Source organism: Enterococcus sp. H57 (assembly GCF_003112495.1).
GTDB classification, from domain to species: Bacteria; Bacillota; Bacilli; order Lactobacillales; family Enterococcaceae; genus Enterococcus_B; species Enterococcus_B faecium.
In genome coordinates this window covers 1-57,671 of record NZ_BEHC01000014.1, presented here as the reverse complement: position 1 = coordinate 57,671, position 57,671 = coordinate 1, and the positions used below count along the sequence as shown (strand labels likewise).

Genomic DNA, 57,671 nt, shown 5'->3' with positions numbered 1-57,671 from the left:
GATGAGCTATGAAATCGAACGAAAACCAGAACAAGTTTTAGCAAAACGAAAAGGAAACGGAACAAAAAAACAGGCAGCCAAAGTAACGTTGACCATTTTTGATGGGAAAGGAAAAGAAATAAAACAAATCACAAAACGTACAGAAGCAGATCAGTTGATCAGAGAACTGATGAATCTCGATGCGAAACAGTTTTCTCAAATCGTTTTACTACCCCAAGGAGAATTCCGTAATTTTTTGGTTTCATCAAGCAGTGATAAAGAGACTGTTTTACGTCATTTATTCGGTACTCAATTTTTCCAACAGTTCAATGAGCGATTAAAAGAAAAAGCAAAACAACAGCAACAAAAATTGGATCATTTAGAGCAAGAGCTGCATCTTCTGCAAAAAAGGTTTGTTTTAGTCAAAGAAGAGGAACCAGCAGCAGGGTTTGAAGCCGTTTTAGCCCAATGGACAAACCATCAGGCAATACTCGAAAAACAAATCACGGAAGAAAAAGAAGCTCTAACGGAACTTCAGGAAAAACAAAAGCAACTAGAAAATTCCTACTATCGTTTTGAAAGCTTGAAAAAAAGTTATGAAGAAAAAACGATATTAATAAACAAGCAAAAGGAATTAGCTGCTCAAAAAGACGAAATAGAGGAAAAGAAACGATGGATTGGGTATTATGAATTTACGCAACGATTAGTCGAACCAATCCAGCGCCTACAAGAAATAAAAGCTGAAAAAATAGAACTGTCACAAAAAAGTAGTGAGCAAACAAAGAAACTAGCGATGACTACGCAGAATTATGAAGAGTGGCAAAAAAATGAAGCAAACCGCGTACGCCGACAAACAAAAATCAAAGAAGCTGCTCAAAAACTGCAAAACAAACAGATGATGGTGCCAATTGTCGAATCCTTACGTAGTAAAAAACAAGACGCAGAACAATTAACAATTTCATTGGATAAAGAAGAATTGAATGCCGAGAAGCTGTATCAAAATCTCGCTATCTATCAGGAAAGAACTCGAATTCTTCAAGAAAATTTACTGGATCAGGAAAAACTGCAAGAAGATCGTCTTGCTTTTGGACAGTTAAAATATCTAGATGAAAAGCAGCAAGAAATAGAAAAACAAAAAGCAAAAGACACTGGGTCGCTCGCACAGATAAGAGAAGAACTCAAAAAAGCAACTGAAGAAATAATAAAAAATAGTCAGCTATTGAAAGAACAGACAGAACAAGCAGAACAGCTGAAAAGCCAATGGGCAAAGCAGCAAATTGCTCGTCTTCAGCTTTTTTTGCGTCCAGGGGAGCCATGTCTTGTTTGTGGATCAACGGAACACCCCATACAACAATCAAAACACGAACAGCCAAATAAGGAAGATATCTTAAAAGTAGAACAACAACTGGCAGAAGCTGAGTCTGCTGTAGAAAGAACTCAGCAAATCATTGCCAAAAGTGAAGCACATGAAAATAATCTTCAACAACAATTATCAGATTTAGAACAAAAAATCATGGCAACGAATATACAATTGGCTGAACAAGAAGAACACTTGCAACAGGCTTTGAAAAAGGCATTTCCTGAGATAACAGAACAAAAAACAAAAACAGCTCTTGTAGTAATCGAACAATCTTTAGATAGACGAAAAAGCAAGATGGCCAATGCAAGAATAGAGCTGGAAGAAATAAGACAACAAGCAGAAAAGCTCGAACAACAATTAGCTGTCTACAAACAGCAGCAGACAGAAAAAAATAATCAGCTCCAGCAACTGCAAGGAGAAATCAAAAGTTTAGAACAACAATTGCAAGATACGGATAGTAACTGTTTAGAAGAGGAGATACGACGACTTGAAAAACAGTTAGAAGAAGACTCGAATCAACTAGCTGTTGAGCAGAAAGCAGGAGTGCAATTGTTGCAAGATCTTCATACGCTTCGGACACAGCTTGATCTTCAACATGAACAAATAGAAAAAATAGATGAAAAAATAGAAAAGGAACAAGAAAGAATAGCTAAAAAGTTAGAAAGCCAGTCGTATTTTTCAACAATTGAAGAAATCTGTGCATTTGCACAACAGCAAGCACAATATAAAGAAAACCAACGTACAGTTACTTCTTATCATGAAGAGCAATTAGTGACAGCTGACCGACTGCGTCAATTAGAAAATATCCAGCTAACTGAGACATTCCCAGATACAGAAGAGATTAGCCAACAGTTAGAAGAGATAAGACGTATGATCGAAATAAAGCAAGAAAAGATATACGGTTTACAAGAACAAAAAATTAGTAATCAAAAAATCTACGATGAATGTCTTTCGATTTATCACACAAGCCAGACGAAATTAGATGAGCTTACGCAATTACAGCAGCTTTCGCAAACATTCAACGGAGAAAATCCTAAGAAGACTAGTTTGGAACGGTATGTGCTTCAGGTTTATCTTCAAGAAGTGTTACAAGTAGCAAATGATCATCTCCAACGTTTAACGAAAAATCGTTATCAATTTGAGCTAGCGGATACCATTGGCAGTTATCGAGGGAAAACCGGATTAGAAATCAATATCTATGATGATCAGGCAGGTATGTCTCGAAGTGCGCATACCCTGTCTGGCGGTGAGAGTTTTATTGCAGCACTTTCTTTAGCATTAGCTCTTGCCGATGTGATCCAGACACAAGCTGGTGGTGTAGCAATCGATGCATTGTTTATTGATGAAGGATTTGGGTCATTAGATGAAGAAGCTTTGGAAATGGCAATGGAAGCTTTAGAAACGATCGAAAGTGAAGGAAGAATGATCGGCATCATTAGTCATGTAAGAGAATTGAAAGAACGAGTATTACAACAAATAAGAATTGATACAGAAGGTAGCGGACAAAGCAAAATACGCTATCAACTTGGATAAAAAGGGAGATTGGTAACTATGAAATGGAGTATTCCAGAAAAAGTCATTGCACGTGGACGTCAATACTTGCAAGAAGGCCGAGTGTTATCGGTTGTCCCTGACCAAGAAGAAAACGTGTGGCATGCAGAAGTCTTGGGCAGTGAATTGTATATGGTTGATTTGGATGGTACAGCAAAAGAGATAGATTACTGCCAATGTCCTTATTGGGAGGAACATAAATATTGTAAGCATACAGTTGCTGTGGAACTTTATTTACGGTCGAAAAATCTATCTCGTATCATGAAAAAAGACCAGCCAATGCTAGAACCGGTAAAAGCAACAAGTGAGGGAGAAATCATTGCAAAAGGTTTTTCTCGTCTAAAAACACAAAACAATCCTCAAGCGGTGCAACCTTTGATTATTGAATACCAAGTAGAAACGATTGAGACTAATCAGTATCACCCAGAGCTTTCTATTTTGGCACTTTACTTGCGTATCGGTTCATTGGCATCACCGAAAAAAACATATATCGTAAAAAACATCTATGATTTTTTACAAGCTTACGCAGAAAAAGAAACTTACACTGTTAATAAACAGTACCAGTTTCGTCTAGATAAACGGGCGTTTCAAAAAGAAGATCAAAAAATACTCACGCATCTTGCAGGAAGTGCTCAGACGCATCAATTATTAGGTACGAACGGCTTACAAGTCAAAGGAAAACTAGATAAAAGATATCTGCTTCTCCCAGTAGAACAAGCCCGCTTCCTGTTAGAGCAGATGAATCAGACTACACGTTTGCATCTGCAGATAAATGAACAAAACGATCAAGGAATACAATTTTCCGATCAAAACAAACCTTTATCATTCAAAGTGGAAAAATTTGGAGAAGATTATTTGCTGCAAGCATTGAATGATTTTGATTTTTTCTTTATGCATTATCAGTGGGGAGTTATCCAAGGGACATTTTATTCTCTGACGAAATATCAACAAACGGTTTATCAAACTTGGAAACAATTGATTCGCCGATTGGAGAAACCAGAAGTAGTGTTCAAGAAAAAAGAATTACCGTCTTTGTTTAAAGAGATTATCCCTCTGCTTTCAGAGATCGGCGACGTAGCTATTGCCCCTGCAGTAGAAGAGGAAGTAGCAGATATCCCCGTCGAATTTATTTTCTTTTTCCGAAAAGCAAAAGGAAAAATCCAAGCTCGAGTCGATTTCGTCTATGGCGAAGTCATCTATTCGACTGACCCGAAGCATGAGGTCTCGACAGATCAGACTTTTCAGGTGTTACGTGACACAGTAGAAGAGAAACGAGTACTTGATCTATTCAGAATGTATCGCTACCAGAAAAATGAAACTGGTTATGAACGTCCATTGCCAAGCGGGGAAGAACTATATGCCTTTTTCCGCACAGAACTATCTGTCTTCCGTCAGTTTGGTGAAGTCAGACTTGGAAGAAAATTGCGAGAGTTGTATTTAGATGCGCATAAACATCAACCGAAAATCGAAGTAACCGAGACCGGTTCATGGCTCGATATTCGATTTGATGTGACAGGGATAGAGGAGCAAGAAATCGATCATGTCCTGCAAAGCTTGCTGAGAAATGATGCTTTTTATACATTAGAAAATGGTCAGGTTCTTTCTTTTGATTCAGAAGAATTTCAACAAACAAGCCAAGTGTTGCAACAATTACGGGAATCGATACGTACAGAAGAAGGAACGATCCATGTACCTAAAAATCAAGGATTGATCATTCAAAATCAATTGGAAAAAAGCAATGCTACTTTTAGTGAATCGTTCCAAACGATGGTACAAGATCTCATTCATCCAGAAAGATACCAGGCACAGCTTCCCAAAGGATTGAATGCAACGATGAGAGATTATCAAAAGCAAGGTTTTCGATGGTTGAAGATGTTAGGTCATTATCAGTTTGGCGGTATTTTAGCCGATGAAATGGGACTTGGGAAAACACTACAGACAATTGCCTTTTTACTTTCGGAAAAAGAAGAACGGAAAAGCTTCTCTGCTTTGATCGTAGCGCCTGCGAGCTTAATTTACAACTGGCAGGCAGAGGTGAGAAAATTCGCCCCTTCTTTAAGTATCCAAGTAATCAATGGGAATAAAAAAGAACGTGAAGAATTACTGGCTAAAGACACAGATATCCGAGTGACTTCTTATGCCAGCTTAAGACAGGATCTAGCTAATTATCAGTCGCAAAAAATTGATTATTTGATTCTTGATGAGGCACAAATGGTCAAAAATAGCAGTACGAAAACTGCACAAGCATTGAGAGAATTAGCTGTACCTCAGCGGTTTGCACTGAGTGGGACACCAATCGAGAATAATTTAGAAGAATTGTGGTCATTGTTTGCAACGATTATGCCAGGATTTTTCCCGACTAAAACAAAATTCAGGGAACTTGCCGCAGAAGAAATTGCGCAAATGATTCGACCGTTTATTTTACGGCGAGATAAACAAACTGTGTTGAAAGACTTGCCGGAAAAAACAGAGATGAATCTATATTCTGCACTTACAGAAGAACAAAAAACTGTTTATTTAGCTTACTTGCGTCAAATGCGTGAAGAAATCACATCAATGGATTCTGAAGCATTCAAGAAAAACCGGATCGGGATACTTGCTGGTCTGACAAGACTGCGACAAATTTGCTGCGATCCTCGTCTGTTTATTGAAGATTACCAAGGCGGTTCCGGCAAGCTCGAACAAGTAAAAGATCTACTGGTAGCTGCCAAAGAGAACAAACGAAGAGTTTTGCTGTTTTCTCAATTTACAGGGATGCTGACTATCTTGCAAGAAGAGTTAGCCGAGCTAGGGATCTCGACATTTTATTTAAGAGGCAGTACGAAACCACAAGATCGGTTAAGTATGGTAGACGCATTTAATGCTGGCGAAAAAGATGTTTTTCTGATTTCCTTAAAGGCTGGGGGAACTGGATTGAATCTCACGGGAGCAGATACGGTCATCTTGTATGACCTTTGGTGGAATCCTGCCATTGAAGAACAAGCTGCTGGACGTGCACATCGGATCGGACAAAAAAATGTGGTAGAAGTGTGGCGTATGATCTCTGAAGGAACGATTGAGGAACGGATGGATTCACTCCAGCAAGAAAAACGCGAACTGTTCCAAAAAGTGATCCAAGGTAATGAAGAACAGTTGACGAAACTGACTGAAGAAGACATCCGCATGATTTTAAGTGTAGGAGAAATCGAGGAGTAAGAGACTCGAAAAAGCGTTCAGTAATGGGTAAGAAAGTCTTTCTAAAGAAGCGATTGTTTATTTGATTTAAAAAATAGCAAGGAGGCTGGGATTCCATTTTATCCCAGCTTCCTTGCTATCATTTTTTTATTTCTATTTTTAAAGGTTATACAAAGATTGTCTTCATTGTCTCTAACAGCTGATCAAAAGAAGAAATCTCGATATCGCAAATTGGAGTCTGTTCAATTTTGCGTTCTCGATGGTTGAACCAAAGCGCTTGCCAGTTAGCACTTTTTGCACCTAGAACATCATTGTCGTAATTATCGCCAACGTATAAGGTCTCTTCTGGAAGCATATGAAATTCTTTCTCAGCCAGCTGAAAAATCTCTTTTTCTGGTTTTTGGAAACCTGTTGCTTGAGAAATGAGCATATTGCGGGAAGGAATCCAATTGTTCAATTGAAGTTGCTTCAGTTTTTTTGTCTGATGGTCAGTCGGCCCATTTGTGATAATTCCTAATGGGACATTCTTTTCCTTCAAGAAATTGAGGGTTTTTTTGACCTCCTCATGCAAGCAGATATTATCAAGTTCTTCCTCGTAAATTTTTTGAAATAAGAGGCCGTCTTCTTCCGTAATATGAGGGTAGTCTAAATCTTTTAGTGATTGGCTGATCCGATGTGCTCGCATATATTCTAGTGTCCAATCTCCTGCCATTACTTTTGGGAAGTTTTCATCACTATGATGGCGGAACCGGATATATAGTGGATGCATATCTGCATCTGAAACAAGCGGAACGACTCTTTTGACCGCGTTTCGAAATGGCTGCTGCTGATCATACATCGTATCATCAACATCAAACACAACTGATTTAATCAAAATTTTACACGCCTTTCGGTTTTCATTGATTTTTTCACAAATCCTTGGCTATTGTAACAGAAAAAATTGTCTAAAAAAGCTGATAAATAAAGGTTTTTCTTACTATATTTCTATTTCCTTGACAGAATAAGGTTTTTATATTTCAGTTTTTTTCACTAAAAATCGTGAAACACGTCAATAAGTTTGATGAACAAATTAATCATTATGGTAGAAGTCGATTGATTTATTTTAATGCAATCTCTGTGGAATTTTCGAAAGATTTATTTTTTTAATACAGTCTCAATATAACTATTCAAACATAAAATAACGTTATTTGATTTATTTGTTTATAGTAAATTTTATTTAGCAATCATTGCTTTAAAATACTACGCTTATATAACAGAGAAAATAAGCGTTATAATAAAGAACAGTATTATTTAAAATGACAGAAAACATTACTATTAAAGAAATAAAAAACATAAAAAATCTTAAGAAATCGGTTTCATTTAGCTTTTGAGATAAAATAATAGTACAGTTTTATACGCTGTTTCATATGTTTAGAAAATTTGAATTAGATTTGAAAACTCTAATTTTTAAATGATAAAAAAAGCGAGAATGCTGGTTTTACTGTATATTAACCTTAGATAACTTTCATTTTTTTAAAAAAATTATGAAAAAAAGGTAGCTGTTTAAAAGTTGATTATGTATAATAGAAACAGATGGGAGATTATTATGATCTTCTGTTACAAAAAAGTGATTCTTATCACGAAAAGGAGTGGTGCACGTTGTTAACATTATATACTTCTCCAAGTTGTACTTCCTGCAGAAAGGCTCGTGCGTGGTTGCAAGAACATCAGATTCCATTTGTTGAACGTAATATTTTTTCAGAACCATTGAACAGTTCTGAATTAAAAGCGATTTTACAAATGACAGAAGACGGAACAGAAGAAATCATCTCGACACGTTCCAAAGTATTCCAAAAACTGAACATGGATTTAGATGATCTGCCGTTACAAGAATTATTGGAACTTGTGCAAAACAATCCTGGATTGCTTCGCCGTCCAATCATGATTGATGATAAACGTCTGCAAGTTGGTTTTAATGAAGATGAAATTCGTCGGTTCCTACCGCGCGATGTACGACAATTAGAATTACGTCAAGCGCAATTGATGGCTGGATTATAGAAGGATAATACGAAACTTGGAAAAGACTATTACAAAGATAGTTTTTCCAAGTTTTTTTGTTTTTACAAAAAGTATTCTTGATTAGATGTATAAAAAGGTAGTAGAAGATGATGATTGCACGAAAAATAGAGAGGAAAAATTAGCTGAAAAGTCGGCTATATAGTATTCGTCTGCCAAAAATGTTATAGTTAAATAAGATAGCTTGAAAGGTTGAAAAATCCGCTGGTTTTATTAAATTCACTTAACAGCGAGATTTTTTTTCTTTACATTTAAGCTGATTTCGCTACAATGAATCTATATTAAACATTGTGGCAAAGTGAGGTGTAGCAAAATGGAAATGGAACATATTAATGAAAATACGATCCGTGTACTAATTGGTCATGAAGATTTAGAGGAACGGGGCGTTTCATTTTTGGATTTACTTGGCAATCACAAAGAAATCGAAAATTTCTTTTATAGTATTTTGGAAGAAGTTGATATCGAAGAGGAGTTCCGAGGAAGCGAAGCTGTCACTTTCCAAGTTTTGCCAAAAGGAGACGGATTAGAACTGTTTATCAGTAAAAATCTTCCGGATGAAGAAATTTCTCAATCAGAAGATTCTACTGTTGATTCAGAAGATGTGAGTGACTTTCTTCGTCAGCAGATTATTGGCAGCGATCCGGAGGAAGAATTATCTGGAAGCGCCCTAGAAGAACAGGAAAGACAAGCAACTTTTGCTTTTGAAGATTTTGAACAAGTGATCCAACTTGCAACAGATGTCGAACTAGAGTCTGCTTGGACTGATTTGTATTTATTCGAAGAGCGCTATTACCTAGTCGTTCACTTCTGGATGGAAAATCTCAACCAAGCGGATGTAGAGAATCAGATTGCTCGAATTTTGGAGTTTGCTGAAAAGAGCGATCGTACACCAGAAACATTGAATGAATATGGAAAATGTCTGATGGCACGTAATGCTATCGAGCGAACGAAATTTTATTTTGTATAAATCAGCATTATAGTAAGAGACTGTGACAAAAATTGTGTCGCAGTCTTTTTTTCGTATAAATAGTGTTCAAAAGCTTGCATCTGCGGTAACAAGCCCAACCAAACGAAAAATATTGGGAACTATTTTTGTTTAGCTGTTCTTATTACTTGATGCAGAATAGCTTTTTCACGCCCTCTTTTTTCGTGTAAATAAATTCTTAGACGTAAATAAGTTCAGAGGGAGAAAAATGCTGCTTGCAATGAATGAATATAATAAGTGCTGTTTTGCTAAACATGCAGAAAAAGGAAAGAAATATTATTGTCGTGGCTGTCGAAAAAGAGTGATTTTGAAAAAGGGAAAGAAAAAATGTGCTCATTTTGCCCATCAAAAATCAGATAACTGTTCGGTCTTTAGTGAAAGAGAATCAAAAGAGCACTTACAGTTAAAGGAATGCTTCATGGATTGGCTGGGACAGTCAGTAGAACCAGTATTTTTGGAAGCCTATTTGCCGAGGTTGCGGCAAAGGCCTGATATTTTGTTGGCGAATCTAGCAATAGAAATCCAATGTTCTAGACTGTCTCACCAGAGATTTATTGAAAGAACCCAAAATTATTTGAATAACAGTTACCAAGTATGGTGGATACTTGGTAATTCTTTTCTTGGACAATCGCAATTCTCATTGATAGAAAAAAGTTGCTGCTACTATAATAGAAAAAGAGGAGTGCATTGCTGGAAAGCTGATCTCAAGAAACAAAAGCTTTATTTGTATCATCATATTACAGAGACTGTATCAGGGCATATTTCCTTTTGCAGTAGCTGCTGGACTTTTTCTAGTAGGGACCTTAAAGAAATATTCACTAGTAACGAAATTAAAATGAACCAAATGAAAAAAATAGAAAAAGTGAGTGAAGATGGGAAGAAATGGCTGACACGCCAACTTATTCACAAGCAAAAGAATACAGTATCCATACAAGAACAATGCTACTTGCGTCATAAACATCTTTTGCATCTATCATCGTGGATCTATCAAAAAAGTCGGTTTTTCTTTTATTTACAAGAACAGGTTTTTCTTTATCGAATGTTGTACGAAGAAGCCTTGGAAAACCAGAAAGTTCCTGATTTCAACTCATGGATTTGCCAAATAAAAGAACATAAAAGGGAATGGCTTTTTCCTATGATTGATGAAGAGATGGTCTATCAGCAGTTTTTTAACGAATGCATACATTTGTCTTCTTTGAAAAAATAGTAAGTATAAAAATAGGCTAGGAATCGGTTTTCTATGTAAAACAAGATTTAGTTATGCTAAAATTGATGGAAGCAGACACATGAATGAGTAGAAAAGTTAGATGCTGTGACATGTGGATGTTAGACTATGATCTATTTTGATAGATAGAGCTAAGGGAAGAAAAGGAGTGGATTTCATGGAAGTAAAGCAGTTGCCAAAACGAGAAGAATTGCCTGAAAATTTAACTTGGGACTTGACCAAGATCTTTTCAAGCGACCAAGAGTTTGATGAGAAATATTTGGAATTATCAGAAGAGTTAAAACAATCTGAAAAACACAAAGGAACACTTGATCAAGGCGCTTCTCAATTTTTAAATGCGATTGAATTCGTATTGAGGGTTTATCGCCAAACTGAAGTCATTTATGTATATGCGCACCTTAAAAACGATCAAGACACTGGAAATACAGATTACCAAGCGCTTTATGCAAGAGCAAGCAGTCTGTTTTCGAAAGTTAGTGAAGCCGTTTCCTGGTTTGAACCAGAAATATTGCAATTGTCAGATGACCAGATTTGGCAATATTTCAAAGAAGAACCAAAATTGGAAGTCTATCGCCATTATATCCAGCAAATAGTAGATAATCGAGCCCATGTCTTATCTGCTGAGCAGGAATCTCTTCTTGCTGGAGCAGGTGAAATCTTTGATGCTTCAAGTGATACATTTGCTGTTTTGAATAATGCAGATCTAGTTTTTCCAACGATTGAAGGAGAAAATGGTGAAATAGTCCAATTATCTCATGGCGTGTATGGTCAGTTGCTAGAAAGCACGGATCGAAGGGTACGCGAAGCAGCATTTAAGGGATTGTACAGTGTTTACGAACAATTTAGAAATACATTTGCTTCTACTTTAGGCACACATATAAAAGGACATAATTTTAAAGCGAAAGTCCGTAATTACAGCTCTGCCAGAGAAGCGTCTTTGAGCAATAATCATATTCCTGAAAGTGTATACGATACTTTGGTAGACGTGGTAAACAAGCATTTGCCTTTGTTACATCGATACATGGAATTACGGAAACGTTTATTAGAAGTGGAAAAACTGCACATGTATGATCTTTATACACCGGTCTTAGGGGAAGCTCCAATTACCTTTACGTACGAAGAAGCAAAAGAAAAAGCTTTAGAAGCACTGAAACCAATGGGTGAAGAATACATGGCCATCGTAGAAAAAGCATTCTCTGAACGTTGGATCGATGTTGTCGAAAATAAAGGGAAACGAAGCGGTGCTTATTCTTCGGGAAGCTATGACACAAATCCATATATTTTATTGAATTGGCATGATACGCTGGATCAGCTATTTACGCTTGTCCACGAAATGGGACATAGTGTTCATAGTTATTTCACTCGTTCGAACCAGCCTTATGTGTACGGCGACTACTCCATCTTTTTAGCAGAAATTGCTTCGACAACGAATGAAAATATCCTAACGGAGTATTTATTGGAAACAGAAAAAGACCCTCGTGTACGGGCTTATGTACTCAACCATTACTTGGATGGGTTTAAAGGAACAGTTTTCCGCCAGACACAATTCGCTGAATTCGAGCATTTCATGCATACGGAAGATGAAAAAGGTGTGCCATTGACTAGTGAATACCTAAGTGATAGTTATGGTAAATTGAATGCAAAATATTATGGTCCAGCAGTCGAAGAAGACCCAGAAATTAAATTCGAATGGTCACGGATACCGCATTTTTATTATAATTACTATGTTTTCCAATACTCGACTGGCTTTTCTGCTGCTTCAGCACTGGCGAAGAAAATACTAAACCAGGAACCAGAGGCACTAGAGAACTACTTGGCTTACCTAAAAGCAGGTAACAGCGATTATCCTGTGGAAGTAATGAAAAAAGCAGGAGTTGATATGACACAGGCTGCATATATCGAAGATGCAATGTCGATGTTTGAACAACGTCTAAATGAATTAGAAGAATTGATCGATCGTTTATAAGGCTTTCTATTTTTGATTTTCTCGAATAGAAACGAAAAAAATACGTCGGCTCTCTTGTAAGGGAGTCGACGTATTTTTTTAATTAGAAAGCAAGTGTAAATGGCTAGTTCTTGAATGGAACTGAGAATCATTTGTATGTAAATGTTCACCATTAAAAACTTGATATGAGTTATCTGTTGTTTTACACAGCTCTGTGATTCTCCAAAGGCTACTTGTACCTTTTACTTCTACTAAAACACCAAAATCACGGTCGCAGGCATAATTGTAAACGACTGCAGAAGGGTGTTTTGTGATGCCCATTTCCCGAGCAATTTTTTGATCAGAAAAGAATACTTCTTTAACGAAGTCAGACTGCCGATCTTCTTTAAACATATTCAAATCGCCGCCGATTTCTTCAAATATGGATTCAGCAAGTTCTTGAGAATATGGTATGTCATTACAGCCGACTGCTTCTTGCAATTTGATCAAAAAACGGCGGCCTTTTTTCTTTCCTTGAAACTGCGCCGCTTTGCAGTCTAATGCTGCAGAATAAGTCATTGAGAATAAGTGATTACGTTCCTCAAGATTGTTCTGAGAAATTCCTTTTTGTTGCATGACATCCCCAATTGTCTGCAAATTGACCAAAGGAAGAAAGCGAAATTGCATCTTTTCTTTTGATGGTGTCCCGTACTCTTCTTCGATAAATTGTAATAACTGTTGTTCCATTTCGAAACAGTATTCCCCTAAAGGATTAACAAATAAATAGATTTCGATCATATGAATCTCCCCCAAAATAGATTCTATACAACTAGTGACTAGATTCTTTCACATCCTATAACTTAACAGAAAAAAGTAAAAAAATGAACTCAAGTGCCTTGTGAAAATGAAAGGTTTCTAATTTTTAGCTTCAAGCATACGTTGGATCTTGTTCTTAGCAGGACGATAAGGTAAAGAAAAACGTTTTAAAAAATTTATAAAAGCAATTTTTCCCACAGATGCATCCCCTACCTCTAGTTCCAGTTCAAAATCGTGTAGATTGTCTCCCCAGCTTTCATCAATAGCTAAAAGTCCTTCTTCAATAGGGAATTCAGCCCGTTTTGTTGTAAGCTTTCCGGTTTGGATTAATGAAGCAGGATCGATATTCAAATCAGAAAGTTTTTGAAAAACTGCGCCTGAACGAGGCAGACGTTTTTCGAAGATAAATGCTTCTGCTTCTTCTGTTATAAAGGTATCCGTTGTTTCGAGACGCCCTTTTTCAGCAGGTGTTTTTAATGTATATTCAGCTTGATGACCAACGAAACGGATCCGTAGGCCACAATTTTGTTTCTTCAGCTGTTCATCAACGGTATCGAAATAAATATTAGTCTGTACACGGAAATCTTTATCTGTTAATTGATAGTGAGCGATGAATATCTCGTACTCTTGCTTTGTCAGCATAGATTTATATTCGATTTCAAGCATTTGTGTCATTTGATCGACTCCTTTTTGTCTATTTTGCCTAATTTTCTTTTTTTGGTCAATGCATAAATCAAGAGTACGAAAAAACTTTGCATATATGGTAGAATAAACAATGAATGTTAATGAAGTAGAGGTATCAGCTATGGAACGAGATTGGGAAGCATTTTTAGCACCATATGAACAAACTGTATCAGAATTGAAAGTGAAACTGCGGGGGATCCGCAAACAGTTCCGTGAACAAAATCGACATGTCCCGATTGAATTTGTCACTGGGAGAGTCAAGCCAGTCGATAGTATTGTAACAAAATCACAATTACGGCATATTCCAATGGGACGTTTAGAAGAAGAAATGTCTGATATTGCCGGGTTAAGGATCATGTGTCAGTTTGTAGAAGATATCCATCAAGTTGTTGAGATCATCCGTAAAAGAAAAGACATGAAAGTTCTCCAAGAACGAGATTACATCACAAATAAAAAAGCAAGTGGCTACCGTTCTTATCATCTGGTGATCGAGTATCCTGTACAGCTGATCAGCGGTGAGAAGAAAATTTTGGCGGAAATCCAGATTCGGACTCTTGCGATGAATTTCTGGGCAACGATTGAGCATTCGCTGAATTATAAATATCAAGGCGTTTTTCCAGAAGAAATGAGTGAACGACTTCAGCGTGCGGCAGAAGCTGCCTATCAGTTGGATGAAGAGATGTCCAGTATCCGTGAAGAAATCCAAGAAGCACAGCGGTTATTCTCCCATGGAAGAGGAAAATCAGATGATGTCTACTATCGAACGCTTTTGAAGAAAGAAAGCGAAAGAGAGGAGGCAGGGGATGAAAGTAGCGATCGTTCATAATAAAGAAGCAAAGACTATAGAAGTGACAGAACGTTTGAACGCACTTTTAGAACAAGCAGGGATTCAACGAGATGATCATGAGCCAGAATTGGTCATCTCAGTCGGCGGAGACGGCACATTATTGTCGGCGTTCCATCACTACAGTCATTGTCTGAATGATGTGCGTTTCTTGGGCGTGCATACAGGTCATTTAGGGTTTTACACGGATTGGCGGGATTACGAGCTGGAAGAACTAGTAGACAGCTTACGAACGAACCGGGAACAAAGTGTTAGTTATCCCTTGCTGGATGTTCGGATCAGTTATTTGGATGAAACACCGGACCAGCATTTTTTAGCACTGAATGAATCAACGATTAAACGGGCCAATCGTACGATGGTAGCCGATGTATACATCAAAAACGAGCTGTTTGAAAGTTTTAGAGGAGATGGATTGACGATTTCTACGCCTACTGGTTCGACAGCATATAATAAAAGTGTCGGCGGTGCTGTGATCCATCCTAGTATCAATGCCTTTCAGTTGGCAGAGATTGCTTCACTGAATAATCGAGTGTTTCGTACTTTGGGTTCTCCGATCGTGATTGCCCATGATGAATGGCTAGAAATAAAATTGGAAAATACAGAAGATTATCTTGTAACGGTTGATCAATTGAATGTCGCAAAAGCAAATATCCGCTCAATTTATTATCGAATAGCAGAAGAACGGATCCATTTTGCTTCTTATCGACATATGCATTTTTGGCATCGTGTGAAAGATGCCTTTATTAGTGAGGATTGATATGCAGTTTACATGGGATTATGAGAAAGATCATTCTCAGCAAGTAAAATATTTTTTAAAAGAAAAAGGGATCTCAAAGGGTCTGTTAGCGAAAATAAAATTTCAAGGCGGTCAAATCAAAGTTAATGATCAAGTAGAAAATGTCTTGTTTTCTCTAGCTAAGGATGATAAGGTAACCATTGTGATTCCTGCTGAAGGAGAACATGAAACCGTACTTTTGGATGAAACACCGATCGATATCGTGTATGAAGATGAACACGTTCTGGTAGTAAATAAACCAGCAGGCGTTTCGTCTATTCCTGCCCAATACCATCCAAATGGGACAATGGCTAATCGTGTAAAGGCTTATTATAAAAAACAAGGTTACGAAAACCAAGTAATCCATGTGGTGACGCGACTAGATCGGGATACATCTGGTTTGATGCTTTTTGCAAAGCATGGATTTGCGCACGCAAAATTAGATATGCAACTTCGTGAAAAGAAGTTTGTGAAAAAATATCAGGCCTTAGTCAGTGGAAGGCTTTCAGATTTATCGGCACATGGACATATCGATTTGCCGATCGCCCGAGATTATTCTTCGCTATTGAAGCGAATGGTCTCTGATGAAGGACGTTCGGCACAGACTGAGTACTGGATAGAGAAGCGACTAACAGAAATCGCGTTAGTTGATATCCAGCTGCATACAGGAAGGACACATCAAATAAGAGTTCATTTTTCCGCAATTGGCTGTGCCCTGCTCGGTGATGATATGTATGGCGGGCGAATGGATCTGGGAATAAAAAGACAAGCCCTTCATTGTTATGATCTGCGTTTTTACCATCCATTTACAGAAGAGTTGCTGGAGTTCAAGCAGCCTTTAGCCGCAGACATGGAGGCAGTTGTGAGACGGTTTGAAGAATAAGGCGAGGTGAGATTGGTTTGGATGAAAATCAAGAATTAGAGGAAAGATTTGCCCAGTTGACTCAAGATTTAAGGGAAAATAATATTCAGGCATTCAGAAACAGTTTTTTAGAGATGCATATCTATGAGCAGGGGCAATTCTACCAATCTCTTACAGAAGAGAACAGACAGCTGATCTATTCCTATCTGTCGCCTAAAGAATTAGCGGATATGTTCGATGTGATTGAAGAAGACAACGAACATATGAAAGAATACCTAGATGAAATGCGTCCTAGCTATGCAGCTGATATGCTTTCTGAGATGTATACAGATAATGCTGTTGACTTGCTTAATACGCTGGATAAAAAGCAAATTGCTAAATATTTAAGTTTGATGTCGGCAGACGATGCCAGTGAAATCAAGGAACTTCTCCATTACGAGGATGAAACAGCTGGCGCGATCATGACAACTGAATTTGTTTCGATCGTAGCCAATCAAACTGTTCGCTCTGCGATGTACGTGCTGAAGAACGAAGCAGATGTAGCTGAAACAATCTATTACATCTATGTCGTTAATCAAGAAGGTCAGCTAGTAGGGGTTATTTCTCTGCGCGACCTAATCGTGAATGATGACGACGCAATGATTTCTGATCTGATGAGCGAACGAGTGCTTTCAGTTCATGTAGGCGACGACCAAGAAGATGTGGCACAAACATTTAGGGATTATGACTTCTTAGCTCTTCCTGTTACCGATTATGATGATCATTTGTTAGGAATCGTCACAGTCGATGATATCATCGACGTTATTGATGATGAAGCTGCTAGCGATTATTCAGGACTTGCCGGGGTCAATGTGGAAGAAATTAATGAAAATCCAGTAAAGGCAGCGTCTCGACGTTTGCCTTGGCTGATCACTCTGTTGTTTTTAGGTATGTCGACCGCTTCTTTAATCAGTCACTATGAAGACTTGGTAAGTGAAGCGAGTATTTTAGCAGTCTTCATTTCGCTGATTACAGGAACTGCCGGTAATGCTGGAACCCAGTCGCTAGCTGTGGCTGTTCGTCGACTTGCGATTTCTGATGAGAAAGATCATGGATTTGTTCGACTTGTTTTGGCTGAAGTCTTGACCGGCGTTGTCACAGGAGCTGTTACGGGGATCACGATTTTTCTAATCGTAGGTTTTTGGAAACATAATTTTATCTTGGGGTTTGTCATAGGGATGGCTATGCTATTTGCAATCACAGTGGCGAATCTTGCAGGTAGTTTAATCCCGATGCTAATGGATCGTCTAGGATTTGATCCAGCAGTAGCAAGCGGCCCCTTTATCACGACTTTGAGCGATTTGACGAGTGTACTGATTTATTTCAATATTGCTTCTTTATTTATGGGCTATTTTATGTAAAAAAACAAAAACATTTGCAATAAGCATTATGCCTGTTGCAAATGTTTTTTTGTTTATAAGATTATAACTGAAGATCCACGATTTTGGTTCCGTGTACTTCGCTTACGTTCAATTCTTTAGCTACATGTGCTGCATTCTCTGCAGTGACACCACCACCAGGCAAAATGATTAAGCGGCCATCTGTATAGGCAATCAATTCTTTAAGCCGTGGGAAATTTTCTACAATAGTTTTGTCAGCAGGACCGCCATGAGTCAAGATACGGTCAACACCATGTTCTACCAGCCAATCGATTGCTTCGAATTGCCGATCTTCAGGAATACTGTCAAAAGCCATATGGAAGGTGATCTGCAACCCTTCTGCTGTTTCGATCAATAGTTCCAAGGCCTCTTCGTCTAGCCAGCCTGAAGGAGTAAGACAACCAAATACTACGCCATCCGTCCCTAATTTCTTTGCTTCAATCAAATCAGTATGCATGATTTTCAATTCGATATCGTTATAGACGAAGTCGCCCCCTCTAGGACGAATAATCGTCATTACGGGGATATCTTTTTCCCCAGCATAACTTAACGTTTCTTCGATCACACCAGTACTCGGGGTTGTGCCACCGACCGCTAAGTTGTCACACAATTCGATCCGATCGGCTCCTCTAGCAATTGCTAGAGGAATAGATGTGTAGTTTTCAGCGCAAAATTCTTTGATCATCTAATCTTCTCCTTTATCTTTCACTTTCTTCTAGGCATTGTATCATATTTTTAGCAGTTGCCAAAGTGAGCATCTAACGGTAAGATAAAACAGAAATGAGGGGGAACTATGTTAAAAAAAATTGACCGAGGACGCCAGTTTTTGGCAGAAAATCATCAGCTGTTCCGCTGTCCGGTTTGCCAAGAAGAAGTAAAAAAGTCTGATAATGGCTTGATATGCAAAAATAATCACCGTTTTGACCTTTCCAAAAAAGGAACACTTTATTTTTTATCCCATGCGGTTAAAACAGAATACGATCAAGGAATGTTCGTTCCAAGGCGTAGAATGATCCAATCTGGCATGTATCAGCCCGTTATTGAGACTATTGCGCAGCATTTACCTGAAGAAGTCTCGCTATTAGATGTTGGCTGCGGAGAAGGTAGCTTCTTGAATGAACTTTCAAAATTGAAAAAGATTCAAAATGCTGTTGGATTTGATATTTCAAAAGAAGGAGTCTACGCAGCTACAGAACAATCTGCCGAAGCATTTTGGTGTGTAGCTGATTTGACCAATTTGCCGTTTGCTGATCAAACATTCAACGCGGTTTTAAATATCTTTTCGCCTTCTCATTACCAAGAATTCCAACGTGTACTCTCAGAAGATGGAGAAGTGTTGAAGGTGGTGCCACAAGAAAATTATTTAAAGGAACTACGTCAGGCTTTTTATCCGAATCAACCTGAAAAACAGAGTTATTCCAATGAACGTGTAGTAGCTAAGTTTGCTGAAGCAATGAAATTAACTGAACGTCAGCGTGTAACCTATGAATTTGAGATACCAGAGGAAAATCAAAAAGATCTTTTGGCCATGTCACCTTTAGAATGGCAGGTAGAAGAGCGAATCAAAGCAGACTTATATAAGAATCCTTTGAAGAAGATTACAATTGACATAGAATTATTAAAAGGAACTAAGAGAAAGCGTTTTTCTAGCAGTTTTTAATGAGTAGAGGTTGCAAAAAAAAGTTGAGGGTGTTATATTAGCAACAAGTTGTTTTTTCATTGGTTTTTATCAGGTTCCTGTTCTGATAAAAGTTAGTGAGAAGAGCTTCACTAACGTAACGACTCGCAGTGACTGACACCGAGTTGATACGTTTTTTTTTATGCAAAAATCAAATTGTCAGAAAATAGAAACGAACATAAATATGAGAGGAATGATCCTGATGAATCATATCGTTTTATTTGAACCATTAATCCCTGCAAACACTGGAAATATTGCCCGTACGTGTGCAGCCACGAATACTCCGCTTCATTTAATCGAGCCACTAGGTTTTTCAACTGATGACAAACATCTAAAACGGGCAGGGTTGGATTATTGGAATGATGTAAATATTACTTACCACAGTAATTTAGAAGCTTTTTTAACATTTTTAGGTAATCGTAAACTACATTTGATCTCAAAATTTGCCCATAAAGTATATAGTGACGAAAATTTTGCTGATGGAGAAGAGCACTTCTTTTTATTTGGAAAAGAAACAACCGGTTTGCCAGAAACATTTATGCGTGAAAACGAAGAAAAGTGTTTACGCATCCCTATGAATGATGAGCATGTCCGCTCATTGAATTTATCGAATACAGCTGCAATGATAGTGTATGAAGCACTTCGACAGCAAGGATTCCCTAATTTAGAATTGACGCATCACTATGAAAATGACAAGCTGGATTAGACAGTTTATTATAGAGTAAAATAAAAGAAAGACAGGAGTTTGCTGCGTATGGAACTATATTTTACCCGACATGGGAAGACACAATGGAATCAGGAAAGACGTTTTCAAGGGAGCAATGGCGATTCTCCGCTTTTGCCACAAAGTTACGAAGAAATCAAAGCATTTGGGAAAAAGGTAAAATATGTTCCTTTTAAAGCAATTTATTCCAGTACAGCAAAGCGAGCACGTGATACAGCAGAAGGTATCAACAAAGAGCTTGCTCGTCCGGTAGAGATTTTTTATACAGATAAGCTAAGAGAGCTAGGGCTGGGTACTTTAGAAGGTCAGTCGATCGATGAAATGTACCAGAAATATCCGGATAATCTGCCGAATTTGCGTAATCATTTAGATCTGTATGATCCTTCTCCTTTTCACGGAGAAACGATTGAATCGGCAATCACACGTATCGAAACTGTTGTAGCAGATGCGGTTGCCCAACATAAAGATGGCCCACTTTTATTCGTAGGACATGGAGCTTCTTTAACTGCAGCCATTCAATGGATGACAGGAAAAGAGCTAAGTGAGTTGCGTGAAATGGGTGGATTGTTCAATAGTAGTTTGACGATTTTAGAGACTGAAGAGCCTTGCAGATTATTGCCATATGAACTGAAAGTATGGAACCAAACAGATTTTTTAGGAACTGAAACAGCACCAGAACCTTTACTATAGAAGAAGGAGGCGGCTTCCGATGCAGCCAGAAGAAATGCCTTATTTCGTTGGTACAGTTGCCGCGATTTTTTTTCAAAATCCTAGTAATTTTTACAAAGTGCTTTTGGTACACATCAGTGAAACCACAGCTGATTACCGTGAAAAAGAGATTGTAGTCACCGGAAGTTTCGGCGATATTCAAGAAAATGAGACTTATCGTTTTTATGGAGAATTAGTGGATCATCCTAAATACGGAAGGCAGCTTAAACTCGAAAGATATGAGCAAGAAAAGCCAACAACTGCAAATGGGATCGTAGCGTATCTTTCCAGCGAAAAATTCCCAGGAATCGGGAAGAAAACAGCAGAAAAAATTGTAGAATTGCTGGGAGAAGATGCTATCGAAAAAATCATTGCTGATCCTTCGGTATTAAAACAAATCTCCGGTTTGACGAAGCCAAAAAGAGAAATGCTTGCTGAGACGATTCGGCTAAACCACGGGATGGATCAAGTGATCATGGGACTGAATCGTTACGGGTTCGGTAGTCAGTTAGCTTTCAGTATCTACCAGGCCTATAAGAACGAGTCTTTGGATATCATCGAAGAAAATCCGTACCAGCTAGTCGAAGACATAGAAGGAATCGGGTTCAAACGTGCAGATAATCTAGCCGAACAAATCGGTATTGCAGCAGATTCACCGAGAAGAATTCGAGCAGCTATCTTGCATCAGATTTTTCAGCATGCAGTTCAAACAGGAGATACATACGTACCGGCGGAGACATTGCTTCAGCAAACGATCCGTATTTTAGAAACAAGTCGCCCAATTGAAATCCAGCCTGATCAGGTTGCTACTGTAATTATCCAACTTGTTGAAGAAGGAAAGATACAACAAGAAGAGACTAATCTTTACGAAAACAGTTTGTACTTTTCTGAATGGGGGATCGGTAATTCGATCCAGCGCCTTCTCAGTCGTAAAAAAGAAATCCATTATCCTGAAAAAGAAGTGCAGAAGAATATTCGGCGTATCGAAAAAATATTCGGCATACAGTATGGACCTTCGCAAGAACAAGCTATCGCTGAAGCAATCCGTTCCCCTCTATTTATTTTAACAGGAGGACCAGGTACGGGGAAAACTACTGTGATCAACGGAATCGTCAATCTTTTTGCAGAGTTGAACGGACTGGAATTGGATCCTTCAAAATATACCCAAGAAATTTTTCCTATTCTACTTGCAGCACCAACTGGCCGAGCAGCTAAACGAATGAACGAAACGACAGGTCTGCCTGCCAGTACGATCCATCGTCTTCTGGGGCTGAATGGACGGGAAAAAACACCTTCAGTCAGTACGAAAGAATTAGAAGGCGGACTTTTGATTGTTGATGAGATGTCTATGGTCGATACATGGCTGGCTAACACATTATTCAAAGCGATTCCGACGAATATGCAAGTTATCTTAGTAGGAGACAAAGATCAGCTTCCCTCTGTCGGTCCTGGTCAAGTACTCCATGATCTTTTGGAAATCGAACAAATTCCCAAAATGGAACTCAATCAGATTTATCGGCAAGGTGATGGTTCTAGTATTATTCCTCTTGCCCATGAGATCAAAGAAGGACGTCTGCCAAAAGATTTCACAAAGAATCAAAAAGATCGTTCCTATTTCCGAAGTGATGCTTATCAAATTGAACCCTTGATCTCTAAAATTGTGGAAAAAGCGAAAAATAAGGGATTCCGTGCACAAGATATCCAAGTATTAGCACCAATGTATCGGGGACCTGCAGGGATCGATGCGTTAAATAAAATGATGCAGGAGATATTCAATCCAGGGAAACCTGGAAAAAAGGAAGTACATTGGAACGACACCGTTTATCGGATAGGAGACAAAGTCCTCCAATTAGTCAATACTCCCGAATTGAATGTATTCAATGGAGATATGGGAGAAATCACGGGTATCATCTTGGCAAAAGATTCTGAAGATAAAGTGGATGAATTAGTTATCCAGTTTGATGCAAATGAGGTCACTTATAAAAGAAACGAATGGAATAAAATCACTCTTTCTTATTGTTGCTCAATCCATAAATCACAAGGCAGTGAATTCAAGATGGTTATTTTGCCCATGGTCCATCAATATCAGCGGATGCTTCAGCGTAATTTGCTCTACACGGCAGTGACTCGCAGTAAGGAACTGTTGATTTTGTTAGGGGAAGAGCAAGCCTATGTCACTTGTGTAGCGAATGAATCAGCAAGCCGGATGACTACGTTGAAATCAAGGATCATAGATAATGATAAAATGAATATCACTCTCCGGACCAAACTAGCAGCTTATGAAGATTCTTTGGTCGGAAATGATCCATTTGAAGATGGGAACTATACAAAAGAGCCACGGGTTGTAAAAGAAAAGCTACCTGTAGAAGATGACAGTGGGACGAATGAAACGAAAAACCAAGTAATGGAAACAGTGGAACCAGATCTGTTCTCTTCATCGGTTGTAGAGGAAAAGAAAGAAGAGGTAGAACCTGCTGTTTCTAAAGATTTCGTTCTTACAGCAGAAGTGATCGATAACCAGTTAGTAGATCCGATGATTGGTATGGAAAACAGTTCTCCCTACGATTTTATACCGGCAAAAAATGCTTGATTTTAAAGATGAGAAATAGCTAAAAATGATCGTTGGTTAGCGTTTTCTTTTGTTTTTTCAGTGTGATATGCTAAGCTGAAATCAAAAGGGGGGCGTTACTTTATGGCTAAAGAAACCGAAGATAAATTAGCGAAATTAGCAAAAGAATCTGGCAATGACTTTAAAAAGTTAGATGAGATGGAAAAAGAATTCAAATTGAATGAAAGTCCTGATGTAGAACGAGACGATCGTGAAGAATCAAAACTAGAAAAAACGTTAGACAAGGCGCCTATTTTTCCGCCTAACACGCCGAACAATCCAACGAATCCTGGCAGCCCTGCGAATCCTTGATTCTTTCAATCGTGAGGAAATGGTTTGCGGGACAATTGAATAGAAGATGTGAAAAAAACCTGAATGATGCGAAGGAGCATCATTCAGGTTTTTTTGTGTTAGATAAGACTTATTGCAAATGCTGATAAAAGTAGATAGCCAATTGCGTGCGATCCCGTAAATCTAGCTTTTCTAGTAATTGGCTGATGTAATTGCGAACAGTGCCGTCACTCAAGTACAAGGCATCTGCAATTTCTTTATTGTTTTTCCCGGCAGCTACTTCTTTGATGATTGCAAGCTCACGTTCACTAAAAGAAGCATAAGCATGACTATCAATCGTCGGTTTATTCTTCATCATTTGAGTGAAAGTCTCGATGATTTCATTACCAAATACGGCCTGTCCATTATAAGCGGATTTGACAGAAGGAATAATCGCTTGCAAGTTCTGTTTGATTAAATACCCTTTGACACCGATGGAAAATGCTTCGCGGATGTATTCTTCATCTTTGAATGTCGTCAAAAGCAAAAGGATGGCTTTGGGAAATTTAGCCAAAATTTCTTTGGCAGCATCGATGCCCGTTTGTTTAGGCATGCGGATGTCCGTCAGCAAAACATCGGGACGATGGGTTTCGTATAAGACTAGCGCATCCTTGGCACAATGACCAATGCCTAACACACGGATCTCTTTCGTGCTTTCTAAAATGGTTTGTAACGATTTCGTCACAAATGGATCATCATCAATAATGACTACTGTTATCATTGGTGTCCCTCCCTTGGTAAAATGATCGTTAACTGAAATTGCTGGTTTTCTTGGAAAATATGGACTTGTCCCTTTTGTTCTTGAACACGTTGACGCATCGTTTTCAAACCAATACCGGGAGCAGAATTTTTTTGTGGGCTGGTGCCATCATTCGTGATTTGCAAGCGATAAAAGGCCGGCAACGTTCGAAAATGTAAAACAACGGTTTTGGCATGACTATGTTTGATACTGTTGGTTAAGGCTTCTTTGATGACCATTAAGAAGCAGTTTTGCTGCGTTTCATTCAATCCTTCAAACAAGTTTCCTTCAATCGTAACAGAAGAAGGAAAATCAGCGATCAGAAACTCTAAGGAGTGTTGAAAAGAGATCGATGTCTCATGGAGGTCATGGACACTTTGACGAATCCGATCCATCCCAGTGTGAACGGTGGCACTTAAATTTTCTAATGGTTCTTTTAGTTTTGGTTCTTGATTGATCATTTCAAGCGCACCAATTTGTAAAATCGCACTTGACAGCAGATGACCGACATTGTCATGGATGTCTCGGGCAATTCGGTTTCGTTCTTCCACAATTTGCAAGGCTAATTGTGTTTCTTGTGACAGGGCCAATGCTTTATTTTGTTCCGATAACTCTTGTTGTTTTTCCCAATGAGTATCTTTGGAGACAATGTACTTTTTCTCAAGATCGGTCGTTCGTTGATCTTTTTTTCTCGTAAGTAAAAGGAAAAAAACAGCAAAATTACGACAAAGGCGACCTTGATGGGGGGATGATTACCAACCGTCGAAATCAACAAAAAACCTAACAAAAACAAGTAATCAAGGTGGCTTTCTTCAGGGGCGATCACTCGCATCGTCGCTGGCAGAAACAGGACAAGATCAGGTAAAAAGGCACATAAAAGAAATAGAATAACTTGGAAAATCCAATTTGGCTTTGTAGGCAGTAAATAACTGACACCAGTGAATAAAACGGCGATCAATAAATAGATAACTTGCATAGCAACGAATCCTTGACTTACCAGCAAAAGCAATGAGATAACCAGTAGAAAGCTAGTTTCGTTGAGTAGCCGAGATTTATGCATAGCAGACTCCTTCATTGTGACAAATGTCATGTGTGGTTTAGCCAATCGTCACTAGTTTCTTTTCTTGCACTTTATTATAGTCAGATCAACAAGAAATTTGGAAGGAGTTTTTCATGATGATTATCGAAATTGATAAATTAGTCAAACGCTATGGAGATTTTGTAGCATTGAATCATTTTGATCTGCAAGTACAAGAAGGAGAAGTCTTAGGTCTGTTAGGACCAAACGGCAGTGGGAAATCGACTGCCATCAACTGTATGCTTTCTTTGTTAAATTATGACAAAGGAACCATTAAATTGTTCGGGACAACAATGACTCCTGAAAATTATGCTGTCAAGGCAATGATTGGGGTCGTTCCTCAAGACGTTGCGGTCTTTGACGAACTAAGTGTGCAAGAAAATATCGATTATTTTTGCGGTTTATATGTTTCCGAAAAAGAGAAAAGGAAAGCCTTGATTGAAGAGGTGATTCAATTAGTGGGATTAGAAAAATATGTGTCGTTTCGTCCAGGAGAACTTAGTGGTGGCTTGAAACGTCGGTTGAACATCGCATGTGGGATTGCCCACAAGCCGCGGTTAATTTTTTTAGATGAGCCGACAGTAGCTGTAGACCCCCAAAGTCGGAATAAAATTTTAGAAAGTATCAAGGAGCTGAATCGACAAGGAGCAACCATTGTCTATACAACACATTACATGGAAGAAGTAGAAATTCTTTGCGACCAGATCGTGATCATGGATCAAGGACAGGTGATTGCTAAAGGAACCAAAGAATCTCTAAAAGATATGGTACGGACGGCGGATCGTTTGACGATCGACATCCCATTACTCCCAGAAAACGTGTTGTCAGCGATTCAGCGAACAATAGCTTCTGATGGAATCGCTTATAAAAAAGGTCAGCTCCAAGTAACAACTACTGAACTAAATACAGTATTGTTGCCGATTCTTACAATCTTACAAGAAGAAAAGATCAGTTACGGAAAAATAGCAACCAAAGAAGCGTCCTTGAATGATGTCTTTTTAGAGATTACTGGCAAGGATTTGAGAGACTAGAGGAGGGGAAATAATGTTTTGGCATTTTTATAAATATCGCACAAAAATACTGCTGCGAAATAAATCCATGTTGTTTTGGACATTGGCCTTTCCAATTCTTTTAGGATTGATGTTTATGGCGGCCTTTGGCGAGATTGATCAAGGTGGCAATCTTGAAACGATTAATACTGGAATTGTAATCAAAGCGGATCAAACAGCGCTTTCGGAAAATTTTACCACAGTCTTAGAACAAGTCGAAGTCAATGATAAACCATTATTTGAAGTACAGGAACTATCGGAAGTAGAAGCGAATGAAAAGCTAAATGCAGATGATTTGGCTGGTTTTTATCTCATTGATGGTTCATCTGTTTCGCTCCATGTGGGTCAAGCAGGAATGAGTCAGACGTTGATGAAAAACGTCATGGATCAATTTTTACAGCGTATTGGTATAATTTCGAGTAAAGTGGCAGAAGTGGAGAACGTTGATCTCGCGCCCATCATGACTGTTTTTGAACAAGAAGTATCTTTTCAAGAAGTTCATGCAGGTCGTAATATGAGTTTCAAAAGTTTTTATTTCTTCACTCTGATTGGAATGGCGATTCTCTACGGGACGATGTGGGGGGTCCGCAATGTACAGGATCAGCAAGCAAATCAATCGTCAAATGGTATTCGCTTGTCCTTGATTCCTAGAAAGCAATCGTTAGTTTCAATCGCTAATTTGGCAGCAAGCTTTACGATTGTTTTGACAGAGATTTATATTATGTTAGCTGTCTTTCGTTTTATCTATCAAGTAGACTTTGGTGAACGTTGGCAATGGTTGATGATTGTTACCGCTCTGGGGTCGTTGTGTGCGATTTTGTTAGGTACATTGGTTGGTAATTTGATACCAAAAATGAATCTGGTGCAAAAGGATAGCATCTTGATTTCAGTGACGATTGCGATGAGCTTTTTTGCTGGTATGATGGGGTCGGAACAAGTGAAGTATTGGATTGATCTTCATATTCCGATTGTTGGTCAATTAAATCTCGTCAACTTGATCAGCGAAAGTTTGTATAAACTTTATTTCTACACTGATTTGGCTAGTTTTTATACCAATCTTCTATGGTTGATCGGATTTATTTTCCTTTTTGCGTTAGGAAATGCTTGGATGGAAAGAGGGGTGCGTTATGACGCTTTATAAAACGATTTGGACATTGCTTAAAGCAAATAAATCGAATTTACTGATAGGTGTAATTATCACTGTTGTTGCCACATTCTTTTTTGCGCAAAATATTGATGTTGAAAATACCTCTCTGCAAGATGCGAAAATCGCCTTGATTAGTGAAGAAGAGTCGCCTGTAGTCGATGGCCTTCGTAAATATTTGAATGACAAGGAAACAGTCGTTACATTGGATGGAACCTCACAAAAAGAAATCGATGATGCTCTTTATTTTAATCGTGTAAACATTATCTTACATCTGCCTGCAGACTTTACCGAACAAGTCGAAGTAGGAAAGATGCCGACGATCAAGATACAGAGTCGCCCAGATGCCTTTTCTAAAACAGTTGTTACACAGCAAGTGAACACCTTTTTGCAAACACTGATTCTGTTTCAAGAAGAAGATAAAACAATCGATGCAGCTATGGAACAGACACAAAAGGCACTCTCGGTTACTGGAGAAGTTGAGCTAAGTGCGGGATATAGTCAGCGGATGAAAAAGCTGTTGACGGGCACAACCTTTAATTTCTTGTCTTATGGGTTGTTTCTATCCATTTTTAGCGGTTTCAGCGTCATCAATCTAGCGTTTAATCGCAAAGAGATCAGTGAACGAAACCAGAGTGCGCCCATTACCAAACGAAACTTGAATCGCAAAGTAACCTTTAGTTTGATTAGTTACTCGCTGCTGTTGTTCAGTGGCTTCTTACTTCTAATGGTTCTGTTAGTGATCCACACCTCGTGGGATATAACGGTATGGTATCATATTTTAAATACTTTCTTGTTTTTATTGCCGGTCATTAGCTTTTCGGCTTGTATCACTTCATTGGTAAAAAACTCAGAAACCAGCGGTGGGATCAAAGATATTTTTATCACAGGCAGTTGCTTTATCGGTGGGGTGTTTGTACCAGCAGAATACTTGCCAGAAATGGTTAGCAAAATAGCGGCATTCACACCAACATATTGGTTTGTTCAAAATAATAACTTGATCAGTGAAACACTCAGTTACAATCAAACATTTGCAGAATCTTTTTGGTTCAATGGTTGTGTCTTAGTTGCTTTTGCTGCGGTGTTTTCAATGATCCAATTTATTTTGGGTAAAGAAACTATCGATGGCAACCCAATTGGGCAAAGAATTAACTGCATAGTAAAAAAAGGACTGTGACAAAAGTCGTGTCACAGTCCTTTTTTCCGAATAAACGGTGTTCCAGATGTAGCTTCTGACAAAACCTCTTTTATTAACACCAAAACAACTGTTTAGTTGTGGTTATTGTGATATCAAAAGGTCGTTTTTCCATTTCTTCTCCATCTTCTTGACCATGTTGCGGTGTTGTTGAAACGATACGTAATCTGTTTGTTGTGTAGTGATGGAAATATTTCGATTTCAATTGTTTTTTCTGTATAAGTAAAAGAATGAGCCACAAGATTTTAAAGAAATTGATTCGTTCGACCACGACAAAATCAATGACTGGTTTAGACGCATCAGCAGTTGGAACAATCGCGATTCCTCCGCCAAAAAAAGGATGCTTCGTTGCTGTACATAAAAATGCGTTTGAAAAACTTAATTGTTTTCCTCCTGCATCTACCAGAATTGGAAATCCTTTTTGAGTGAATAAAGCACGGAGAATAGAGAATAAATACGAAAATGATCCTAAGTTGTATTTGTTCAATCGCTTTTTTGTGGAAGAATGATTTGTCGCATGGACGATAGCTGCATCTAATCCTATACCGAAATTATTAACAGCTATTCCTTTTTTTTCACTTATTTTTTCTTCATAAGCCATTATGTGGACTTTTTCTGGTGATTGAGCTGCTAAAATCAGCTGAAGTCCTTTTTTGGGATTTTTTGGAAGGCCTGCCCCTCGAGCAAAATCATTTCCAGAACCTGCTGGAATATAAGCAACTGGGAATTCTACTTCCATCTGATAGAAAGTATCAAGTACCTGATGTAAGGTGCCGTCACCTCCTACGATGATCAAAAGGGGGAAAGTATCGATTGTTTTCTGTTCTTCTTCTATCCAAGGAATCAATGTTTCTTTTGCCAAAGTTTCAGCAATCTCAGCATCGTGTCCTTTGTATTCACTATAATGAAGTGTATAGTCAATATGCTTATTTTTTAATACCGGTAAAATTCTTTCTGCTACTTTATAGCCATTTCCGCTGCCTGCCGATGGATTGATCAATATATGATAATGGAATTTCATAATTTCCTCCTGCTATTCAATAAAACAAGATATTTTAATACTCCTGTTTGCTGGTTAACCAATAATTAGCAAGCTTTTTCTATTTTTTGAATGAAAGAAACTTGTTTTTTCAAAAAAATCTATTACAAAATTAATTCTTGGTTATTATAGCAGAAGTCTAGGAAAATGAAAAAGGTCCGAAGACCGAAAAACACAAAAAAGCCTAGCAAGCGCATGATCCATTACTTACGTAAGGAGAAGTTCCAAGGTTCGGCATGTCCACTTAGATCTTCAGCTGCTTGCTAGACCGTTCTCTAGTAAGAGGTTGCTCAAATTCCCACATCCTTTTTTATTTATTTAAGTTTCACAACAATTCTGTTCTTGCAGATCCTACTTCGTCTGCTTTACTGGGAATTCTTATGCCCCCTTACACTTACTTTATACCATATCCCACGATTTTTAGCAAACGTTTACATTGTTTGAGCTTTTACTTTTTTAAAACAGATAAGACGGATTGAAATAAATGAAAAGTCTGTTATAATTATTGTTTGTTTCACATAACCGCGGTTCATCAACCATCCCGCGTTAAAAAAACTAGGAGAAAAGAGGAGAGAAAATGCAAAAAACGAAAAGCAGACAACGGTTATCCGTAATCGTTGTAAATGGCATCATCATGGCTCTTTATCTAGCGTTAACTATTTTAGTTGCGCCTGTATCCTCAGGGCCGATCCAGTTTCGTATTTCAGAAAGTTTGAATCATTTAGTTGTCTTTAACCGTAAATTGCTTTGGGGAGTTTTAGGCGGGGTCATCGTCTATAATGCCTTCTTTGGTTTTGGTATCATGGATGTGGTTTTTGGTGGCGGCCAAACATTGCTTTCTTTAGGCCTGACAGCTTTATTGCAAAACAAAGTGAAAAATGTAAAGATGCGTTTAGTATTGAACACGATCTTCTTTACCATCAGCATGGGACTGATTGCTTATATGTTAGTTCCAACAGGTGGCCAAGCATTTTGGACAACCTATGGCACGCTTGCATTAAGTGAGTTTATCGTCATGGCTGTTTCAGCACCATTGATGTATTATTTAGATCGCGCGCTTGATTTTGAAAAGCGTGTCTAATTATAAAAAGCGAAAAAAGAAAGCAGATTAGCTGTTTTCTTTTTTCGCTTTTTGATTATGCTTCTTGGTTTTGCAAATTTTCAATTTCTACCACTTTATAATTCTTTTTCTCTAAGTGGTTGACGATCGTTTCACATACTTTCGCTTCAGTGTTAGCCGGTAGCGTGATCAATGTACGTCGAATGTATTCGTCTTTTTCGATATCAAGAGTAATACAGCTGGCAATGCTGCTGTGTTTTGAAATGATTTTTGCAATAGCAGCCAAATCTCCTTGCTTTCCTGTGGAAGCAATTGTCAGTACATAGCTTCCTTGTTCTACGCTCCAAGATTGAGAGAGCATATTAAGCAACGTACTATGTGTCAAAATACCATAAAAATGATTTTCACTGTCAAGGACAGCAATATAAGGAAGCTCTTTGATCGTAAAGAATACTTTGAAGAAAGAAGTATCCAGGTAAATGAACTTTGTAGCGTTTTTCAAAAGATGAGTGACAGGAAGCGTCATATCACCGCCATTTGCTTTATGACGATAGATATGCATTTTGTAAATGTTTCCACGGAAAATATTACCTGAAGAATCTAAGATCGGCACACAACGGTATCCGGAAGTTTCTAAAATTTTTAATGCTTCTTCTAATGTACTAGTCTCTGTAACGGTTGTCAGATCTTTTTTCTTATATACAAGTGTTTTTAATAGCATCGCTATACCTCCAATTGTCTCATTTTAGCTTAATTTCAAATTAATCATATCATAATTTTATCCAAAACAATAGATAGTTTATTTCACAAATTGACAAGTAAAAAGTTACGTGATACTGTTATGAAGTATAAGTCTGATTCTCAGCAAGGGGGCAGAAGTAAATGGCAAAGAAAAAAGCAGCACTCGCTTGTTCCGTTTGTGGGTCTCGCAACTACACAACATCAGTCAGTGAAGGAAAAAGCGGCGAACGTTTGGAAATCAATAAGTTTTGTAAATATTGTAATCAATATACATTACATAAAGAAACGAAATAAACAGTAGCAAGGGAGGTTGTCTCATGAAATTTCTAAAAAGCGTAAAAGATGAAATCAAACAAGTAACTTGGCCAAGCAGAAAACAACTCCGTAAAGATACGTTAGTAGTCATCGAAACTTCTATTATTTTCGGATTGATGTTTTACGTAATGGATACAGCCATCCAAAGCTTATTTGGCTGGATCTTAAAATAACTCGCTAGCCACAACGTACTTTTAGTGCTATAATGAATCGAAAGAAAAACTTCGGGTGTACTGAGGTTTTTTTATTTTACAATGAAATGAGGAGCCTTCAATGGAATCTTTTGAAAAAAACTGGTATGTCTTGCATACATATTCAGGATATGAAAACAAAGTAAAAGCAAATATCGAATCTCGTGCGCAAAGTATGAAAATGGCCGACTTTATTTTCCGTGTCGTTGTTCCTGAAGAAAAAGAAACTGAAGTCAAAAATGGGAAAGAAAAAGAAATCGTTCATAAAACATTCCCAGGATACGTACTTGTTGAAATGATCATGACAGACGCTTCATGGTATGTTGTCCGCAACACACCTGGTGTGACAGGATTCGTTGGTTCACACGGAGCCGGAAGCAAACCAGCACCATTACTACCAGAAGAAGTCAATCATATCTTGCGTTCTATCGGTATGAGCCTGCGACAAAATGATCTAGAAGTAGAAGTTGGCGAAGTCGTGAAAATCATCGAAGGCGCATTTGCTGGATTAGAAGGACAAGTAACAGAAGTTGACGGAGAAAAAGAAAAATTGAAAGTCAACATCGATATGTTTGGACGTGAAACCAGTACAGAACTTGATTTCGATCAAGTAGATAAAATCGATTAATAAAGAGACTTGAAATGTCGATCATATGATTGGCCTTTCAAGTCTTTCTTTTTTCTATATGGAAAGGAAGAGGTGTATGACAGAACCAATCAAAAATTTATGCAAACGTGCAACTGCAGCAGCTTTAGTCCTTATCAGTTTGTTTGCGTTAAGTGGTTGCCAGACGACGAAGATAAATACTACTGAAGTTTCTGATAAAGAAAAAACGGCAGAATCCAGTAAAGTGATAGAAAAAACCACTATTCCAACACTTTTTTTCCACGGCTACAGCGGGACAGAAAATTCCTTTAAAGGGATGTTGCGGCGTTTGGAAAAAAATCAGCAAGCAGTAAAAGAATTGGTTTTAACAGTAGGAACAGATGGACAAATACAAGCAACAGGAGATTTATCTGGAAAAGCAGACAATCCGATGGTCCAAGTATTGTTTGAAGATAATAAAAATAACGAGTGGAATCAAGCAGAATGGATCAAAACTTGTCTTTTGTATCTGAAAGAAAACTACGGCATAGATAAAGTCAACATAGTGGGGCATTCCATGGGAGGAGTTAGTGCACTACGCTATTTAGGAACGTATGGACAGGATACGTCATTGCCGCAAGTTCAGACATTAACAGCAATTGGCGCGCCTTTTAATGATTTTGTCGATGATAGTGCGCAGTCTCTGACAGATGAGTTAGCAAAGGGGCCTGCTGTTGTTTCTAACCGCTATCAAGATTACCAGCAAATGATCGGTAATATTCCTATAACCACTCGATTTTTCTTGATTGCTGGTCAACTAGATGAAACAGACTTGAGTGATGGAACAGTACCGTTAAACAGTGCATTAGCGGTCTATGCGTTGTTGAAGCAACGCGGAAATGAAATAGAGGAAAAAGTAGTGACAGGTGAAAATGCCTCTCATAGTATGCTTCATGAAAACCAAGAAGTAGATCAGCTTGTAAGTCGATTTATTTGGAAAGAATAGCGATAAAAGTATCTGAGAGTAAATGTTTGCTTACTTTTTGTAAGTTTAGTATGATTTATATGTAATCAAGAAGATGAAAGAAGGATCTACTATGACTTATCATACAAGTAATGAAGAACATCCAATCGATATTGTAAACATTGCCTCACTAGAAGGTCGTGTAAAAGAGCGCATGGAAGCAGGAGCTTTTGGCTATATTCGCGGTGGTTCTGAAGATGAGTGGACGATGAAAGAAAATACGACTTCTTTTAATTCAAAGAAAATCATGCCACGGATATTACGCGGAATCGACTCAGCCGATTTGCATACATCTGTTTTCGGAATTGAATTAGATACACCGATTATCCAAGCGCCATCAGCGGCCCAAGGATTGGCACATGAAAAAGGGGAAGCTGATACAGCTAAAGGAGTAGCTGCTGCTGGATCAATCTTTTCCATCAGCACTTATGCAAATACGACAATCAAAGACGCAGCCGATGCAGCGCCAGGCGCACCGCAGTTTTTCCAATTATATATGAGTAAAGACGACAGATTCAATGAGTTCATTTTGAACAAAGCAGTAGAAGCAGGGGCTAAAGCTATCATTTTAACGGCAGATTCAACGCTCGGTGGTTACCGTGAAGAAGACGTCATCAATCAATTCCAATTTCCATTACCAATGCCTAACTTAGCTGCTTATAGCGAACAAAGTGCAAGTGGTAATGGCGAAGGAAAAGGAATCGCAGAAATTTATGCAGCTGCAAAACAAGGCTTGACACCAGATGACATCAAAACAATCAAAGAAATCACCCATCTTCCAGTTATCGTAAAAGGAATACAATCGCCAGAAGATGCAGTAATCGCTATCTCTGCAGGGGCAGATGGTATCTGGGTATCCAATCATGGTGGACGTCAATTAGATGGAGGTCCTGCTTCCTTTGAAGTATTGCCAAAAATTGCCGAAGTAGTCAACAAACGTGTACCAGTGATTTTCGACTCTGGTGTCCGTCGAGGAGAGCATGTCTTCAAAGCTCTGGCAAGTGGTGCTGACTTAGTTGCGATTGGCCGACCAGTGATTTATGGGTTGAATCTAGGTGGGGCAGAAGGAGTAACATCTGTTTTTGAACACCTGAACAAAGAATTGTCGATCACGATGCAACTTGCAGGAACAAAAACGATCGATGAAGTAAAAAATACGAAATTGATGGATTAATAAAAAACGAAGAGAAGGACAACTAGTCCTCTCTTCGTTTTTTGTTATGAAGATAACTAACCTCTTAATACTCGAAATTAAGGAGCTTTATCACGCCCTCTTATTTAAAATCTCTTCCGCAAGTCGTTTAGCAGTTGGCGTAACAGCTAAGCCACCTTCTGCTGTTTCTTTGAAAATCGACGGCATTTGACGTCCGACTTGGTACATTGCAGCAACGACTTCATCCGGCGGAATGACACTTTCGATACCCGCTAATGCCATATCAGCAGAGATAAAAGCTTGAGAAGAGCCTAAAGCATTACGTTTGACACACGGGACTTCAACTAAGCCTGCAACGGGATCGCAAATCAGTCCCATCATATTTTTCAATGTAATGGCTACTGCTTGTGCTGCTTGATGAGGAGTCCCATTTTTTGCACAAACCAAAGCTGCTGCTGCCATTGCACTTGCAGAACCAACTTCTGCTTGACATCCCCCTTCTGCACCACTGATAGAAGCGTTGTTTGCGATGACTAACCCGAAAGCGCCAGCGGTAAATAAGAATTCCAATTGCTGTTCATGTGTCAAATCAAGCCGATCTCGGACAGCCATCAGCACACCAGGAACAACACCCGCGCTTCCGGCAGTCGGTGTAGCACAAATCAACCCCATTTTTGCATTGACTTCATTAACAGCTACAGCATTGCGTACAGCTTTTAAGATTGTTTCTCCACTTAAAAAGTCTGCCTCATTTAAATAATCATCTAATTTTTTTGCATCACCACCGGTAATTCCTGTGACGGAGGTAACACCTTCTTTTCCCTCGTTGATTGATTGTTCCATTACTGAGAGGTTTTTTTCCATGATCTCGATGATGTGACTACGGGAACGGCCACTCATTTCCATTTCAACTGCAATCATCAATTCTGCTACACTTGGATAAGCTTTTGCTTGATCTACTAATTCTTCAATCGATAAAAACATTTTTTTAGCTCCTTAATCGAAATAATTTACGCTGTCGATATTTGGCAGCTGTTTGAGTCTTTTTACCGTTTCTTCTACTTGAGGATCATCTACTTCAATTATCATAATGGCATTTTCACCTTTTGATTCCCGTGTCACTGTCATAGTGCCGATATTCGTATTGGTCTCAGAAAGTATACTAGTCACTTTAGCAATCATACCTGGAACATCTTGGTGGACAACGATCAAGGTAGGAGTACCCATGCTTAAAGAAATTTTGAATCCATTCAATTCAGAAATCTGGATATTGCCACCGCCGATCGAAATGCCAGTGACTGAAAGCTTTCGTGTTCCTTTTTTTAGAAGCATCTTTACAGAGTTTGGATGTTCGGCTTTTTCACTCTTAGGAACAAACAAGACTTCCATACCGGCTTCATATGCCAATTTCAAAGAATCAGCTAAACGTTCATCATCGGGTTCCATCCCTAACAGGCCGCCAACTAATGCAATATCTGTTCCGTGCCCCCGATAGGTTTTTGCAAATGATTCATATAGATAAATATCTACAGAATCAGGTTGTTCGCCAAATATACTACGTATGATTTTCCCGATTCTAGCAGCTCCGGCAGTATGAGAGCTACTTGGACCAATCATCACAGGTCCAATAATATCAAAGACACTTCTATACCTTAAATCTTTCATTTTCTCCACCTCATTTTGTTATGTAGGAATCTTTGTACAAGGGTCTAAAAAACCGTGTTATTGTTTGCTTTCATCTGTTGAACCATGCTAGCGCAAGTGTAACATAAAAGAAGAAATGGGAACGAAAAATTGTTGTTTTTTTAGAATAAATTTAGCGTTTATTCAAGCAAAATGTAAAAATAGCAGAAAAAAATCTTGAAAAAACAAATAAATTTGCTATACTGTACCAGTGTGCATTGTTTTGCACATTATTTGTCTGGATTTTTTCAGATCAGATAAAACGTGGGAGGAGAAATATGCATCTCCAATTAACCACATCACGGACTTAAGGAGGTATGTCTCGTGGCAAAGAAAGTAGAAAAAATCGTTAAATTGCAAATTCCTGCAGGTAAAGCAACTCCAGCTCCACCAGTAGGTCCTGCACTAGGTCAAGCGGGTATCAATATCATGGGATTCACAAAAGAATTCAACGCTCGTACAGCTGATCAAGCAGGTTTGATCATTCCGGTTGTTATTTCTGTATACGAAGACCGTTCATTCACATTCGTTACAAAAACACCGCCAGCTGCTGTTCTATTGAAAAAAGCAGCTAAAATCGAAAAAGGTTCAGGCGAACCAAACAAAAATAAAGTTGCGAAAGTTTCTAGCGATCAAGTAAGAGAAATCGCTGAATTAAAAATGGAAGACCTAAACGCAGCTAACGTTGAAGCAGCAATGCGCATGGTTGAAGGAACTGCACGAAGCATGGGGATCACTGTAGAATAATCTATACACCCTAAGACAGCAGCTTCTCAGTTGGCTCTATATTGAAAGATATAGAACACGTGGGAGGTACAACCGTTATAACCACAATCAAGGAGGAACCAAAATGGCTAAAAAGAGCAAAAAAATGCAAGATGCATTAAAAAAAGTTGATTCAAGTAAAGTTTATCCTGTTGCCGAAGCAGTAGCTTTAGCAAAAGAAACAAACATTGCAAAATTTGATGCAACAGTTGAAGTTGCATACCGTTTGAATGTAGACCCTAAAAAAGCAGACCAACAAATCCGTGGTGCTGTTGTATTACCAAACGGAACTGGTAAAACACAAACTGTTTTAGTTTTTGCTAAAGGAGACAAAGCAAAAGAAGCTGAAGCAGCTGGTGCAGATTTCGTAGGTGACGACGACATGGTTCAAAAAATCCAAAACGGATGGTTTGACTTTGACGTAGTTGTTGCAACACCTGATATGATGGCTACTGTAGGTCGTCTAGGACGAGTATTAGGACCAAAAGGCTTAATGCCAAACCCTAAAACTGGTACAGTTACAATGGACGTAACAAAAGCAGTAAACGAAGTGAAAGCTGGTAAAGTAACTTACCGTGTGGACAAAGCTGGAAATATCCATGTACCAATCGGAAAAGTTTCATTTGACGATGAAAAATTAGTTGAAAACTTTGCAGCAATCCATGATGTATTGCTAAAAGCTAAACCATCAGCAGCTAAAGGTCAATACATGAAAAATGTAACGATCACAACAACATTTGGACCTGGTATCCATGTTGACCAAGCTTCTTTCTAATTAAATATTAGAATGTTCATTGATCCAACTGAAAAATAATTCTTGACTCAACTAGTTTAGCATGCTAAGCTAGTTGAGGTTAATAATTAACTTGTACCGAAGACAGTAGGTGGCATCAAGCCTTAATTTCCTACCGAGGACGTTTATTGAATATATTCAATAGTCCCTCTATGTCTGCGGTGGCATAGAGTTTTTTATTGTGAATCACTATGAACGAAGTGAAGAGATGATGAACAATACTGGTTGGGCAAAGTAACTATAAAAGTGACTTGCCTTTTCAGTGCAAAAAACTCTTCCATCAAAATTCAGGAGGTGAAACTCAAAAATGAGTGAAGCAATTATCGCAAAAAAAGCAGCAATCGTTGATGAAGTAAGCGAAAAATTTACAGCAGCTGCATCAGTAGTAGTCGTTGACTACCGCGGATTAACAGTTGATGAAGTAACACGTTTACGTAAACAACTTCGTGATGCTAACGTAGAAATGAAAGTTATCAAAAATTCTATTCTTTCACGTGCAGCTAAAAAAGCTGGCCTTGAAGGCATGGACGAAGTATTCACTGGACCTACAGCTGTTGCATTCAGTAACGAAGATGTAGTCGCACCAGCGAAAATCATGGACGAATTTGCTAAAGAAGCAAAAGCATTAGAAATCAAAGGCGGTATCATCGAAGGTAAAGTCTCTTCATTGGAAGAAATCACAGCATTGGCAAAATTGCCAAATCGCGAAGGACTTCTATCTATGTTGCTATCTGTACTACAAGCGCCAGTCCGCAACGTGGCTTACGCTGTCAAAGCAGTGGCAGACAAAGAAGATGGAGATGCAGCTTAATTGCCGCATAAAGCATTAAATAAAAAAGAACAATTAAACGGAGGAAATTATAATGGCATTGAACATTGAAAACATCGTTGCTGAGTTAAAAGAAGCAACTATCCTAGAACTTAACGACCTAGTTAAAGCTATTGAAGAAGAATTTGGCGTATCTGCTGCTGCTCCTGTAGCTGTAGCTGCTGCTGGTGGCGCTGCTGCTGCTGAAGAACAAACAGAATTCACTGTAGAATTAACTGCAGCTGGAGACCAAAAAGTTAAAGTTATCAAAGCAGTTCGTGAAGCAACTGGTTTAGGCTTGAAAGAAGCTAAAGCTGTAGTTGATGGCGCTCCTGCACCAGTTAAAGAAGGCGTATCTAAAGAAGAAGCTGAAGAATTGAAAGCTAAACTTGAAGAAGTTGGCGCATCTGTAACTGTTAAATAATTTTTACTATTTAAAAGCACTGAGATCCTATGTTGGATTTCGGTGCTTTTTTGTTTTTATGTTAAACTATTATTTAATGAATATAGATTTTTTTCAGGAGGAAATATGAAAAAGAAAATAATCCGATTGATGTTGATCACGTTGGGAATCATTCTGATACTGGTAGTGGGCTATCGGTTGTATTTAGAATATCAGACAGACATCCAATTATTTTTAAATCCGAGAGCAAGTAAGGCAGAGCTACTCGCACATATTCGTTCGCATGGGACTTTTGCATCGATACTCTTGATCGTATTGACAGCGGTGATGTGTGCTGTTCCAGGTATTCCTACTTCAGTAGTTGGAGTCATCGCTGGTTTGAGCTTTGGTCCGTTTATTGGGGCAGGTATCAATGTTTTAGGGAATGCTTTGGGCAATATCTCCGCTGTGTTTTTGATGCACCGATTGAAATTTTTAGATAAGAAAACCGAAACGAATCATTGGGTGCAATCCATTCGGCAAATGAAACATCCAAAAATAGGCGTAATGTTAGGTTACATGATACCGGTGATCCCATCTTCTATGGTCAATTTTGCTGCAGATGCGATGAAATTGCCTCTTCAGCAAATCGTAATGTCGATCGTGATTGGAGTCATCCCTTCATCTGTGTTGTATGCGTGTGGGGGAGAAGCTCTGTTTCACGGATATAACAAAACTGCAGTCACGTTGGTTGCAAGTGTTACTGTGCTAGTAGGGTTAGTTGTCTTCATTTATAAAGATCGCAAGAAAAAACAAGGAAAACAAAAGCACAAATAATAAGTGTGGCGAATAGTTGTATTTTTCTATTTCCAATCTTTTCCATAAGTTGTAAACTAAGATAGGAAATGGGGGAAATCAATGAAGAGTAATGAAAAAACACCTTTAACAACTTCGCTTATTTTACTATTATCAATCACTTGTGGCGTTGTTGTTGCCAATATGTATTACATCCAGCCGATTGGAACAAAAGTAGCAGCAAGCTTATCTGTTAGCACAAGTGCAGTCGGGATATTGACGATGTTGACCCAATTAGGCTATGCGTTAGGGTTACTGTTTTTAGTTCCTTTAGGGGACGTGGTGGATCGTCCAAAATTGATCATTCGAATGGCAGCGTTATCTGCCGTCTCTCTGTTGGCCGCTTTTTTTGCGCCTTCGTTTACGTTATTTGCATGCGCTTCTTTCTTGATTGGGTTACTTTCGATCGTACCACAGATCATCATTCCTTACGGTGCGGTATTAGCGGGACCAAAAGCAAGAGGGAAGGTCATGGGTACATTGCTTAGCGGTTTACTCGTGGGGATTTTGCTTTCTCGCACGGTGTCTGGCATTGTTGCAAGTCTTTTTTCTTGGCGGATGATCTATTTATTTGCTTTATGTGCAGTCGGAATTCTTACACTTCTGCTTTACTGGAAAATGCCGCGTTCTGTCCAGCAAAGTAGTACAGCTGTTTCATACCTTGATTCACTTAAAAGTTTGCCGCATTTAGTTGCTTCTCAACGTCTATTAAGAGAAGCGGCAGTCAGTGGATTTTTCATGTTTGGAACATTTTCGATCTTTTGGTCTACGTTGATTTTTTATATCAGCAGTCCCGCCTACAATTGGGGAACATTCGAAGCAGGGATATTAGCGATTTTTGGTTTGTCTGGAGCAGTTGCTGCACCTATCGTGGGACGACTGGCAGATTCTTATTCTGAAAGAAAAATCGTGTATATGGGACTTGTTATGCAAACAATAAGCTTTATTGCTTTATTGGTTGGCGGAAGCCATTTGGCCATTTTGCTTTTAGCTATTATTTTATTAGACGTCGGGAATCAATTTGGTCAAGTCGCCAATCAAACACGAGTACAAGGGCTAGGTGAAGCAGCAAGCAACCGAAATAATACTGTATTTATGTTTATGTACTTTATTGGAGGTGCGGCTGGTTCATTGCTAGGGACGACAATGTGGCAGCAGTATGGCTGGTTAGGTGTAACGGTTAGCGGGCTTGTTTTTCAAGGATGTGCGTTCTTCTTTCAAACAGTTGTTTTTAAAGGAAAGAGAAATCTCGAAAATAAAAAATAGACGAAAAGAGGTTGTGAAAAGCTGTTCTGCGTCAAGTAATAAGAATAGCCAAATAAAAATAGCTCCTCATATTTTGCCGTTTTTTGAGCTAATACCGAAGGTCAGCTAATTGGACACCATTTATTCAGAAGAAGGAGTTGTGACAAAACTTTTGTCACAGCTCCTTTTTTTCAACTATTCAATCAAACGTTTATTTTGGTTCAATCTCAATGACTCGTTGCACAAGATCTTGATAAAATTCTTGTTCATGAGAGACGATGATTACTGTTCCTGGAAATTTCTGTATCCCGTCTTGTAAGCTTTCTTTCGTTTCTTGATCGATATGGTTCGTCGGTTCATCGAGAATCAGTAAATTGCCTTGGTTCATTGTCAACTGTGCAAGTTTCACCTTAGTTTGTTCCCCACCACTTAATGTAGTGAGAGGTTCACTTGCTAATTGATTAACTAACCCTGCTTTAGCTAGTTGGCGACGTAATTCTTTGATAGTCGCTTTTGGAAATTGACTGCTTAAATATTGTAGTGGTGTTTCTAATGGATTTTCCCAGTACAGATCTTGTGAAAAGTAATTGATTTTTGTGTTATCTGGGAAGTGGAAATCGCCACTTATTTTTTCAATCTCACCGATCAGTGTTTTTAATAAAGTAGATTTTCCAATCCCGTTGAAGCCTCGAATGGCAATATTTTCACCAAAGCGGATGGTCAAATTGATGGGTGCAAGTAGCGGTCGATCATATCCGATGACTAAATCAGTTGTTTCCACTGCTAATGTCGTGACAATAGGCGAGAATGGAAAATCAAAGACAGCTTTACTTGCTGAAGCTGGAGGCGTCAGCCGTTCGATTTTATCTAATTGTTTTTGTCGGCTTTTTGCCATCGTTGATCGGGAACCGGCTTTGTATTTTCGAATATAAGCTTCGGTCTTTTCGATTTGTTTTTGTTGAGCATGATATTGGCGCAAATAGCTTTCGCGATTTTGTTCCTTTTGTTTCAATGCTTGTTTTAGATGGCCAGTATACTTAGTAATCTTTCCAAACTCGATGTCTGCGATATGGGTGGTGATCTGATCAAGAAATTCTTGGTCATGGGAAATCACGATATACGCACCGTCAAAATCCTGAAGAAACTGCGTCAGCCATTGGATATGCTGATCATCTAAGTGATTGGTTGGTTCATCTAAGATCAGAACATCTGGGTTTTCTAAAAGTAGTTTTGCTAAAATCACCTTTGAACGTTGTCCACCACTTAGATTTTTCAACAGTGAATCTAAACCTAAGACATCGATCCCCAACCCGCTGCTCATCTCAGCAACTAAGGTGTCGATTTGATAAAACACTCCTTGGTCTAATTCCGTTTGGAGTTTCCCAGCTTTTTCCAGCAAGGAATCATCGAAGGTCTCGCTATATGTTTGGTAAAGAAAAGCAATTTTTTCTTCCTTTTCGTATTCTTTTGCGTACGCAGTTTTTAGAAATTCTTCGATTGTTAATGTTTCATCGACTTCCACATATTGATCGAGGTAACCTTTGTGAATATTTTTTTGCCAATGGATCTGTCCGTCATCTGGTAAGATCTCACCAGTGATGATTTTAATCAATGTACTTTTACCGGCTCCGTTTTGTCCAATCAGCCCAAGATGTTCGCCAGCATTTAATTGCAGATCGACACCTTCATAGAGGATTTTGTCGCCAAATTGCTGGGTAATGTTGTTTAATGTCAGTATACTCATAATAACTCCTTTTTCATAAAAAAACTGCAGACATAAAGCGTCCACAGTGAATCACTTGCTTGGTTTTCATGCAACATGGATTGTTTGATTGAACCATCTTATGAAACCTAACACGGATTCCTATTTATTGTCAAGAAAATGAAAAAAATGCAATTTGGTCTATACTAATTATTGTAAAAAGAAAAAAAGAATGCTATAATTGGGCTATACCAAAATACAAAGGAGCAATCACTATGGAAATCATTCGTGTAAAAAACGCTGAAGAAGGCGGAAAAAAAGCATTTGAAATCATCAAAGAAGGTATGAACAAAGGTGCAAAAGTATTAGGATTGGCAACAGGAAGCACACCAGTTACTTTATATAAAGAAATGACTTCAAGCGATTTGGATTTCAGTGAAATGACTTCTGTAAACTTAGATGAGTACGTTGGACTAGGCGGTTCAGATGAACAAAGCTACCGTCATTTCATGGATGTCCAATTATTTGATAAAAAACCATTCAAAGAAACGTTTGTACCAGATGGAAAAGCAGAAGATCTGGAAGCAGCATGCAAAAAGTATGATCAAATCATCGATGCACATCCAATCGATATCCAAATCTTAGGAATCGGGCAAAATGGACATATCGGTTTCAATGAACCTGGTGCTTCATTTGACGGAACGACTTCAGTAGTTGACTTAACAGAATCAACAATCAATGCAAATAAACGATTCTTCGATAAAGCAGAAGATGTACCAACAAAAGCTGTTTCAATGGGAATCGGTTCAATTATGAAAAGTAAAGAAATCGTCTTGATGGCATTTGGCGAAAGCAAAGCTGATGCAATCAAAGGGATGATTGAAGGACCTGTAACGAATCATTTACCAGCAAGTGTATTGCAAAACCACGACAATGTTGTTGTGATCATCGATGAAGAAGCAGCAAGTAAGTTGTAATTTTCAATAGTAGGCTAAAGAGGTTGTGAAATCAGCGTTTTGACCTGAGTATTAGAGAAGACAAAGGAAAAATAGCTCCCCATATTTTGCCGTTTGTTGAGCTAATACCGAGGGTCAGCTGATTGAACACCGTTTATTCATAAAAAGGACTATGACAAAAATTTTGTCACAGTCCTTTTTTCGTAAGAGGTAAAAATTGCACTTTTTTTGTCTGCTCCTTTCAGACATGATATATTGGACTGGAGGGTGTTTAGATGAATGATATGGTATTGACAATTCCAGAGATTATTTTACGTTTAGGGATCGCTATGCTATTTGGCGGAGCAATCGGTTTTGAACGACAATATAAAAATCGTCCAGCAGGTATGCGTACGCATATTTTAGTTTGTATGGGAGCATGTATCATTGCATTGATCCAAGTTGAGATCGCTAGTGGTGCATTAAGAGATGCTTTAGAGTATCCACAGCTTGCTGGAACGATTCGTTCAGATGAAGCAAGGCTGATTGCTCAAGTGGTGAGTGGTGTCGGTTTCTTAGGCGCGGGAACGATCATCGTCACGAAACAATCGGTGACGGGACTTACGACTGCCGCTTCTTTATGGGCAATTGCTGGATTAGGGATCGCCATCGGCATGGGTTACTATTCCATTGCGATCATCAGTTTTATCGGGATTGCTATTGCACTCACAGTAGTGAAACGCGTGATCCATGTACCTACGACTAAAAAGTTAGAAATCCAATTTATCCATAGAAAAGAAACCAAAGATTTTCTTACCGATTATTTTGAAGAGAAAAATATCGTAATCGAAGATGTGAATTTTGACGTAAAATTCGTTGATGACTACCGAGTGTACAAAAATATCTATACGATTGATCTTCCAAAAGGGCTCACTTATGCCGATGTGATCGAGGAGTTGTCCGTACACAAAAATATCACAAAGTTGCATTTAGTCAGTATTGCGCAATAAATGATCTGAGGTTGTAAAATAGATGTCCTACATCAAGTAATAAGCCCAGCCAAATAAAAATAGTTCCTTATATTTTTCGTTTGGCTGGGCTTATTACGAAGATGCAAGCTTTTGAATACCGTTTATTTGGAAAAAGGGACTGCAGTATAATTTTTGTCACTACTCCAAACCGTGTTTTTGTTTAAGTACTCGTCTACTCATTAAAATATGTTTATTTTTTTTTGTTTTTTTTAAGCAAATGAAAATCTCAGCGCGTAACTCTTTGTTAAATGATAGAATAGAAGTATCAAAGGACCTTGGAGGAGATGTATGCAATCACGTTTTAAACAATCAAAATTATTTTTCTGGACAGTGGAGCTAGTACTCACGATCATCGGCGTGTACTTTATTTTACAAATGCCGAATATTTTTAGTCCAATATTGAAAATGCTTTCGGCAATTTTTTTACCATTGCTTGTTGCTGGTTTTATCTATTATATGTTCGATCCAATCGTTGTTTTTCTCGAAAAGCATCGGATCCCGAGAGTGTTCGGTTTTTTATTGACGTTTTTGGTCGTAATCATTTTAGTTGTTTTAACTGTCATGAATGTAGTGCCTCAGTTAATGGAACAGACAATTCAATTGACCCAGAGCTTGCCAACGTATGCAGATGAAACAAGCAAATGGTTAAATGAATTGGCGCAGCGGGAAGAGTTTAAAAATTTCAATTTGGAAGAACAATTAGCATCAGCAAATTTATCTCTTAGTAATTTGTTCAATATCATATTAGTCAGTTTATCTGCAAGTGTCTCAAAAATCATTTCATTTATGATGCAATTTTTTATTTTGTTATTTACCGTTCCATTTATTTTGCTATTTATGTTCAAGGATGGGCACAAATTTATTGATGCGTTGTCTCACTTCTTTCCGAAAGCGATTCGTAAAGAGTTACGCCAAACGGTAAAAGAATTAAACGAAACATTATCTGCCTATATCAGCAGTACGATCTTAGATGCTTTGATTATTGGTGTAATGAGCTTTTTGGCAATGAGAATATTCGATCAGCCTTATAGCTTGTTGCTTGCGGTCATTTGCGGAATCACGAATATTATCCCGTATGTCGGCCCTTTTATTGGAGCGGTACCAGCAATCATTGTCGGTTTGTTTATCTCTCCATTTCAAGCTTTGTATATGGCGTTGTCGATTTTAGTGATCCAACAATTAGATGGAAATTTGATCAAGCCGTTGTTATTTGGGAAATCAATGAATATCCATCCTTTGACGATCATCTTGGTATTGATTGGAGCAGGAAGTGTCGCAGGAATATTAGGCATGCTGATTTGCATACCTGTCTATGCAGTGATTAAGACGATAATATTAAATATCCGGAAAATCTATTTATTGAGAAGAATGGAACATGTTTCGGAAAAGTTAGACAGTCCAAAAGTGCTGGAAGAAACAAGTGAATAAGCATAAAAAAGAGTTCAGTGTACATTTAAAATATCTGTACGCTAAACTCTTTTTATTTTTCGAAAAATTTTTGAATTAAAATAAATCCTTATTCCAATCCAATCAAGTAATCGTCGTCTTTCATCGCTTCTACATGACCTAACAAATAGCCGTTTCCGACTTGTGAGAAGAAGTCATGGTTGCTTGTGCCTGTTGAAATCCCGTTCATTACGATTGGGTTGACATCATTGGCAGTATCTGGAAAGAGTGGATCCATCCCTAGGTTCATCAATGCTTTGTTGGCATTATAGCGTAGGAATGTCTTGACTTCTTCTGTCCAGCCGATTGGATCGTATAATTCTTCTGTATAACGTTCTTCGTTTTCGTAAAGCTCATAAAGAAGATTGTACATCCAGTCTTTTAACGTTTCTTGTTCTGCTTCAGGTAACTCGTTGAATCCTAATTGGAATTTGTAACCGATGTAGGTTCCATGTACAGATTCATCTCGGATGATTAGTTTGATGATCTCTGCTACGTTAGCCAATTTGTTGTTTCCTAAATAATAAAGAGGAGTATAAAAACCTGAATAGAACAAGAATGTTTCTAAAAAGACGCTGGCAATTTTCTTTTCTAGCGGTGTACCGTGTTTGTAGATTTCATTGATACGCTCAGCTTTTTTTTGCAGATAAGGATTCGTATTTGTCCAGTCAAAAATTTCTTCGATTTCTTTTTTCGTATTCAGTGTACTAAAAATAGAAGAATAACTTTTGGCATGAACGGATTCCATGAATTGAATATTGTTCAAAACGGCTTCTTCATGGGGAGTGCGGACATCTTTACGCAACTGATCCATGCCACTTTCAGATTGGACAGTATCTAGCAGTGTCAAACCGCCAAATACATGTCCTACTGTATCTTTTTCCAATTGAGACAATGTACGCCAATCATCTAGGTCATTTGAAAGTGGGATACGTGTATCTAGCCAAAATTGCTCTGTCAGCTTCTCCCAAGTGGATTTATCAATGATATCTTCAATTTCATTCCAGTTTATTGCTTCATAATATGTTTCTGACATGAGAATGCTCCTTTAATTAAAATATGAATAAGCGAATCTATCTATGATATTAGATCACGCAGCTTTCACATTGATTGCTTCCGATTTCTTCTGCATCATCAGTAAAGGTACGTACGTAATAAATGGATTTGATTCCTTTATGGAAAGCGTAATGTCTTAAAATATTCAAATCACGTGTCGTTTGCTTCGTTGTTGTCTTCCATTCATAAATGCCTTCTGGGATTTCAGAACGCATGAATAAAGTCAAACTCATGCCTTGATCGACGTGTTGTTGTGCCGTTGCATAAACATCGATTACTTTACGCATGTCCATATCATAAGCAGAAGTGTAATACGGAATCGTCTCATTGGATAGATAAGGCGCTGGGTAATAAATTTTACCGATTTTCTTCTCTTGGCGTTCTTCGATCATGCGAGTGATAGGATGAATACTTGCACTCGTATCGTTGATATATGAAATTGAGCCATTTGGTGCTACTGCCAAGCGATTTTGATGATACAGTCCATCTTTCATTACTGCTTGTTTCAAAGCATTCCAATCTTCAGCAGTTGGGATAAAAATGCCTTCAAACAATGCTTTGACTTTTTCTGATTTTGGCTGGAATTCTCCAGTTACGTATTTTTCGAAATAAGTGCCGTCAGCATAAGCTGATTTTTCAAAATTATGGAAAACTTGTTTTCTTTCACGAGCGATATTGTTGCTTTCAACAAGTGTCCAATAATTCAACAGCATGAAGTAAATATTTGTAAAGTCTAATGAATCCTCTGAGCCATATTCCATTTGTTCTTTTGCAAGATAAGTGTGTAAGCCCATGGCACCTAATCCAATCGTATGATTCAGCTTATTTCCGTTTTGGATCGGTGGTACGACATCGATATCAGATGCATCTGTAATAAATGTCAATGCACGAGTCATCGTACGCACAGATTGACCAAAGTTAGGGCTTTGCATCAAATTCACGATATTTGTCGAGCCTAAGTTACATGAGATATCTGTTCCTAATACTTCATATTCCTGTTTGCCGTTAATCACAGAAGGCGTTTGAACTTGTAAAATCTCTGAACATAAATTACTCATGATGATCTTGCCATCGATTGGATTCTCGCGGTTCGCTGTATCAATATTGATTACGTAAGGATAGCCAGATTCTTGTTGTAATTTTGAGATTTCATTTTCAAGATCACGCGCTTTGATTTTTTGTTTGCGAATGTTTGGATTTGCAACTAGATGATCATACTCAGCTGTAATATCTACATAAGAGAATGGGACGCCATATTCTTTTTCGACACTATATGGACTAAATAAATACATATCTTCGTTTTTACGTGTCAATTCATAAAATTTATCAGGTACGATCACGCCAAGAGAAAGAGTTTTTACGCGAATCTTTTCATCTGCATTTTCTTTTTTTGCTGAAAGGAAAGCAATAATGTCTGGATGGAAAACGTTCAAATAAACCACGCCAGCTCCTTGACGCTGACCTAATTGATTAGAATAGCTGAAACTATCTTCGAATAATTTCATGACTGGAACGACACCACTCGCAGCACCCTCATATCCTTTGATAGGAGCGCCGGCTTCACGAAGATTTGATAAAGTAATCCCTACGCCGCCACCAATACGGGACAATTGCAAAGCAGAGTTGATTGAGCGCCCGATAGAGTTCATATCGTCAGTGACTTGAGTCAAGAAACAAGACACCAATTCGCCCCGACGTTTACGTCCAGCATTCAAGAAAGAAGGTGTAGCTGGCTGATATCGTTGATGGATCATTTCGTCTGCAAGAGCAAGTGCTAATTCTTCATCCCCGTTCGCAAAGTAAAGCGCATTGAAGGCTACTCGATCTTCATAAGTTTCCAGATAAGCGGAACCGTCGTTGGTTTTCAACGCATATTGAGAATAAAATTTGTAAGCAGCCATAAAAGATTTGAAAGAAAAATGTTGCTCGTCCAAAAATTGATATAGCTTTTCAATAAATGATGGTGAATACAATTGAATGAATTCTGCTTCTATATATTCTTGATCGATCAAGTAATTGATTTTTTCCATAATAGATGGAAAAGTCATCGTATTTGGTTTGACATTTTCCTCAAAAAAGGCAACTAAAGCTTCTTTATCCTTATTCAAAGGGATTTGACCATTGACTGGCCGATTGATTTCATTATTCAGCTTGAAATAACTGACATCTTGTAAATTTTTAAGACTCATACGTACGCCCAACCTTCATTTCGTATTTGATGATGCTTGATTACAAATCATTGCATTGTTTTTAAGCTTTAAAAAAGGATTTGGAAGTTTGCGACAAAAACTGGTGCTGTCTCAAGCCCTTCAAATCCATGTATCACGTTTTGATTCTTTTAGTCATGTTAGCTGGCAAGTTTACGCAACTGATCAGGACGGAATCCGATAACTGTTTCTGCATCAGAAGTAATGACAGGAACACTTTGGAATCCTTGTGCTTTCAACCAGTCTACTGCTTCAGGCTGTTCATCGATATTGACTTCTTCAAAAGCAATTTGATTTTCTGTTAAAAACCGTTTGACCATCTTACATTGCATACAATTATTTTTAGAAAAGATTTTTACATTCATGGTGAGTGCCTCCTCTAACACATTCTTATTATCTATAATAGATAGTATAAAACTCTTAGTAAAAAAGTCAAACAACAAACACTACATATTGTGTTGTGGAAACTGTGGAATACTAAGTTTTGTGTTTTTGAAAAAAGAGCTGAAAACAAGTATCGTGTGGGAAAATAGCAAATTTAATAGAGAAAAAATTGTGGAAAACTATGAAGAAATATTTTTTTCTCATTTTTATCTATCAATACTAAAGATTCGCTCATAATATCACAAGTATAATTGACATTCTCAATTACCGAGAGTATTCTATGTGAGAATGATTATCATTTATTTGCGTAATACGTAAGAAAATTAGAACATATAATGAATGATTTTAATACATGATTTATTTCACAAGAGAGGAATCAATATGCAGACCTTAGCGCAGGCAAAGCAAAATTTCGTTTATCAAGTCGAACGAATCGAAACAGAAGAAAAAACAAAACGCCATTTGCAAAATATCGGGATCGTTGCCGGAAGTAAAATCGTCGTCGTCAATTTATCAGGCAACAATGCCATTTTACTGGTAAAAAGTCATCGAGTGGCAGTAAGTCGGGAAATACTAGGTCAAATCTTTGTCAATAAAAAGACTGCTTCCTCTGATAGCTGGACTTCTCTTGATCAATTAAAAGCAGGAGAGACTGGGATCGTCGTAGCAATCCACGGACAAGGCGCAGTGAAGCGACGGTTAATGGATATGGGATTGACGCGAAATGTAAAAATAGTTATCCGAAAACTAGCCCCTCTGGGAGATCCAATCGAACTGACAGTTCGAGGGTATGAACTGACGTTACGAAAGTCAGAGGCTGAACTAATCTTGATACAAAGGGAGGAAAAAGAATGAATATCGCGTTAGTCGGAAATCCAAACAGCGGGAAAACTAGCTTGTTCAATCTCTTGACTGGTTCGAATCAATATGTAGGGAATTGGCCGGGCGTAACAGTAGAAAAAAAAGAAGGATCGTTGAAAAAAAATCCGAACATTCATATTCAGGACCTACCCGGCATCTATTCTTTGTCTCCTTATACACCAGAAGAAGTGATTGCAAGAGATTATTTGGTTCAGGAACAGCCTGAACTGATCATCAACATTATTGATGCTACCAATTTAGAACGAAATCTTTATTTAACTACGCAGTTATTGGATTTAGACATTCCTATGATCATTGGTCTGAATATGATGGATGTCATCAAAAAAGAAGGAAAAAAAATCAACCTAGAAAAGCTTTCCTATGGTCTTGGTGTACCAGTTTTACCAATCAGCGTATTGAAAAAGCAAGGAATCGAAAAACTAATCGAAAAGATTCAGGAGTCTGCAAAAAAGCGGCCTTCTATTCCTGTTCCCTGTACATATGATCCACGTTTAGAAGCAGCTTTACATGAAATTGAAGATGTACTAGGAGAACAAAGCGGCAAGAAACGCTGGTATGCAATGAAATATTTTGAACGAGATCAGAAGGTAAGAGAGGATTACGAGATAGCAGTTTCTCAGCAAAAAGAGATCGAGCAACTGATCCAGTTAACAGAGAAACTATTGGACGACGATAGTGAGACGATTCTGGTCAATGAACGTTATGAATTTATTACCCAACTATGTACACTCTGTGTTGTGTCAAATGATTCTTTCCAATTATCGATGAGTGACAAAATCGATCAGATTGCAACGAATCGTTGGTTAGCCTTGCCGATCTTCGCATTTGTGATGTGGCTGATCTATTATCTGGCTATTCAAACAGTAGGAACAATGGGGACAGATTGGATCAATGACACATTGTTTGGTACATGGTTACCAGAACATGTTGGCAGATTGTTAGCTGAATGGCAAGTAGCGGGATGGATGCAGGAGCTGATCTTGAACGGCATCATCGCAGGCGTGGGAGCAGTGTTAGGATTTCTACCGCAATTGATTATATTGTTTTTATGCTTGAGCTTTCTGGAAGACTGCGGATATATGGCGAGGATCGCTTTTGTCATGGATCGACTTTTCAGGAAATTCGGTCTTTCAGGAAAATCCTTCATTCCTATGCTGATTGCTACAGGATGTGGAGTGCCAGGCGTCATGGCCAGTCGCACGATTGAAAACGAGCAAGATCGTCGTTTGACGATCATGGTCACAACCTTCATGCCTTGTTCTGCAAAGTTGCCGATTATTGCCTTAGTAGCAGGGGCCTTTTTTCCTCATCAATCTTGGGTAGCTCCTTCTGCCTATTTTCTTGGTATGACTGCAATTATTTTCTCTGGAATCAGCTTGAAAAAAACACGTTTGTTTGCTGGAGATACAGCTCCTTTTATCATGGAATTGCCCGCATATCATTTTCCTCAATGGTCAGCGGTCCTAAGACAAACCTATGACCGCAGCAAGTCTTTTGTTAAAAAAGCAGGAACGATTATCTTTGTTTCTAGTATCGTGATCTGGTTCAGCTCTTCTTATAATTTTTATGCTCAACCTGTTTCTGAAGACCAAAGTATCTTAGCCTTTTTCGGGCGAATCCTGGCAGTTGTTTTTCAGCCGCTTGGTTGGGGAAACTGGCAAGGAACAGTCGCAGCGATTACAGGATTGGTCGCTAAAGAAAATATTATTGGCACATTTGGTATTTTGTTTGGTCATGCGGAAGTATCCGAAAATGGCAGAGAAATCTGGCAAGTGCTACAACACACATATACTCCCGCAGCAGCTTATTCATTGTTAGCCTTCAATTTACTTTGTGCGCCTTGTTTTGCGGCAATTGGGGCTATCCATCGGGAAATGAATGCCAAGAAATGGACTTGGATCGCCATAGGCTATCAATGCGGTTTAGCTTATTTAGTTAGTTTTGTGATTTATCAGTTGGGACACTTATTGGAGGGTGGACAGGTAGCGTTAGGGACGTATCTTGCTGTTTTACTGATGATAGGACTCGTTTATGTTTTGTTCCGTCAGCCAAAATCCAAGAACCAGTTTTATACTATATTGTCATTAGAAGGAGAGGAATAGGATGGCGACATTCTTATTAAGTGTGTTAATCTTTGGAAGTGCAGGCGCGATTGTCTATACTCGTTTAAAATCCGGAAAGAATTGTGATGACTGTCAAACAGCTTGCCCAGTAAAAAAGGAACAGATCAAGCGATGATCAGTCGTTGCAAGAGGCTATTCTCCCCTTTTTTGCTTATTTTGCTAGAGCATAGTAAGATGAGGGAAAGTAAAAAAAGAAAGAGGAAAGAAAATGTCTGGAAAGAAAAAAATCGTCCGCCCGCGCTACCAGCAGATTGCTGTTGATTTAGCCGAACGTATCGTTGAAAACCGATATAAAGTGGGTGAGAAGATCCATGCCCGCTCAACACTTGCCAGTACGTACAATGCTTCTCCTGAGACTACCCGCAAGGCTATCAATGTGCTGGTAGATCTTGGAATCATGGAAGTACGGCATGGAAGTGGGGCATTTGTTGCTTCGAAGGAAAAAGCAAAAGATTTCCTATTGCAATATCAAGATGTACAATCCATCCAAGATACAAAAGCAGAAATCATGGCAAGTGTGGAGAAGCAACAAGATGAGCTGAATCATTTTTCTCAATTATTGGATCAGCTGGTCAATCAAACGAAGCGAATACATAAGATGAACCCTTTACTTCCGTTTGAATTATATTTATCAGAAAAAGCAATGCATCTGGACCGTTCGATTAGCGAGTTGAATATCTGGCAGGCGACTGGCGCCACAGTTATCGCAATTTCTCATAATGAAGAACTGCTTGTTTCACCTGGCCCCTATGCTAAATTTACGGCAGGGGACATCGTTCATTTTATTGGAAATGAATATACGCTACAGCGTATGACAAACTTTTTTTACCCGGAGCATCAGCTTGCAGAATGATTGTGTGAAATATTAAAAAAATATTAACTTGGCTAAACCTTTTATTTACAAAGATTTAGCCAAGTTTTTTTCAGTTTGGACAAGCAAATTTCTTTCATTTTTGACAAAGTGACTACATGATGTTAACATAGTGTGGTCACTTTTTTCAGAAAGAAAAATGAATTTACATAAAAAAGGAGAATTTGTTTGGTAAAAGTAGAAGTAAAACATTTAACAAAGATATTTGGTAAAAAGACACAAGCCGCTTTAGATATGATGAATGATCACCAGCCGAAAACGGAGATTTTAAAGAAAACCGGTGCAACGGTTGGTGTGTATGACGTGAATTTTGACGTAAAAGAAGGAGAAATCTTCGTGATCATGGGGCTTTCCGGGAGTGGGAAATCCACATTGATCCGTCTATTGAATCGTCTGATTGAGCCAACTTCGGGCAGTATCTATATTGATGGAGAAGATGTATCGAAGTTAAGCAAAGAAGAATTGCGAGAAGTCCGTCGTCATAAAATCAATATGGTTTTCCAAAACTTCGGTCTGTTTCCACATCGAACGATCTTGGAAAATACAGAATACGGGTTAGAAGTCCGTGGTGTACCTAAAGAAGAACGACAAGAAAAAGCAGAAAAAGCATTAGAAAATTCTAGTTTGCTTTCATTTAAAGACCAATATCCTAGTCAGTTATCTGGTGGGATGCAACAACGGGTTGGCCTAGCCAGAGCTTTAGCAAATGATCCTGAGATCTTGCTGATGGACGAAGCGTTCTCGGCTCTTGATCCGCTGATCCGTCGAGAAATGCAAGACGAATTACTGGACCTGCAAGCCAATGTTCAAAAAACGATTATTTTCATTACCCATGATTTGAATGAAGCTTTACGGATTGGGGACAGAATCGCCTTGATGAAAGACGGCGAAATCATGCAGATCGGAACAGGTGAAGAAATATTGACCAATCCAGCAAATGATTATGTACGTGAATTTGTGGAAGAAGTCGATCGTTCCAAAGTGCTTACGGCTCAAAACATTATGGTACCTGCATTGACGACGAATATCGAATCTGATGGACCAAACGTTGCATTGACAAGGATGCGTAATGAAGAAGTCAGCATGCTGATGGCTGTTGACAGAAAGAGACACCTGAAAGGGATCATCACTGCAGATCAAGCGTTAGAAGCTAGGAAGCAAAAACGTCCATTGATCGACTTCCTAGATGAAAATGTGACGGTGATCGGGAAAGACATGGTGGTAAGTGATATTTTCAATATTATTTATGACTCACCGACTCCACTTGCAGTTGTAGAGGATGGAAAATTAAAAGGTGTCGTCATCCGAGGTAGTGTGATTGAAGCATTAGCAGAAACAAGCGAGGTGAGTGAACATGAATAATCTATTGAACTATCAATTACCAGTGGCAAACTGGGTAGAAAATATCACAGAATGGTTTACGACAACTTTTTCTGGCCTATTTTCATTTTTACAAACGATCGGACAGGCAGTGATGTCGGGGATTACAAATTTACTGTTAGTGATTCCAGCTCCTTTGTTTATCTTGTTATTGACGGTAGCAGCTTTCTTTATTTCTAAGAAACGTCCAGGACTTACGTTGTTCACATTAATCGGTCTATGGTTTATTTATAACCAAGGTCTATGGAATGATTTGATGAATACTGTCACACTTGTTCTTTTATCTAGTGTGATCTCAATCATCATTGGGGTACCATTAGGGATCTTGATGGCAAAAAGCAGTAAAGCCCAAAGTATTATCAAACCGATCCTTGACTTTATGCAGACAATGCCAGGATTCGTTTATTTGATTCCAGCAGTTGCATTTTTCGGTATCGGGATGGTTCCAGGGGTATTTGCCTCAGTCATCTTTGCTTTGCCACCAACCGTTCGTTTTACGAATTTAGGGATTCGACAAGTTCCTAAAGAATTAGTAGAAGCTTCTGATTCATTCGGGAGCACAAGTCGTCAAAAACTATTCAAACTAGAATTGCCTTTAGCTAAAAGTACGATCATGGCAGGGATCAATCAAACAACAATGCTGTCACTTTCAATGGTCGTTATTGCCTCTATGATCGGTGCACCCGGCTTAGGACGCGGCGTATTATCAGCATTGCAAAGAGCACAAGTCGGGAATGGATTTGTCAACGGGGTTGCATTAGTTATCTTAGCAATCATCATTGACCGTTTTACACAGCATTTGAACCAGCCAAACAATAAAAAAGCTGCAGGAGCAGCAACACAGAAAAGTAAAAAACGTCAAGGACTGATCATTGGTGCTGTAGTAGTAGTGATCTTAGGTGCGATTGGTATAGGGAGTTTTTCATCTGCCAAAGAAACAAAACGTATCAACTTATCTTATGTTGAATGGGATACAGAAGTTGCTTCAACAAATGTAGTCGGTGAAGTATTGAAACAAATGGGCTATGATGTAACGATGACGCCATTAGATAATTCAATCATGTGGAAATCTGTTTCAAATGGCGAGTCAGATGCCATGGTTTCAGCTTGGCTACCTAAAACTCATGGTTCACAATATGCACAATATAAAGATCAAGTCGAAGACCTAGGTGCCAATTTGACAGGAGCAAAAGTTGGTTTAGCAGTGCCAGCCTACATGGATGTAAATTCGATCGATGAGTTAACCGATCAGGCAGGTAAGAAAATCATAGGAATCGAGCCAGGAGCTGGTGTAGTTACGGCTGCTGAAAACACGATCCAAAAATATGACAACTTGAAAGACTGGAAAGTAGAGACATCTTCTTCAGGAGCAATGACCGTTGCACTAGGTCAAGCGATCAAAAAACACGAACCAATTGTAGTTACAGGATGGACACCTCATTGGATGTTTGCCAAATATGATCTGAAATACTTAGAAGATCCTGAAAACGGAATGGGAAGCGAAGAGCAGATCCATACGATGGTTCGAAAAGGATTGAAAGAAGACCAGCCAGAAGCTTACAAAGTATTAGACAATTTCCATTGGTCAGAAAAAGATATGGAAAAAGTTATGTTGGAAATCAACAATGGAAAAGATCCACAGCAAGCAGCAAAAGACTGGATCAAAGAGAACCAAGAATTAGTCGAAAGCTGGAAAAAATAAAAAGACAGACACGAAATAAATGGAGCTTCCAAAATTGGATCAAATATCCAAATTTGGAAGCTCCATGTTCGTCTCTATCTTTTTTGTCTATAAAAAAAAGAGAATGCGTAGCTCATCTTCGAAACGTCCAAAGACGCCGACAAACTATTATGAATTTATGGGTGCGAGTCAAAGAGATCGATCGTAGGTATGAAAGACTAATGTGATTAAAGTTTATTATGTACGAAGTGCATTCTCAAAAAATATTAAAGAATATACATAGTTTATATACTTAAAAGTGATTAAATTCTTATTCAGGAATTATTTTGCTACGGAGAGTATAAAATATTTTGTGTAAATGAAAAAATCCATACAAAAAAGGAAGTCCCTTCTGTAGAATAAAGTTAACGACAACCAATTCACAGAAA

Annotated in this window: 51 protein-coding genes, 2 pseudogenes, 1 riboswitch and 1 other annotated feature (1 of these 55 running past the window's edge); of the genes and pseudogenes, 39 read left to right on the top strand and 14 right to left on the bottom strand. The window is 38.4% G+C overall.

The genetic code is table 11. From position 1 onward, the window contains the following. On the top strand, nt 1–2,872 hold the 3' portion of the coding sequence (locus tag DIZ30_RS04465) for an AAA family ATPase (protein WP_002324235.1). 257 nt of this gene lie to the left of the window's left edge; the window shows 2,872 of its 3,129 coding nt (coding positions 258–3,129); its start codon lies beyond the left edge, outside the window; its stop codon occupies nt 2,870–2,872. An 18-nt stretch (nt 2,873–2,890) separates the two neighbouring features. After that, nucleotides 2,891–6,085: a DEAD/DEAH box helicase gene (locus tag DIZ30_RS04460; RefSeq protein ID WP_010728073.1), complete on the top strand. Its 3,195-nt coding sequence runs from the start codon at nt 2,891–2,893 to the stop codon at nt 6,083–6,085. Nucleotides 6,086–6,230: 145 nt separating this feature from the next. On the opposite strand, the gene DIZ30_RS04455 is transcribed toward DIZ30_RS04460, so the two are convergent. Then, nucleotides 6,231–6,938 (bottom strand): HAD family hydrolase, encoded by a 708-nt coding sequence (locus DIZ30_RS04455; protein WP_002324233.1) that lies wholly within the window; start codon nt 6,936–6,938, stop codon nt 6,231–6,233. Between the two features lie 764 nt (nt 6,939–7,702). Between DIZ30_RS04455 and spxA the strand changes: the two genes are divergently transcribed. From spxA to pepF, 4 genes are all read left to right on the top strand, one after another. Next, on the top strand, nt 7,703–8,101 hold the full coding sequence (gene spxA / locus DIZ30_RS04450; RefSeq protein ID WP_002296384.1) for a transcriptional regulator SpxA: 399 nt from the start codon (nt 7,703–7,705) through the stop codon (nt 8,099–8,101). Nucleotides 8,102–8,432: 331 nt separating this feature from the next. Beyond that, complete coding sequence (locus tag DIZ30_RS04445; RefSeq protein WP_002299370.1) at nt 8,433–9,086, top strand: adaptor protein MecA; 654 nt, start codon at nt 8,433–8,435, stop codon at nt 9,084–9,086. Between the two features lie 226 nt (nt 9,087–9,312). After that, a complete protein-coding gene (locus DIZ30_RS04440; RefSeq protein ID WP_002324232.1) occupies nt 9,313–10,311 on the top strand; it encodes a competence protein CoiA in 999 nt (332 codons plus the stop codon). Between the two features lie 175 nt (nt 10,312–10,486). Then, the gene (gene pepF / locus DIZ30_RS04435; protein WP_002288947.1) at nt 10,487–12,295 is read left to right on the top strand and encodes an oligoendopeptidase F; all 1,809 of its coding nucleotides are present in this window, start codon (nt 10,487–10,489) and stop codon (nt 12,293–12,295) included. 78 nt (nt 12,296–12,373) lie between these two features. On the opposite strand, the gene DIZ30_RS04430 is transcribed toward pepF, so the two are convergent. Both DIZ30_RS04430 and DIZ30_RS04425 read right to left on the bottom strand, forming a co-directional pair. Beyond that, nucleotides 12,374–13,051 carry a ClpXP adapter SpxH family protein gene (locus tag DIZ30_RS04430; protein ID WP_002289850.1) on the bottom strand — a complete coding sequence of 226 codons (678 nt, stop codon included), beginning with the start codon at nt 13,049–13,051 and terminating at the stop codon, nt 12,374–12,376. A gap of 117 nt (nt 13,052–13,168) precedes the next feature. Continuing rightward, nucleotides 13,169–13,744, bottom strand: coding sequence for a CYTH domain-containing protein (locus tag DIZ30_RS04425; RefSeq protein WP_002289849.1), 576 nt, complete (start codon nt 13,742–13,744; stop codon nt 13,169–13,171). 130 nt (nt 13,745–13,874) lie between these two features. Between DIZ30_RS04425 and DIZ30_RS04420 the strand changes: the two genes are divergently transcribed. From DIZ30_RS04420 to mgtE, 4 genes are read left to right on the top strand one after another with little or no spacing between them, the layout of a single operon-like run. Next, complete coding sequence (locus DIZ30_RS04420; protein WP_002289848.1) at nt 13,875–14,579, top strand: GTP pyrophosphokinase family protein; 705 nt, start codon at nt 13,875–13,877, stop codon at nt 14,577–14,579. Continuing rightward, nucleotides 14,557–15,354: an NAD kinase gene (locus DIZ30_RS04415; RefSeq protein WP_002289847.1), complete on the top strand. Its 798-nt coding sequence runs from the start codon at nt 14,557–14,559 to the stop codon at nt 15,352–15,354. The genes DIZ30_RS04420 and DIZ30_RS04415 overlap by 23 nt, the downstream gene beginning before the upstream one ends. A 1-nt stretch (nt 15,355) precedes the next feature. Continuing rightward, nucleotides 15,356–16,255 carry an RluA family pseudouridine synthase gene (locus DIZ30_RS04410; protein ID WP_002294562.1) on the top strand — a complete coding sequence of 300 codons (900 nt, stop codon included), beginning with the start codon at nt 15,356–15,358 and terminating at the stop codon, nt 16,253–16,255. Between the two features lie 17 nt (nt 16,256–16,272). Then, nucleotides 16,273–17,634 (top strand): magnesium transporter, encoded by a 1,362-nt coding sequence (gene mgtE, locus DIZ30_RS04405; protein ID WP_002294561.1) that lies wholly within the window; start codon nt 16,273–16,275, stop codon nt 17,632–17,634. A gap of 61 nt (nt 17,635–17,695) precedes the next feature. On the opposite strand, the gene DIZ30_RS04400 is transcribed toward mgtE, so the two are convergent. Next, entirely contained in the window at nt 17,696–18,337 is a 642-nt protein-coding gene (locus DIZ30_RS04400) for a copper homeostasis protein CutC (protein WP_002294560.1), read from the bottom strand. A 108-nt stretch (nt 18,338–18,445) separates the two neighbouring features. On the opposite strand from DIZ30_RS04400, the gene DIZ30_RS04395 reads away from it, so the two are divergent. From DIZ30_RS04395 to DIZ30_RS04375, 5 genes are all read left to right on the top strand, one after another. Then, nucleotides 18,446–19,312 (top strand): methyltransferase domain-containing protein, encoded by an 867-nt coding sequence (locus DIZ30_RS04395; protein WP_002294559.1) that lies wholly within the window; start codon nt 18,446–18,448, stop codon nt 19,310–19,312. 220 nt (nt 19,313–19,532) lie between these two features. After that, nucleotides 19,533–20,036, top strand: a complete 504-nt coding sequence (gene trmL, locus DIZ30_RS04390; RefSeq protein ID WP_002289592.1) for a tRNA (uridine(34)/cytosine(34)/5-carboxymethylaminomethyluridine(34)-2'-O)-methyltransferase TrmL — start codon at nt 19,533–19,535, stop codon at nt 20,034–20,036. A gap of 48 nt (nt 20,037–20,084) precedes the next feature. Further along, complete coding sequence (locus DIZ30_RS04385) at nt 20,085–20,744, top strand: histidine phosphatase family protein (protein WP_002294557.1); 660 nt, start codon at nt 20,085–20,087, stop codon at nt 20,742–20,744. A 19-nt stretch (nt 20,745–20,763) separates the two neighbouring features. Then, a complete protein-coding gene (locus DIZ30_RS04380) occupies nt 20,764–23,352 on the top strand; it encodes an ATP-dependent RecD-like DNA helicase (protein WP_002301298.1) in 2,589 nt (862 codons plus the stop codon). Nucleotides 23,353–23,454: 102 nt separating this feature from the next. Further along, on the top strand, nt 23,455–23,682 hold the full coding sequence (locus DIZ30_RS04375) for a hypothetical protein (protein WP_002289596.1): 228 nt from the start codon (nt 23,455–23,457) through the stop codon (nt 23,680–23,682). Between the two features lie 109 nt (nt 23,683–23,791). Here the strand turns inward: DIZ30_RS04375 and DIZ30_RS04370 are convergent, their stop codons facing one another. Together DIZ30_RS04370 and DIZ30_RS04365 are read right to left on the bottom strand one after the other, a co-directional pair. Continuing rightward, nucleotides 23,792–24,421 carry a response regulator gene (locus DIZ30_RS04370; protein ID WP_002289597.1) on the bottom strand — a complete coding sequence of 210 codons (630 nt, stop codon included), beginning with the start codon at nt 24,419–24,421 and terminating at the stop codon, nt 23,792–23,794. Continuing rightward, nucleotides 24,418–25,529: pseudogene (locus DIZ30_RS04365) on the bottom strand (sensor histidine kinase). The gene DIZ30_RS04370 and the pseudogene DIZ30_RS04365 overlap by 4 nt, the downstream one beginning before the upstream one ends. Nucleotides 25,530–25,615: 86 nt before the next feature. Here DIZ30_RS04365 and DIZ30_RS04360 point away from each other — a divergent pair. The 3 genes and pseudogenes from DIZ30_RS04360 (at nt 25,616) to DIZ30_RS04350 (ending at nt 28,862) form a co-directional block, all read left to right on the top strand. Beyond that, nucleotides 25,616–26,548, top strand: a complete 933-nt coding sequence (locus tag DIZ30_RS04360) for an ABC transporter ATP-binding protein (protein WP_002324227.1) — start codon at nt 25,616–25,618, stop codon at nt 26,546–26,548. Nucleotides 26,549–26,561: 13 nt separating this feature from the next. Next, the gene (locus DIZ30_RS04355; protein WP_002294551.1) at nt 26,562–27,707 is read left to right on the top strand and encodes an ABC transporter permease; all 1,146 of its coding nucleotides are present in this window, start codon (nt 26,562–26,564) and stop codon (nt 27,705–27,707) included. Continuing rightward, a pseudogene (locus DIZ30_RS04350) lies at nt 27,694–28,862 on the top strand (ABC transporter permease). Before DIZ30_RS04355 ends, DIZ30_RS04350 begins: the two are co-directional and overlap by 14 nt. Nucleotides 28,863–28,960: 98 nt before the next feature. Here DIZ30_RS04350 and DIZ30_RS04345 read toward each other — a convergent pair. Beyond that, entirely contained in the window at nt 28,961–29,926 is a 966-nt protein-coding gene (locus DIZ30_RS04345; protein ID WP_002294549.1) for a diacylglycerol kinase family protein, read from the bottom strand. Nucleotides 29,927–30,462: 536 nt separating this feature from the next. Beyond that, nucleotides 30,463–30,509: riboswitch (PreQ1 riboswitch) on the top strand. A 12-nt stretch (nt 30,510–30,521) separates the two neighbouring features. Between DIZ30_RS04345 and DIZ30_RS04340 the strand changes: the two genes are divergently transcribed. After that, nucleotides 30,522–31,025, top strand: coding sequence for a QueT transporter family protein (locus DIZ30_RS04340; protein WP_002294548.1), 504 nt, complete (start codon nt 30,522–30,524; stop codon nt 31,023–31,025). A gap of 55 nt (nt 31,026–31,080) precedes the next feature. Here the strand turns inward: DIZ30_RS04340 and cbpA are convergent, their stop codons facing one another. Further along, entirely contained in the window at nt 31,081–31,725 is a 645-nt protein-coding gene (gene cbpA, locus DIZ30_RS04335; protein WP_002294577.1) for a cyclic di-AMP binding protein CbpA, read from the bottom strand. 161 nt (nt 31,726–31,886) lie between these two features. Here cbpA and rpmG point away from each other — a divergent pair, with 161 nt between their 5' ends. The 5 genes from rpmG (at nt 31,887) to DIZ30_RS04310 (ending at nt 35,035) form a co-directional block, all read left to right on the top strand. Further along, entirely contained in the window at nt 31,887–32,039 is a 153-nt protein-coding gene (gene rpmG / locus DIZ30_RS04330) for a 50S ribosomal protein L33 (protein ID WP_109023113.1), read from the top strand. 23 nt (nt 32,040–32,062) lie between these two features. Beyond that, nucleotides 32,063–32,233 (top strand): preprotein translocase subunit SecE, encoded by a 171-nt coding sequence (secE, locus tag DIZ30_RS04325; protein WP_002294579.1) that lies wholly within the window; start codon nt 32,063–32,065, stop codon nt 32,231–32,233. Nucleotides 32,234–32,333: 100 nt separating this feature from the next. Continuing rightward, a complete protein-coding gene (nusG, locus tag DIZ30_RS04320; protein WP_002294580.1) occupies nt 32,334–32,879 on the top strand; it encodes a transcription termination/antitermination protein NusG in 546 nt (181 codons plus the stop codon). Nucleotides 32,880–32,955: 76 nt separating this feature from the next. Beyond that, nucleotides 32,956–33,843 carry an alpha/beta fold hydrolase gene (locus tag DIZ30_RS04315; protein ID WP_002294581.1) on the top strand — a complete coding sequence of 296 codons (888 nt, stop codon included), beginning with the start codon at nt 32,956–32,958 and terminating at the stop codon, nt 33,841–33,843. Between the two features lie 91 nt (nt 33,844–33,934). Further along, a complete protein-coding gene (locus tag DIZ30_RS04310) occupies nt 33,935–35,035 on the top strand; it encodes a lactate oxidase (RefSeq protein WP_002325971.1) in 1,101 nt (366 codons plus the stop codon). Between the two features lie 90 nt (nt 35,036–35,125). On the opposite strand, the gene sdaAA is transcribed toward DIZ30_RS04310, so the two are convergent. Both sdaAA and sdaAB read right to left on the bottom strand, forming a co-directional pair. After that, on the bottom strand, nt 35,126–35,998 hold the full coding sequence (sdaAA, locus tag DIZ30_RS04305; protein ID WP_002294584.1) for an L-serine ammonia-lyase, iron-sulfur-dependent, subunit alpha: 873 nt from the start codon (nt 35,996–35,998) through the stop codon (nt 35,126–35,128). 12 nt (nt 35,999–36,010) lie between these two features. Further along, entirely contained in the window at nt 36,011–36,679 is a 669-nt protein-coding gene (sdaAB, locus tag DIZ30_RS04300; protein ID WP_002294585.1) for an L-serine ammonia-lyase, iron-sulfur-dependent subunit beta, read from the bottom strand. Nucleotides 36,680–37,021: 342 nt separating this feature from the next. On the opposite strand from sdaAB, the gene rplK reads away from it, so the two are divergent. The 6 genes from rplK (at nt 37,022) to DIZ30_RS04270 (ending at nt 41,566) form a co-directional block, all read left to right on the top strand. Continuing rightward, complete coding sequence (gene rplK, locus DIZ30_RS04295; RefSeq protein ID WP_002291638.1) at nt 37,022–37,444, top strand: 50S ribosomal protein L11; 423 nt, start codon at nt 37,022–37,024, stop codon at nt 37,442–37,444. A gap of 103 nt (nt 37,445–37,547) precedes the next feature. After that, complete coding sequence (gene rplA, locus DIZ30_RS04290) at nt 37,548–38,237, top strand: 50S ribosomal protein L1 (RefSeq protein WP_002294587.1); 690 nt, start codon at nt 37,548–37,550, stop codon at nt 38,235–38,237. A gap of 78 nt (nt 38,238–38,315) precedes the next feature. Next, nucleotides 38,316–38,443: a sequence feature (ribosomal protein L10 leader region), on the top strand. A gap of 119 nt (nt 38,444–38,562) precedes the next feature. Beyond that, a complete protein-coding gene (gene rplJ, locus DIZ30_RS04285) occupies nt 38,563–39,066 on the top strand; it encodes a 50S ribosomal protein L10 (RefSeq protein ID WP_002291634.1) in 504 nt (167 codons plus the stop codon). A gap of 52 nt (nt 39,067–39,118) precedes the next feature. Further along, a complete protein-coding gene (gene rplL, locus DIZ30_RS04280; protein WP_002294588.1) occupies nt 39,119–39,487 on the top strand; it encodes a 50S ribosomal protein L7/L12 in 369 nt (122 codons plus the stop codon). 105 nt (nt 39,488–39,592) lie between these two features. Then, the gene (locus DIZ30_RS04275) at nt 39,593–40,282 is read left to right on the top strand and encodes a TVP38/TMEM64 family protein (RefSeq protein WP_002324219.1); all 690 of its coding nucleotides are present in this window, start codon (nt 39,593–39,595) and stop codon (nt 40,280–40,282) included. Between the two features lie 81 nt (nt 40,283–40,363). Further along, a complete protein-coding gene (locus DIZ30_RS04270) occupies nt 40,364–41,566 on the top strand; it encodes an MFS transporter (protein ID WP_002301341.1) in 1,203 nt (400 codons plus the stop codon). A 190-nt stretch (nt 41,567–41,756) separates the two neighbouring features. Here the strand turns inward: DIZ30_RS04270 and DIZ30_RS04265 are convergent, their stop codons facing one another. After that, nucleotides 41,757–43,289, bottom strand: a complete 1,533-nt coding sequence (locus DIZ30_RS04265) for an ABC-F family ATP-binding cassette domain-containing protein (RefSeq protein ID WP_002290558.1) — start codon at nt 43,287–43,289, stop codon at nt 41,757–41,759. Between the two features lie 233 nt (nt 43,290–43,522). Here DIZ30_RS04265 and nagB point away from each other — a divergent pair, with 233 nt between their 5' ends. The 3 genes from nagB to DIZ30_RS04250 all read left to right on the top strand — a co-directional run bounded on the left by nagB (nt 43,523) and on the right by DIZ30_RS04250 (nt 46,641). Continuing rightward, entirely contained in the window at nt 43,523–44,224 is a 702-nt protein-coding gene (nagB, locus tag DIZ30_RS04260) for a glucosamine-6-phosphate deaminase (RefSeq protein WP_002287787.1), read from the top strand. 254 nt (nt 44,225–44,478) lie between these two features. Continuing rightward, entirely contained in the window at nt 44,479–45,192 is a 714-nt protein-coding gene (locus tag DIZ30_RS04255; protein ID WP_002287788.1) for an MgtC/SapB family protein, read from the top strand. Nucleotides 45,193–45,501: 309 nt separating this feature from the next. Then, the gene (locus DIZ30_RS04250; protein WP_002298514.1) at nt 45,502–46,641 is read left to right on the top strand and encodes an AI-2E family transporter; all 1,140 of its coding nucleotides are present in this window, start codon (nt 45,502–45,504) and stop codon (nt 46,639–46,641) included. Nucleotides 46,642–46,729: 88 nt separating this feature from the next. On the opposite strand, the gene nrdF is transcribed toward DIZ30_RS04250, so the two are convergent. The 3 genes from nrdF to nrdH form a co-directional block, all read right to left on the bottom strand. After that, entirely contained in the window at nt 46,730–47,695 is a 966-nt protein-coding gene (gene nrdF / locus DIZ30_RS04245; protein ID WP_002287792.1) for a class 1b ribonucleoside-diphosphate reductase subunit beta, read from the bottom strand. 49 nt (nt 47,696–47,744) lie between these two features. Further along, on the bottom strand, nt 47,745–49,904 hold the full coding sequence (nrdE, locus tag DIZ30_RS04240; RefSeq protein ID WP_002319007.1) for a class 1b ribonucleoside-diphosphate reductase subunit alpha: 2,160 nt from the start codon (nt 49,902–49,904) through the stop codon (nt 47,745–47,747). A 158-nt stretch (nt 49,905–50,062) separates the two neighbouring features. Then, complete coding sequence (nrdH, locus tag DIZ30_RS04235) at nt 50,063–50,287, bottom strand: glutaredoxin-like protein NrdH (protein WP_002287795.1); 225 nt, start codon at nt 50,285–50,287, stop codon at nt 50,063–50,065. Between the two features lie 400 nt (nt 50,288–50,687). On the opposite strand from nrdH, the gene DIZ30_RS04230 reads away from it, so the two are divergent. The 6 genes from DIZ30_RS04230 (at nt 50,688) to DIZ30_RS04200 (ending at nt 57,264) form a co-directional block, all read left to right on the top strand. Further along, nucleotides 50,688–51,161 carry a ferrous iron transport protein A gene (locus tag DIZ30_RS04230; RefSeq protein ID WP_002298509.1) on the top strand — a complete coding sequence of 158 codons (474 nt, stop codon included), beginning with the start codon at nt 50,688–50,690 and terminating at the stop codon, nt 51,159–51,161. Beyond that, on the top strand, nt 51,158–53,290 hold the full coding sequence (feoB, locus tag DIZ30_RS04225; protein ID WP_109023112.1) for a ferrous iron transport protein B: 2,133 nt from the start codon (nt 51,158–51,160) through the stop codon (nt 53,288–53,290). Before DIZ30_RS04230 ends, feoB begins: the two co-directional genes overlap by 4 nt. 1 nt (nt 53,291) lies before the next feature. Then, entirely contained in the window at nt 53,292–53,426 is a 135-nt protein-coding gene (locus tag DIZ30_RS04220; RefSeq protein ID WP_002290587.1) for a hypothetical protein, read from the top strand. A gap of 93 nt (nt 53,427–53,519) precedes the next feature. Continuing rightward, nucleotides 53,520–54,164: a GntR family transcriptional regulator gene (locus tag DIZ30_RS04210; protein WP_109023111.1), complete on the top strand. Its 645-nt coding sequence runs from the start codon at nt 53,520–53,522 to the stop codon at nt 54,162–54,164. Nucleotides 54,165–54,350: 186 nt separating this feature from the next. Beyond that, a complete protein-coding gene (locus tag DIZ30_RS04205; protein ID WP_002287805.1) occupies nt 54,351–55,544 on the top strand; it encodes a glycine betaine/L-proline ABC transporter ATP-binding protein in 1,194 nt (397 codons plus the stop codon). Then, nucleotides 55,537–57,264, top strand: a complete 1,728-nt coding sequence (locus tag DIZ30_RS04200; RefSeq protein ID WP_002298506.1) for an ABC transporter permease/substrate binding protein — start codon at nt 55,537–55,539, stop codon at nt 57,262–57,264. The genes DIZ30_RS04205 and DIZ30_RS04200 overlap by 8 nt, the downstream gene beginning before the upstream one ends. Nucleotides 57,265–57,671: the final 407 nt, after the last annotated feature.

Bases quoted from the DNA above. Each gene is read 5' to 3' on its own strand.
- trmL (WP_002289592.1), top strand. From the start codon at position 19,533: ATGAATCATATCGTTTTATTTGAACCATTAATCCCTGCAAACACTGGA.
- DIZ30_RS04460 (WP_010728073.1), top strand. From the start codon at position 2,891: ATGAAATGGAGTATTCCAGAAAAAGTCATTGCACGTGGACGTCAATAC.
- DIZ30_RS04430 (WP_002289850.1), bottom strand. From the start codon at position 13,051: ATGATCGAAATCTATTTATTTGTTAATCCTTTAGGGGAATACTGTTTC.
- DIZ30_RS04395 (WP_002294559.1), top strand. From the start codon at position 18,446: ATGTTAAAAAAAATTGACCGAGGACGCCAGTTTTTGGCAGAAAATCAT.
- rplL (WP_002294588.1), top strand. From the start codon at position 39,119: ATGGCATTGAACATTGAAAACATCGTTGCTGAGTTAAAAGAAGCAACT.
- DIZ30_RS04410 (WP_002294562.1), top strand. From the start codon at position 15,356: ATGCAGTTTACATGGGATTATGAGAAAGATCATTCTCAGCAAGTAAAA.
- DIZ30_RS04380 (WP_002301298.1), top strand. From the start codon at position 20,764: ATGCAGCCAGAAGAAATGCCTTATTTCGTTGGTACAGTTGCCGCGATT.
- DIZ30_RS04400 (WP_002294560.1), bottom strand. From the start codon at position 18,337: ATGATCAAAGAATTTTGCGCTGAAAACTACACATCTATTCCTCTAGCA.
- nusG (WP_002294580.1), top strand. From the start codon at position 32,334: ATGGAATCTTTTGAAAAAAACTGGTATGTCTTGCATACATATTCAGGA.
- sdaAB (WP_002294585.1), bottom strand. From the start codon at position 36,679: ATGAAAGATTTAAGGTATAGAAGTGTCTTTGATATTATTGGACCTGTG.
- DIZ30_RS04420 (WP_002289848.1), top strand. From the start codon at position 13,875: ATGGAACGAGATTGGGAAGCATTTTTAGCACCATATGAACAAACTGTA.
- DIZ30_RS04375 (WP_002289596.1), top strand. From the start codon at position 23,455: ATGGCTAAAGAAACCGAAGATAAATTAGCGAAATTAGCAAAAGAATCT.
- rpmG (WP_109023113.1), top strand. From the start codon at position 31,887: ATGGCAAAGAAAAAAGCAGCACTCGCTTGTTCCGTTTGTGGGTCTCGC.
- DIZ30_RS04210 (WP_109023111.1), top strand. From the start codon at position 53,520: ATGTCTGGAAAGAAAAAAATCGTCCGCCCGCGCTACCAGCAGATTGCT.
- DIZ30_RS04270 (WP_002301341.1), top strand. From the start codon at position 40,364: ATGAAGAGTAATGAAAAAACACCTTTAACAACTTCGCTTATTTTACTA.
- DIZ30_RS04200 (WP_002298506.1), top strand. From the start codon at position 55,537: ATGAATAATCTATTGAACTATCAATTACCAGTGGCAAACTGGGTAGAA.
- DIZ30_RS04340 (WP_002294548.1), top strand. From the start codon at position 30,522: ATGCAAAAAACGAAAAGCAGACAACGGTTATCCGTAATCGTTGTAAAT.
- DIZ30_RS04355 (WP_002294551.1), top strand. From the start codon at position 26,562: ATGTTTTGGCATTTTTATAAATATCGCACAAAAATACTGCTGCGAAAT.
- cbpA (WP_002294577.1), bottom strand. From the start codon at position 31,725: ATGCTATTAAAAACACTTGTATATAAGAAAAAAGATCTGACAACCGTT.
- secE (WP_002294579.1), top strand. From the start codon at position 32,063: ATGAAATTTCTAAAAAGCGTAAAAGATGAAATCAAACAAGTAACTTGG.
- pepF (WP_002288947.1), top strand. From the start codon at position 10,487: ATGGAAGTAAAGCAGTTGCCAAAACGAGAAGAATTGCCTGAAAATTTA.
- nagB (WP_002287787.1), top strand. From the start codon at position 43,523: ATGGAAATCATTCGTGTAAAAAACGCTGAAGAAGGCGGAAAAAAAGCA.
- DIZ30_RS04370 (WP_002289597.1), bottom strand. From the start codon at position 24,421: ATGATAACAGTAGTCATTATTGATGATGATCCATTTGTGACGAAATCG.
- DIZ30_RS04275 (WP_002324219.1), top strand. From the start codon at position 39,593: ATGAAAAAGAAAATAATCCGATTGATGTTGATCACGTTGGGAATCATT.
- DIZ30_RS04255 (WP_002287788.1), top strand. From the start codon at position 44,479: ATGAATGATATGGTATTGACAATTCCAGAGATTATTTTACGTTTAGGG.
- DIZ30_RS04415 (WP_002289847.1), top strand. From the start codon at position 14,557: ATGAAAGTAGCGATCGTTCATAATAAAGAAGCAAAGACTATAGAAGTG.
- DIZ30_RS04385 (WP_002294557.1), top strand. From the start codon at position 20,085: ATGGAACTATATTTTACCCGACATGGGAAGACACAATGGAATCAGGAA.
- DIZ30_RS04250 (WP_002298514.1), top strand. From the start codon at position 45,502: ATGCAATCACGTTTTAAACAATCAAAATTATTTTTCTGGACAGTGGAG.
- DIZ30_RS04360 (WP_002324227.1), top strand. From the start codon at position 25,616: ATGATTATCGAAATTGATAAATTAGTCAAACGCTATGGAGATTTTGTA.
- DIZ30_RS04440 (WP_002324232.1), top strand. From the start codon at position 9,313: ATGCTGCTTGCAATGAATGAATATAATAAGTGCTGTTTTGCTAAACAT.
- DIZ30_RS04425 (WP_002289849.1), bottom strand. From the start codon at position 13,744: ATGACACAAATGCTTGAAATCGAATATAAATCTATGCTGACAAAGCAA.
- DIZ30_RS04345 (WP_002294549.1), bottom strand. From the start codon at position 29,926: ATGAAATTCCATTATCATATATTGATCAATCCATCGGCAGGCAGCGGA.
- DIZ30_RS04265 (WP_002290558.1), bottom strand. From the start codon at position 43,289: ATGAGTATACTGACATTAAACAACATTACCCAGCAATTTGGCGACAAA.
- DIZ30_RS04230 (WP_002298509.1), top strand. From the start codon at position 50,688: ATGCAGACCTTAGCGCAGGCAAAGCAAAATTTCGTTTATCAAGTCGAA.
- nrdF (WP_002287792.1), bottom strand. From the start codon at position 47,695: ATGTCAGAAACATATTATGAAGCAATAAACTGGAATGAAATTGAAGAT.
- DIZ30_RS04220 (WP_002290587.1), top strand. From the start codon at position 53,292: ATGGCGACATTCTTATTAAGTGTGTTAATCTTTGGAAGTGCAGGCGCG.
- nrdH (WP_002287795.1), bottom strand. From the start codon at position 50,287: ATGAATGTAAAAATCTTTTCTAAAAATAATTGTATGCAATGTAAGATG.
- DIZ30_RS04310 (WP_002325971.1), top strand. From the start codon at position 33,935: ATGACTTATCATACAAGTAATGAAGAACATCCAATCGATATTGTAAAC.
- DIZ30_RS04315 (WP_002294581.1), top strand. From the start codon at position 32,956: ATGACAGAACCAATCAAAAATTTATGCAAACGTGCAACTGCAGCAGCT.
- DIZ30_RS04445 (WP_002299370.1), top strand. From the start codon at position 8,433: ATGGAAATGGAACATATTAATGAAAATACGATCCGTGTACTAATTGGT.
- rplJ (WP_002291634.1), top strand. From the start codon at position 38,563: ATGAGTGAAGCAATTATCGCAAAAAAAGCAGCAATCGTTGATGAAGTA.
- sdaAA (WP_002294584.1), bottom strand. From the start codon at position 35,998: ATGTTTTTATCGATTGAAGAATTAGTAGATCAAGCAAAAGCTTATCCA.
- nrdE (WP_002319007.1), bottom strand. From the start codon at position 49,904: ATGAGTCTTAAAAATTTACAAGATGTCAGTTATTTCAAGCTGAATAAT.
- rplA (WP_002294587.1), top strand. From the start codon at position 37,548: ATGGCTAAAAAGAGCAAAAAAATGCAAGATGCATTAAAAAAAGTTGAT.
- feoB (WP_109023112.1), top strand. From the start codon at position 51,158: ATGAATATCGCGTTAGTCGGAAATCCAAACAGCGGGAAAACTAGCTTG.